This window comes from Nocardia sp. 852002-20019_SCH5090214 (assembly GCF_001665865.1).
Lineage (GTDB): Bacteria > Actinomycetota > Actinomycetes > Mycobacteriales > Mycobacteriaceae > Nocardia > Nocardia nova.
Window position 1 is genome coordinate 57,080 of sequence record NZ_LZMK01000220.1, and the last position, 55,636, is coordinate 112,715.

Here is a 55,636-nt window from a genome sequence, read left to right on the forward strand (position 1 = left end):
ACCGCCGGAGAAAGGCCCGCGCGTCCGAGAACCAGCGGTTCCAGCACCTCCGCCGCCTGCTGCGGGGAATGCTGTTCGAGTGCGACGATGCCGACCGTGTGATCGCCGCGATCGTGGCGGACCGAGCGAATCCCCATGGCCGCCAACGCGCTTTCGGTCCCCGGCCGCAGCGGCTGCGGTTCACCGCGAGCCACGAGCACCAGGTAGTCGCCGCCGGCGGGGATGTCGAGTTCGCGTGCCGCGTGCGCGGCGAAGACGGCATCGCGGCCGCGCCCGGAGAGGACGTCTTCGATCAGAGCGTGGCGGCGGCGTTCGTCGCGTCGAACGCGATCGAGTTCGGCACCGCGATAGGAGGTCACCAGCGCCGAGGACATCCCGTCGACCACCGCCCACATGGCAGTCCCGATTTCGCGGAAATCGGCAGGTGACATCGCTCCGCCGCGATCCATCAGGGCTTCCCACACGATGCGCCCGCCCAGGCGGAAGGTGCGCTGCATGGCCTCGAGCGGAACGCCCTGCGCGGCGCGCTGCCGGCCGATCGCGGCGGCCACATCGTCTCGTTCGGCGCCGGCCCCTTTCGCCGCGAGCAGTTCCAGCACCCGTGTCAGGAACCGCCGGCATCCGTCCCGCAGATCCGCTCGGCTCACCGCCGAATAGTCCGTCCACTCCGGATCGTCGGTGAACACGGCCGCCATGAGCCGGGCGGTGAGCTGGTCGATGTCGCTCCCGCACGCCCTCGCCAACTCCGCGGAGTCGGGCAGGGGTTCCGGGGTTGCTACGGGCGCCACGTCGGTCACAGTACGTCCAGCGTGGGCGCGCAGACGCAACCGGCCGGTCGCCCGATGGCCTCGACCTGCGCACTGTTACCGGGCGGCTGTCGGACGACCTACGCGACGCGGTGCTGTGACCGGGCCGGAACGCCTATCGGTTCGGCTTCTCGGATTCGGACGTGATCGCCGCGCTGTGGTCGCGGAGGGCGCCGACTATGGCGGTCAGGACGCGATGGGTGGCTTGCAGGTCGGCGTCCGGCAGGCCGGCGAGTGCGGTCCGGGTGCGCATGCCGATCGGGGTGAAGAATCCCGCGGCCACGCTCATGCCGTGATCGCTGTAGTGCAGCAGCACCCGGCGTTTGTCGGTGTCGTCGGGTTCGCGTTCGATATGGCCCGACTCGATCATGCGCTCGATCAGGTAGGTGATCGCGCCGGGAGAGACGCCCAGCAGCGTTCCGAGCCTTCCGGCGGTGAGCGGCGTTCCTTCCGCGTCGGCGGTGGCGATATGCATGAGCGCGCGGAAGTCGTTGGGGCGCAATTCGTTCGAATGTGCGAAGAGATGCGAGATCCGATCCGAGACGGCGGTGAGCGCGCGGATGTCGCGGGCGATCGCCGTCTCGAGTTCGTCGCGATCGGTGGGTGACGCATCGATCGAACTCTCGGTCACCTCTGTCTCCCTTCTCGTTCCTGCGCGCAGTGCACACAGCGTATCGGCTCGGAGCCCGACCCTTTGCAAATTATTTCAGTTTCTGAAATAGTTTGCGCATGGGCGGATGGGATCGATATGCGCAGATCGTCTCCGGGCGTAAAGGGTGGCTCGTCCTGGTAGCCATGGTGGTCGCCGCCGTCGCGGTGCTCGGCTTGTCCGGTGGCGGCGAATCGGGTGGCTCGGCGCCGAATTCGCTGCCCGACGACGCCGAATCCGCGCAGGTACAGCGTTTGTTGCGGCAGTTCCCCGGTGGGGATTCGGCGGCAGCGGTCCTGATCGTCACGCGCGCCGACGGGGCAGTCCTCACCCCGGAAGATCGAGCGCAGGCCGATGCGGCCCTGACCCGGATACGTTCCGGTGCGAGCGGGCCGGGGATCGTGATGTCGCCGGACCAGCGCGCCGCACTCGGCCAGACGCCGATCCCGGCCGAGCTGAACGGCTTCGCCTTGACCGACCGGATCGACGAGTTGCGCACGGCCGCGCGTGCGGACGCACCCGCCGACCTGCAGGTGCGCATCACCGGCGGCCCGGCCTTCGGCGCGGATATCGCCGATTCCTTCTCCGGCGCCAACACTCTGCTGCTCGCGGTTACCGCCGCCGTGGTGATGGTGCTGCTGATAGCGACCTATCGCTCGCCGGTGCTGTGGCTGATTCCGCTGTCGGTGGTGGCGGTCGCCGACCGGGTCGCATCGGCGGCGGGTAATGCCCTCGCCCAGGTGAGCGGTCTGACGTTCGACGGTTCGACCGCGGGAATCACCAGCGTCCTGGTCTTCGGGGCCGGCACGAATTATGCGTTGCTGCTGGTGTCGCGCTACCGCGACGAGTTGTATCGGACCGAGGACCATCGGGCGGCGCTGCGGATCGCCGTTCGGCGAGCCGGGCCCGCGGTGCTCGCCAGCAATCTGACGGTTGTGCTGGCCCTGCTGATACTGCTGCTCGCGTTGCTGCCCAACACTCGCGGACTGGGCGCCTTCGGGGCGGTGGGGCTTCTGATCGCGGCGGTCTTCGTCCTCGTCGCGCTGCCTCCGGCGCTGGCGCTGTGCGGTCGAAAGGTGTTCTGGCCGTTCGTTCCTCGTGTCGACGGCCATGACACCGCGACCTCCGGCGCCTGGCACACCGTCGCGGAGAAGGTGGTACGGCGGCCCGGCGTGGTGGCCGGCGTCTTTCTGCTCGTCGCGGCCGCATGTGCTGCCGCGCTTCCGTTCGCCCATGTCGGGCTCGCACAGTCCGAGCAGTTCCGCGTGCAGGCGGAATCGGTCGACGGCCTGCGTGCGGTGAGCGAGCATTTCTCCTCCGGCGCAAGCGATCCCGCGGTCGTGCTGGCGCGCACCGACGCCGCGCCGGCCGTGCAGTCGGCCCTCGACAGCACTCCCGGCGTCGTGCGCGCGATACCGACCGGCGTCTCGGACAACGGGTTGACGCGCTGGTCGGTGACCCTGGACGCGCCACCCGCCTCCGAGGCGGCATTCGCCGATGTCAGTCGCCTTCGCACCGCACTGTCCTCGGTGCCCGGCGCCGAGGCGCTGGTCGGCGGCTCCGATGCCGTCGCCCTGGACACCCGGGACGCGGCCCGGCGCGATCAGCTCGTGATCATGCCGCTCGTTCTGGTGGTCGTCCTGCTGGTACTTCTGGTGCTGTTGCGGGCAGTGCCGGCCGCGTTCCTGCTGGTCGCGGTCACCGTGCTCAGCGCCCTGGCCGCACTGGGCATCGGAAGCCTGCTCAGCACCTACGTGTTCGGCTTTCCGGCACTGGACACCAACGTGCCGCTGTTCGCCTTCCTGTTCCTGGTGGCGCTGGGCGTCGACTACACGATCTTCCTGGTCACCCGTGCCCGCGAGGAGACACCGGGCCACGGCGTGACCGGCGGCATCGTCCGCGCGGTCGGCTCCACGGGCGGGGTGATCACCAGCGCCGGAATCGTGCTGGCCGCGGTGTTCGCTGTCCTCGGCGTCCTGCCCCTGATCACGCTGACCCAGCTGGGCATCGTGGTCGGCGTCGGAATCCTGCTCGACACCTTCGTCATTCGAACCCTGGTGATACCCGCGTTGTTCGCGCTGATCGGTCCGGGAATCTGGTGGCCGGGGCGCTGGATCCGAGAGGCGCCGGCCGATTCCGGACCGTCGGCGCCGTCGGTCGCCGCGAGCGCGTCGACGTCGGAACAGAGCCGCTGAACGGGGCTCTACGGCATGCCGCCGTCGGAGCGGAGGATCGATCCGGTGGTGTAACTGGAGGCGTCGGAGGCGAGAAACAGTGCGGCTCCGACGATTTCGCTGGGCCGGCCGATGCGTTGGAGGGCGTGGGCGGCGAACGGGTTGTCGTCCGGGGCGAGGTTGTCGAGATCCCATCCGGCCGTGGCATCGGTGCGGTAGGGCCCTGCCATCAGGGTGTTGACTCGGACGGCCGGGCCGAAGGCCAGGGCCAAACCCTCGGTCATGGCATTGAGTCCCGCCTTGGCGGCGGCATAGGGCACGATCGACGGGCGCGGCCGGATGGAACCGGTGGAGCTGACGTTGACGATGGATCCGCGGCCCGCCGCGACCATGCGCTCGCCGACGAGTGCCGACAATCGAAACGGCCCTTTGAGATTCAGGGCGATGATGGCGTCGAACAGTTTCTCGCTCACCGAGGGCAGATCGTCGTACACCGGTTGCATTCCGGCATTGTTGATGAGGACATCGACCCGGCCGAACCGGTCGTAGCAGGCGTCGACCAGCCCGTCGAGTTGATCCCAGCGACCGATGTGCACGCCGTAGGGCATGGCGGCGCGGCCGGTCTTCTCCGCGATCTCCCCGGCGGTCGCCACGCAATTGTCGTAGTTGCGACTGGCGATGATCACATCGGCACCGCAGTGCGCGGCGGCGAAGGCCATCTCTCGTCCCAGCCCGCGGCTGCCGCCGGTGACCAGCACCACCTTGCCGGTCAGATCGAACAGTTCGTCGGCATATCCCATGGCGTCACCGCGTCAGCCACAGATCGGCGGGCGCGCAGGGCAATCCCACCTCTTTCAGCGTCGAGATACCGGCGGGCGCTCGGGCGACGTCGAAGACGGAATTCACCGCGGGCATCGCGGTCATGGTGTCCCACTCGTGATTTCCCCAGCTGTCCGGCGGGACGAACCTGATCCGTGTCCGTACCTCGGGCTCTCCGTCGATGACGATGTGGTAGTGGTCGTCGTCGAATTCCCAGCTCTCATTGAGCTTGTCGGTGAGGTACCACGCGACGTTCGAGCGAACGACGGATTTCTCGCCGACCTTTCCGGCCCATCCGCCACGCACCGCGGCGATGGTGTCCTTCTCGATGCGGATCCATCCCAGATCGACCGTTTCGGCGGCAGTCGCGTACTCGATGGCGAAGTCCATATCGTCGAATTCGTAGCCGAGGGCTACGCCCATGCGCTGGACGGAATCGCGGAACGTACTCATCCACAGTTTCGCGACCTCGATCAGTTCCGGGGTGGCCTCGGGACGTGAAATACCCAGGGCCTGCCACGTTTCCGCGGATTCGTAGACGGAGACATCGGCCGATTCGGAGATCGAAATCGACCGGACGTCACGGCACACCGCGGTCAACGCGGTGGTCACGGCGTTGATCCAGCCCGGATTGATGCCGGTGATGTGCAGCGAGCTGTTCCCGCGTTCGCAGGCGGCGGCAAGCTTCTGCTCCGTCTCGCCCCGAATCCCGCCGACGTTGAGAAACAAGTTGGTGCTGATGACGTCGAGGCCGCTTTCGAGCAGCCGCGTCGCATGGTCGAGGTCGGCCATGAACGGCGTATAGAGGACGGTATCCGCGTCCAGCGCGAGCAGCGCATCGATATCGGCGGTGGCGAGCACCCCCGTATCCGGCCGGCCGCACAGCCTGCCCGCATCCACCCCGACCTTGTCGTCGGAATAGGCGTAGACACCGGCCAACTCGAGCCGCGGATCGTCGAGAATCCCGCGCAGACTGAGCTTTCCGACCTTCCCGGTGGTCCATTGAATGACGCGCACGTGATCGACCTTTCGAGCTGCCGGTGGTGTCGGCGAGAATGAGAATGTTATTCTCTTCTACGAAAATTAGCATTACGCGTGCGGTCGGACAAGGCCCCTCGGGCTCTTGCCGAGCTGTCCGGGCGCGGAGTTCTGCTGCCGCGCCGGCCGGCGGGTGACGCCGATCAGCCTCGTTGCGGCTACACCTCCGCCGGGTGGGCGCCGGTCAGCTCTTTCAGCGCGGACCGGAGGTCGTCGACGATATCGGCGGTGTCCGGGGCGGGTACGTGCTGCCAGCCGGGGCCCGCCAGCAGGACGCGCGTGCCGCGGTCGGCGCAGGTGCGCACGGCCGAGAGGAGCGCGGTCGATTCCTGCTGTGACCACAGCACCGCTACCGAGCTCGACGCGCTGCGATCGAGGGCATCGCCGAGGGCTGGAGTGGGGACGTTGGGGCCCAGCATATTGGCCGGGACGTCGAGTTCGGCGAGTGCGGCGCGCAGGACCTCGAGTGGCAGGCAGTGGGCTTCGCCGCTGGTGCAGGCGAGCAGTACGGGGGCCGCGGACGCGTCGGCCGGGGGCGGGACCGCGCGGTGCAGTGCGGCCGTAATGCACCAGGACAGAAGGTGTTCGACGTCGATGCATCCGATGCCCGCTCCTTGCCGCTGGACGATCTCGGCGAAGGCCGGGCGGCACAGCCGGTCCCAGGTGTCGGCCACGCCGAACGCGCGAATGTGGGCGAAGAGCAACGCCTGCAGTGTGGTCGGGTCGGAGGCGAAGGCGGCATCGAGAAGTGATGCGTGGTCTCCGGCGACCGGCAGTGGCGCGCGCACGGACTCGGCCGCTCGCGCCGGGCTCGATCCACCTCGGACGAGCACGACCATGCGCTCGAGCCGGGCGATATCGGCTTCGGAGTACAGGCGGTGGCGCCCGCGCCGATGCTGGGAGGGGCCGATGCCGTAGCGCTGATTCCAACTGCGCAGCGTCGCGGTGGGAATGCCGATGCGTTCCGCGACGGTACGTACCGAGAATCCGGCTGCGTCGTTGTCGGGGGGCAAGGCATCGGACATGACGATCATTCTGCCTTTCACGGGCATGGGCGCCGCAAGGTCGCAGTGCTCGAGGTCGCAGTGCTGCGGTGCCCGCGCGGTAGTGGGCGGCGGTAGGGGACGGCGGTAGGCGACGACGGAGCGGCGTGGGGACGACACTCCCATTATGCATCGATTCCGCATCGATTACTGTAGGATCGGCAGTGTTGTCGAACCCATGCTCATCGAACAGAGGAGTCGCAGGTGCTCGAACATCGCTCGCAGGTAGACCGCCCCGGAGGTATCGACGGGAAGGTGGTGAGAATGCTGGCCGGTGGTGCCCGTCGGCTGGTCCTCTTCGCTGCGACAGCGATGCGCCCGGCACGGCTGGCCGGTGTCGCCGTCCTGGCGGCGGTCGTGTTCGGTGGCGTCGCGGCACCGGCGGGGGCGAGCCCGACGCCCGCGGCGGGACCGGCTCCCGTTCCCTCGCTCGATCTGAACCGTTACCTGGGAACGTGGTATCAGCTCGCCGCGGTTCCGCAGTTTTTCAATCTCGTCTGTGCTCGCGATACGCGCGCCGAGTACGCCGCCCTTCCGAACGGTGATGTGTCCGTTCACAATTCGTGCACCACGTGGTCGGGTGCGCCCAACGACATTCAGGGCGCGGCGCGCGTGGTCGATCCGGTGACCGGGGCACAGTTGCGCGTCGCGTTCCCCGGGGTGCCGACACAGGAAAGCCTGGACGGCCCGCCCAACTACATCGTGACCGCTCTCGGGCCGGACTACTCCTGGGCTCTCGTCACCGACCCCTTCCGGATCTCCGGATTCGTGCTGTCTCGCACGCCTGCACTGGACGCGGACCAGTGGAATCAGATCGTCGCGGCGATCGTCGCCGCCGGTGAGCAGCCGTGCCTGTACCTGACCTCGCCGGTGACCGGTGGGCGAGACGACATCACCCCGCTGTGCCGGATCTGAGCTCGGCTCGATGCGACCTATCAGCCTGGCGAGTCCGGTGAGTGGAGGTGAGTGGCGATGGGTGTGGCGATAGCTTTGTTCACCCGTGACCTGCGGGTGCACGACAATCCGATGCTGACCGCGGCGCAGCGTGCAGGCGATGCGGTTGTCCCGCTGTTCGTCCTCGACGAATCGTTGGTCACCGGCTCGGAGGCCGCGCCCAACCGGGTGCGATTCCTCGCCGCCGCGCTGGACGAGCTCGACGGCGAATTGCGAGCGCGCGGCGGGCATCTCGTGCTGCGGCGCGGCAAGGTCGTCGACGAGGTGGAGCGGATCGTCGCCCAGTCACAGGCGGAGTCGGTGCATCTCGCCGCCGAGGTCAGCCACTACGGCAAGCGCCGCGAATCGGCTCTGCGCGACAGGCTCGAATCTCACGGTTGCCGCGTGCAGACGCACCCCGCGACGGTGACCAGCGTGGACATCGATGCGATCGAGCCGAGCACCGGACGCGATCATTTCGCGGTGTTCACGCCGTACTTCCGGCGCTGGGAAACCGCTCGCCACCGCAGTCCGCTGCCACCGCCGAAAGATCTCACCGTGCCGTCGTTGGACGGGAAACAACCCGGCCTCGACAAGCTCCGCGCCGCGCGGGCTTCGCCCAACCTGCGGGTCGGAGGCGAGACGACGGGGCGAAAGATGTTGCGCCGCTGGCTGTCCGATGCGGTCACCGCGTACGCGGATACCAACGACGATCTCGCGGCCGACGCCACCTCGCATCTCTCGCCGTATCTGCACTTCGGATGCCTGTCCGCCGCGGAGGTGGTGTCGCGCCTGGACCTGTCGGATCCGGGTGCGCACAGTTTCGCCCGGCAATTGGCCTGGCGCGATTTTCATCATCAGGTACTGGCGGCCCGGCCCGCGGCGGCGTGGTCCGACTACCGCCCGGGGCCGGTCGAGGTCCGTCAGGACCAGCAGGCGTTCGAGGCGTGGACGCACGGTCGTACCGGTTTCCCGATCGTCGACGCGCCGATGCGCCAGCTGCGTGACGAAGGATGGATGCCGGGCCGCGCGCGGCTGATCACCGCATCGTTCCTGGCCAAAACGCTACGGTTGGATTGGCGGATCGGCGCCGCCCATTTCCGGTACTGGCTGGTCGACGGTGATGTGGCGAACAACCAGATGAACTGGCAATGGGTCGCGGGCACCGGAACCGACACCCGCCCCAATCGCACACTCAATCCGCTGCGGCAAGCGAACCGTTTCGACCCCGAGGGTGCGTACGTACGGCGCTGGTTGCCCGAACTCGCCCACCTGTCCGGTGCGGCGGTGCACCGGCCGTGGCGCGAGGATGTCGATGACGCGACCTATCCGGCGCCGATTGTGGAAGTGCCCGGCATGTAGTCGATTCGGTGATCAGGAGACGGTATGCGATGTGTGGTGTTCGGTGCGACCGGCTACATCGGCGGCCGCCTGGTGCCCGAGCTACTGGCCGCGGGGCACGAGGTGCGGGTGCTGGCCCGCACACCCGCCAAACTCGACGACGCCGCGTGGCGCGACAGCGTGGAAGTCCTGCGCGGTGACGTGCTCAGCGCCGAGGACGTGGCCGCGGTGTGCGCCGACGCGGATGTGCTCTACTACCTGGTGCATTCGCTGACGCGAACGGATTTCGACGAGGTCGACCGCCGCGCGGCGACACTGGTGGCAGAGCAGGCCGCCCGAGCGGGGGTACGCCGGATCGTGTACCTGGGCGGCATCGTCCCGCCCGGCCAGCGACTGTCGCGGCATCTGTCCTCCCGCGCCGAGGTCGGTCGCATCCTGCTCGCGGGATCGGTTCCGGCGATTGCGATGCAGGCCGCCGTGATCATCGGATCCGGTTCGGCCAGTTTCGAAATGCTGCGCTATCTCACCGAACGGCTCCCGGTGATGGTCACGCCGCGATGGGTCCGCAACCGCATCCAGCCGATCGCGGTGCGCGATGTGCTGTACTACCTGACGCGGGCGGCCGAACTGCCGCCGGATGTGCGCGGTGCTTTCGACATCGGCGGTCCGGATGTGCTCACCTACGAACAGATGATGCGCGATTACGCGGAAGTGGCGCGGCTGCCGCGGCGCGTGATCGTCCCGGTCCCGGTTCTCACACCGTGGCTCTCGGCACAATGGGTCAATCTCGTGACCCCGGTGCCCAAGGCGATCGCGGTGCCGCTGATGGAATCGCTGGTCAACGACGTGGTCTGCGAAGATCACGCGATCGCCGAGCACATCCCCGATCCGGCGCGGGGATTGATCGACTACCGCACGGCGGTCGAATTGGCGTTGACGCGTATCCGCGACCTCGATGTCCCCACCCGCTGGTCGGATGCCGATCAGCTCGGTAGTGAACCGTCGTCCCCGCTGCCCACCGATCCCGCGTGGTCGGGCGGTTCCCTCTACGTCGATGTACGAGAACGCCACACCCGGGCCGATCCGGCGACGCTGTGGTCGGTGATCGAATCCATCGGTGGCGAATACGGCTGGTATTCGTTTCCGCTGGCGTGGTCGTTGCGCGGCTGGATCGATCGACTGGCCGGCGGCGTCGGTTTGCGGCGGGGCAGGCGGGATCCGCATCGGCTGCACGCCGGCGAGGCGCTGGACTGGTGGCGTGTGGAACGCATCGAGCGACCGCACACTCTGGTGTTGCGCGCGGAGATGCGGGTGCCCGGGCGGGCATGGCTGGAGCTGAGCGTGGACACGGACGCGCGCGGCACGGTCTACCGGCAGCGGGCCGTATTCGACCCGCACGGTCTGGCCGGTCATCTGTACTGGAAGGCCATCGTTCCCTTCCATGCGCTCATCTTCGGCGGGATGACCCGCAACATCACGGGCGCGGCCGAAGAGGCTGCGGCGCAGCCGGTTTCATAGCCCCGGCTGCGCCTGCCTGGACCGGAGCGCGCGGGCGAGACCGCGGCTGCCCACCGCGGCACGCCGTGGGATACCGACGCGGGCACGATGAACGAAGATGTCGAAATCCAAACTCTCGATGCGATCCAGAATTTCCGAATAGAGGGTGAGCGCGGTGGTGACGCACGGCCGCGACCGTGGCGCGAGCAAGGCGATACCGGCGCGGGCGTAGTCGTAGATGTCGCGAGTGTGCGCATGCTGGGCGACCAGAGCGCGCCGGACGCGCGGGTCGGTGCGGCGGTGCGCCTGACACCACAGCAGCAGGTCACGGTCGACGCCGTAGGCGGCCAGTTCGTCTGCCGGCAGATACACCCGGTCTCGGACCAGGTCCTCGTCCACGTCGCGCAGAAAGTTGGTCAGCTGGAAGGCTTTTCCGAGCGCGGCGGCGTAGGGAGCGGCCTCGTCCACCGGGCACACCGTGCCCAGCACCGGCAAGACCTGTAACCCGATGACTTCGGCGGAACCGTAGACGTAGCGGTCCAGCGCACGCCGATCCGGATAGTCGGTGACGGTGAGATCCATGCGCATCGACTCCAGGAACGAGTCGAACAGCGCCGGAGCGATGCGGTAGGAGTGCGCCGTGTGCAGTACGGCCGGGAGGACGGCGTCGGCGTCGGCGTCCTCGCTGGTGAACTGCGCGGCCAGCGCATCCAGTCGTGCCGCTCGCTCGGTGACCGGACGGCTCGGGTCGATGTCGTCGAGGATGTCGTCGGCGCGGCGGGCGAAGCCGTAGAGCGCGTGGATCGCCGGACGCTGGTCGGGGGCGAGTAACCGGGTGGCGAGGAAGAAGGTCTTGCCGTGGCGGGCGTTGAGCGTCCGGCAGGCGCGATAGGACTGCTGCAGTCGGGTATCGGCGCGGCCGTTGTCGAGAAAGGCGATGGGGGACATGAGTTTCCGATCAGCGGATGATGGCGGCGGTCGAAGTGGACAGGGCGGACGCGCGTCGGCGTGCGGGCAGTGCAGAAGGCATCGGTCCGGTGACGCGGTCCGCGGCGAGCCGGCCGGAAATCAGCACGGGCGGTATGCCGACACCGGGGACGGTGCTGCCGCCCGCCAGCACCACGTTCTCGAGTCCGCGGATCATGTTGGCCGGGCGGAAGGGTCCGGTTTGGGTGACGGTGTGGGCCAACGCGAAGGGGCTTCCGGCCAGCATGCCGCGCCGCGCCCAGTCGGCAGGAGTGGTGATGTGGAGCAACCGGGGATCGGTCAGTGGGATCGGCAAGCGATCCTGGACGGTGGTCAGAATCTCCTCGGCGTAGGCGGGGCCGAAGCGGTCCCAATTGATCGGTCCGCGAACGAGATTCGGTACGGGAGCGAGGATGTAGAGCAGGTCGCGTCCGGGTGGGGCCAGGCTCGGGTCACCCGCGGTGGGCCTGGTGACCAACAGTGACGGATCTGTCATGACGCTGCCGCGAGCGATGATGTCGTCGAAGGCTTCGTCCCAGGCGCGGCCGAAGAGCAGATGGTGGTGCGCCGCTCGGGGCATCGCCTCGCAGCCGACGTGCAGCACGACCGCGGACGGTGCCGCCGTGGGACGCAGCGGGCGGCGCGGGGAATGGCCCGTCAGCCGGTAGGTGTCGGACAACTCGGTGGTGAGCACGACCGCATCGCACGGGATGCGCTCGCCGGTATCGGTGACGACTGTGCGGATCCGGGATCCGGTGCGGTCCAGGCTCGCCACGGCGGTGTCGTAGCGGATCTCGACGCCGGCGTCCTGCGCCGCCGCGGCGAGCGCGTCGGGTAGCGCTCGCATCCCGCCGCGCGGGAACCAGACGCCGGCGATCGTGTCCATATAGGCGATCACCGCGTATGCCGCTATCGCCCTCCTGGGCGCGACGCCGGCATACAGGGATTGAAAGGTGAACAGCCGCCGCAGTGCGGGATCGTCGATGTGCTGTGCGACCGCACGGTCCCAGCGGCGGAATCCTCCCATCGCCGCCAGTCGGGCCAGCGAAGGACGCAGCGCCGAGAGCGGCGAGTCGAAATTCGCCCCGATGAACGAGTCGAACTCGGTCCGGTAGAGCTGGGTCAGCCACGCGCGCAGTCGCCGGTATCCGGCCGCCTGCCCGGCTCCGGCGAACTCGGTGATCGCCGCGGCCATGCGTTCGGCGTCGCTGTGAACCTCGAGCTGACGCCCGTCGGCGAAATGGGCCCGGTAGGCCGGATCCACCGGCACCAGCGACAGGCGGTCGTCCATCTGCTCGCCGACCGCGGCGAACGTCTCCTCGACCAGGTGTGGCATGGTCAGCACGGTAGGGCCGGTGTCGAGACGGTAGCCGTCCACATCGACGCGACCGGTGCGGCCGCCGGGAACCGAATCCCGTTCCAGCACGGTGACTTTGCGGCCGCGGCCGGCCAGGTGCAGCGCCGCCGACAGTCCGGCCAGCCCCGCTCCGACTACGACGATATGGTTGCTGAGACCGATGGTCGTGCGCATGGTCTTCCTCCTCAGGGGTGCCGGGTGACGCAGATGAGGCCCATACCGTCGAGTACGCGGCGCATCGGTTCGGGCAGGGTCGTGCTCTCGATGGTGCGCCGCGCCTCGCCGACGCGATCGCTGATCATCGCCTCGATCCGGGCGGGTGCTCCGGAGTCGGTGATCAGGGCGCGCAGTCTGTCGGTGGCGCCGGCGTCGACGACCGGTGCGGACAGCAGCGTGTCGAGTTCGCGGCGGGCGGCGGGGTCGGCGAGCTGGCGGGCGGCGATCACCACGGTGGTCGCCTTGTGCTGAGTCAGATCTCCGTCACCGGGTTTGCCTGTGGCATCGGGGGTTCCGAATACTCCCAGCAGGTCGTCGCGCATCTGGAATGCCTCGCCGACGGCGCGTCCGTACCGGCTCAGCGCCGACAGGGTCGACTCGTCGCATCCGGCCATCGCCGCGCCGAGTTCGAGCGGCCGGCGCACGGTGTAGTTGCCGGATTTCGCACGTGCCAGCGCCAATACCTGCCCGAAATCCGGTTCCGTGCGGACGTCGTTGAGCAGATCGCCGAACTGTCCCACCGCCAGCTCGATGCGCATCTCGTCGAAGCGCGGCCACACGCGGTACAGGCAATCGGGGCGAATCCCGCTCTCGCGCAGCATCTTGTCCGCCCAGACCAGGCAGATATCGCCGAGGAGCACGGCCGCCGACTCGCCGAAACGACCCGCGTCGCCGGGCATTCGCCGGTTCCGATGTGCGTCGGCGAAGGCGACATGCCCCGTGGGCGCGCCGCGGCGTAGCTCCGACTCGTCCATCACATCGTCCTGGATCATCGCGAAGGCATGGACAAGTTCCAGCGCGGCGGCGGCTCGCAGTGCGGCGGCGTCGGGGGCCTCGCCGCACAGCCAGCCGATGTACATGAACGTCGATCGCAGGCATTTGCCGCCTGCCACGTATCGGCGAGCGATGTCGTCGACGGCGATTTCCTGGACGGCGCCTATGCGGTTCTCGCGCAGGAACGCGTCCAGTTCGGTCAGGACTCGATCCCGTACCGCGGTACGCCACCGCACGACACCGTCCACGGTATTCACCGGGTGATCGGCCAGAATTGTTGCAGGGGAACACAATCGGTGCGAATTGTCGATAGTGACGCTCACGTCCACTCCTCGGTTCGGCGGTACAGCGATATGGGGTGCCGGCTGGCTCTCCGAGGTGGGGATCGAGACCGCGTATTCCGGCCCGTCCGGGGATCCTCCCTCGACGTCTGAACCCAAGGCTACAGCAAACGATGCATAAATGATGCACATGAGCGGAAGTTGTCCGTCTCGGCCGGGCATGCGCCGGGTGACCTCGATGAGCGGTTCGGAACGGCTTCGTGCGAGGTAGGGACGGACGGACGACGTCATGCTGCAATCGATGCAACAAAAAGACGAGACGCATCGTTTATGCATCGAATTCCGGGGTACCCTGGCCGAGAACCATCCAATCAGAGGAGGCCCTCATGTCTCGTTCTTCCGCGCGACGCGCGCTGTTCGCTCTCGTTTCCGGCGGAGGTATCGCCTTGACCTCGGCCGCCTTGCTGGCCGCGCCGGCCCAAGCCGACTCCACCAGCTGTCCGGCGCCGGGCGCCAGCTCGGTCGCCCAGACGGGTGCCGATGCCGCGTGTTCGGCCACCAGTGCCGGTGGGAGCGCGGCGGCCGCCTACGGCATCAACGGTACGGCCACGGCGAATGCCGGGCCGACGAGTTTGTCGCTGGCCATCGCGCAGGGCGGTGGTATCGCCCGCTCCACGTCGGGGCCGTGGTCGGGGCCCGCGGCGATCGCGGTCGGACCCGGCGCGACGGCCGACCTGAGCGGGGTCCGTCCCGGGCTGGCCATCGGCATCGCCGGGCCGGGCGCCACGGTCACGGTCTCCGGCGTCGGGACGCCGGTATGCAGCGGCGGCCCCGGTTTCGCGGGCGATTTCCAGACCTTCCAGGGCTGCCTGTCCATGCGGTGATCTCGGGCGTCGCGGATGGTCCTCGAGTAGGTTCCGGGTGAGTGGGTGCCGTCGAGTGATCCGGCGTGGTAGCGGCGGAAGTGCGGGCGATCGAGACATCGGCGCGTAGTCTCGAACGCGGCAACCCGCCGGCGATTGTGTCTGGTTGTGCCGGCTTCCATCGAACTCCCGGGAGTCGACGTGGAACCACTGACCGAGCAGTTGCGCCGCGACCGCGCGGATCGGGCGAGCGCCGTCGCCGCCACGCTGAGTGCCCGCGACATCGACGCCGTGGCGGTCACCTGGGTCGACACCAGCGGCATCGTCCGGATGAAAGCCGTTCCGGTGGAACGGTTCTCCCACGCGGCGGCCTGGGGGATCGGCGCCTCGCCGGTCTTCGACGCATTCCTGGTCGACGATTCCATCCTGACCGAGCATGTCGCCGGCGGCCCGACCGGTGACCTACGGCTGTACCCGGACCTCGATCGGGTCACCGCCGTCGCCGCGCTTCCGGGATGGGCATGGGCGCCCGCGGATCGCTATACGCAAAGCGGTACGCCGCACCCCCGCGATTCCCGGTTGCTGCTGCGCCGGCTCGTCGCCGAGCTGGCCGACGACGGCTACGAATTGCGCACCGCGATCGAATTGGAATGGACGTTGTCGCGCCCCGACCCGGCCGACCCGGATACGTTCTGCCCCGCCACCTCGGCGCCCGCTTACGGGATGGCCAGGCTGAGCGAGCTGGCCGCGTATCTGCGCGATGTGGTGTCGAAGGTGCGCGACAGCGGTATCGGCGTCGAGCAGATACATCCCGAATACGAGGTGGGACAGTTCGAACTCTCCATCGCCTCCGGTGATCCCGTCCGCACCGCCGACAACGCGGTGCTGGTGCGCGAGATCGTCCGGGCCGTCAGCGGTGCTCACGGCTTGCGGGCGACGTTCAGCCCGGTGGTCGTGCCCGGTGTCGTCGGGAACGGCGGCCACGTCCATCTGAGCCTGTGGCGGGAAGGGGTGAACCGGATGTACGGCGGTCCCGGTCCTTTCGGAATCGGTGCGGAGGGGGAGCACTTCGCCGCGGGAATCCTGGACCGCCTGCCCGCGCTACTGACCGTCGGCTGCCCGGCCGTGGCAAGCTACCTGCGCTTGCAGCCCAGTCACTGGGCGGGTGTCTTCCGATGCTGGGGATTGGAGAACCGGGAGGCCGCCCTGCGCTACATCACCGGAAGCGAAGGTGAGCGCGACCGCGCGGCCAATATCGAGATCAAGACGTTCGACGCCGCCGCCAACCCGTACCTGGCGTTGGCGGGCCTGCTGGCGGCGGGCCGAGCGGGCTTGCAGGCGGGCACGACCCTGCCCGAGCCGGTCGCCGGCGATCCGGCGCGACTCGACTCCGCCACCCGGTCCGCGCGCGGGATCACCCCGTTGCCCACCACACTCGCCGACGCGGTGGCGGCCTTCGAAGCCGACGAGGCGCTGTGCGCGGCATTCGGCGACGACCTCGCCGACACCATCGGCAGCGTGCGGCGCGGTGAGATCGCGCTGTTCGCCGATGCCACGCCCGAGCAGATCGCCGACGCCTGCAGGTGGAGGTACTGAGCCGCGTCGCGAGGTACCGACCGCTCGATCACCTCGCCGCCGGCTCCGCACTGCCGGCTCGTTCGAGAAGTGAGCGCACGAACGCCAGATGGCCGGGGACCACGGCGAACCACACATCCGGCGCGCGTGTCCCGCGCATGGCCGCGAAGGTGGCCAGCGCGACGACGCCGTCACGGATCTCGAGCGCCAGTTCGCCGTGGAATCCGAGACCCGAATCGGCCCGCAGCAGAAGGCATTCCGGTGCGGAGAAGGTGATGCGCCAACCGGCGACGGTGTCCGGCGCGCCGGGGGTGAGGCCGAGTTCGATACCGGCCCACGCCGCCCGCAATCGCCTACGAACGTCCTCGGGAACGTCCTCCATGATCGCGCGGGCCCACTGCTCGGCGGTCCGGGCGGTGGCGGCCGGGGTTTCCAGCACGTGGCTGTCGATGTAGACGACGTCGTCCAGGGTGGTGAGGGCGAGCAGGTCGGCGGTGATTCCGCATTGGCGGACGGTGGGGGAGGTGTGCACGGACATGACGAGAACCTTCTGGTTTCGGTACTGCACGATAGATACAGAACAGTACTGTATCTATTGAAGGGTGATCTAATCAAGGGCATATCGAGCCGGTCGAGAAGGAGGACGTGATGGCGCCACCGGTGCGAACTCCGCGGCAGGCGTGGATCGATGCCGGGCTCTCCGTGCTGGAGCACCACGGCCCCGATGCGGTCCGGGTGGAGGCGCTGGCGGCGCAACTCGGCGTGACCCGCGGCGGCTTCTACCGGCAGTTCCGCTCCCGCGACGAACTACTCGAGGCGATGCTCGACGACTGGGAACGGCGCGCCGTCGACGATGTGCGCGAACAGGTCGAGCGCGAGGGCGGCGATCCGAAGCGCAAGATCCGGCGGGCGGGCACGCTGACCTTCGCCGAGGATCTGACGCCGCTGGATCTGGCCATCCGGGCATGGGCTCGGCGCGACCCGGCGGTGGAGGCGCGGCTGCGGAAAGTGGACAACGCCAGAATGGACTATCTGCGCACGCTGCTGCGGAACTCCGGCGTCGCACCCGAGGATGTGGAAGCCGTTGCGCTGCTGTCTTTTTCGATGGTCATCGCCAATCGCCTGATCAAGGCCGAGCATCCCGGCGAGAGCAGATCGGATGTGCTCGCCCACGCCGCACGCCTGCTGTTCGACTGATCGCGCGGGCATACTGGCGGGGTGAGCGATCAACGAGGCGTTCCTTCCTTCCACATCGACCAGGTCGACCACCCGGAGCAGGAGCTGATCGTCCGGATACTCGACAATCAGGCCGCCTTACCCGGCGTGGTGCGGATGCGCGAGTGGGCGCGCGCCGCGCTGGCGCTGCGACCCGGCGAAACCGCCCTCGATGTGGGCTCCGGCACCGGCACCGAAGTGGTGGAGCTGGCCGCTCTGGTCGGTCCGGCCGGGCGGGCCATCGGTATCGATCCGAATCCGTCGATGCTCGCGGTGGCGCGCGAGCGCGCCGCGGACGTATCGGCCGAATTCATCGAGGGATCGGCCTACGATCTGCCGCTGCCGGACGCATCCGTCGACGCGGTGCGCTGTGAGCGGGTCTATCAGCACCTCGACGATCCGGCGAAGGCCACCGCGGAGATCGCGCGGGTGCTGCGACCGGGCGGACGGGTGGTGCTGATCGACAGCGACTGGTCGACGGCGATCTTCCATCCCGGTGATCCCGAGGTCGTCGCGGCGTTGCAGCAGCGGATGGAAACCAACAGTCCGAATCGCAACTCCGGCAGGCATTTACGGGGACGGCTGGTCGACGCCGGCCTGCTGATCGACGACATCGGTTCCGAGGCCGTGATCTGGGAACCCGAGTCGATCCTCCCGATGTTCACGGCGGTCACCGACCGGGGTGTGGGCGACGGGCTGATCACCGCTGCCCAGCGCGACTACGTTCTGACCGAAATCCGGCGCGGTGCCGAGACCGGCGACTATCACTTCTCGGTGACCATGTTCGCGGTGGTGGCGCACAAACCCTGACCCTCGTTCACGGCGCGACGGGATCCGCCACCGGCGGCCGTCGCGCCGCGAGTGCGGCAGCCACCGCCGCCGCGACGATCGTCACCAGCGCGCCCAGCATCATCGCCGCGGCCTCGGCCGGGTGCAGCACATGCAGCTGGGTGCCGACGGTGACGGCGGCCACCGGTACACCGATCTGAGCGGCGGCCAGCGCGCCGAATGTGACCGGCTGGCCCAGCAGACGCATGAGCAGATGCACCAGCAGTGCGCCGGCTCCGAGCGCGAGCCCCAGCAGGATCAACCGCGGGCGATCGGCGAATTCCCGCAGGTTCAACCGAGCGCCCAGCCAGACGAAGAACAGGGGAGCGAGGAATCCGTCGGTCGCGGCGAACAATTGCCGTGCCACCCGGCGCGGTTCGCCGACTGCCGCGACGGCCAGTCCGGCCGTGAAGCCGGCCAGCATGATCGACACGTGCGTGCGGGTGGCGATGGCGGCCATCCCGAATACGAGGGCCAAACTGACCCGCAGTTCGAGGGCGAATTTGCGGCGTTCGGAGACTCGGTGCGCACGCCGGCGCAGCCCGGAGCGTTCCAGCCACCGCAGCAGCAAGAACAGCAGCACCGCGGTGCCGATCACCGCCAGCGCACCCAGCGCGGCGCGTCCGGCGTTACCCGCGTCGATCACCAGCGGTAGCGCGACGATCGACGCGGTGTCGGCGATGGCGACCTGTGCCGTCAGTTCGAGCACCGATCTGCCCTGCAGCCCTTGGGAATCGATGATCGGCAGCACCAGCGCGGCCGAGGAGGAGGCGAGCAGCACCGCATAGATCGCGCCGTGCCCGGTATCGAAGAAGCCGGCGAGCAGATAGCCGATCACGGCCGCGGCCGACCCGACCAGCACGGCTCGGAGGGCACCGATCCCCAGTGCCGAGCGGATCCGCGGATCGCGAATCGGGACATGGGTGCCGGCGACGAACATCACCAGCGCGAAACCCATATCGGCCAGGAAGGCGAATACCGGATCCGAGGCATCGAGCACCCCGAATCCGGTGACGCCGCAGACGATTCCGGCCAGCAGCTCGCCGACGATCACCGGTATGTGCCAGGCTTCGCGCCACGCCAGCAGCGGTCCCGCCAGCCCGAGCGCCAGCACCAGGGCCAGGGTGGACAAACTCATCGGTGCTTACTTCTTCCGCTCGATCTGCTGCCGCTCGACGTCGTGCACACTGTCCGCCGCGCACCACTCCCGGTCACGCCGACACGCCGTCGCCTGCCGTCCGGCGCCGTGCCCGGCCGCCTGCGCGGAGGGCCGGGCACGGCGGTGGCTCAGTGCGCGTTCTGCGCGTGCTCGGCCTGCAGCTGGTTGTACTTCTGTGTGCCCGCGGCGATTCCGACCGGAAGGGCGACCGCGACGCCGCCGACGCTCGCGCCGAGGCCACCCACCGCGACCACGCCGACCAGGCAGGCCGCGGCCATCGCGGGCACGGTCATGGTGCCGGCGGTGGCGACGGAGATGAGGGTGCCGCCGGTGGCGATCCCCAGTGGGCAGCCGACGGCCGCGCCGATCACCGAACCGGCCATCCCGCCGACCGCCATCGCCAGACCCATGTGCGGTGCCGCCGCGGCGACGGCCTGGTTGAGATCCGACATTTGGGTATCGGCGACCGAGCCGGGCTGTGCCGCAGTCGATTCCACGGCGCCGGCGACGGGCTGGGACGGCGCCGTCGGGCGAGCCGGATCGGCGGCCGCGGGAACCTCGATCGGAGTTCCGAGCAGTGTCCTGCCCGCACCGTCGCGAATGTCGAACTGTCCGGGGCGCACCGCCACCGCGCCGAGCGGAGTCTGCAGGGCCGCGGTTCCGGTGGTCGTGTCGTCCTGATAGCGGATGCCGGGGCCCAGGTCGGTGCTGGTCCACTCCGATTGCGGGGCAACGGGTGCGGGGGTGGAGGGTGCCGGAGCGACGACATCGGCCTGGGCGGCCCCGGCCGCCGCGACGACGGCGGTGGCGAGCAAGGTGGACACGGCGATGGTCCGGGTGGTGGTCTTCATGAATTCTTCCGCTCTGATCGGTGGGAGTGTCGATTACCGCGCGTTGCTCTCGGCCGGCATCGACTGTGCGATCAGGCCTTTGGAATGGAGCGAGTTGTACTGGTCACCCACCGCGTTCGCCAAGCTCGGGCCGCCGGTGGCGATGCCGCCGGCCATGCCACCGAGGAATCCGAGCGTGCCCGCGCCGAGAATGCATCCGCCCACGATGCCGATCGGAGTCAGCACCGGCACCGGAATGGTCAGCGTGCCGCCGGTGATCGCGCCGAGCGGGCAGCCGACCGCCAGGCCCGCCGCCGTGCCCACGACCTGGCCGACCGTGGAGTCGTTGGCCCACGCACCGGCGATGGTGTCGAACGCGTTCAGATATTCCGTGGTCGGATCGACCGGTGTTCCGGCGGGGGCGGCGGGATCGGCCGGTGTGCCCTGGTCGCCCGCGACCGCCACGGTCGCGGGCGACCCAGACTCGGCGAAGGCCGGAGCGGCGACGCCGACCGTGGCGGATGTGGCGAGAACCGCGATCGCGGCTGCGCGAATGACGTGACGCATGATTCTTCTTTCTCGATGCCTGATATCGCCCGTGCCCTCTCGGTTGGTGAACCGGGGGTTCTCACGAGCTGTCCGTACATTAGCCACCCGCGCTTCGCGCCGGCGCGGGGGCAGCCGGAGATGATCAGGCGGACAGACCTACATCGGCACCACGGTTTTCAGCCAGCCGGTCCGCCGGAGATCGAAGGCCTCGTAGGCATCGATCATCGACTGCGGTTCGGCGTGCTGGGTGATGAACCGGGTGGGATCGAGATCGCCACGTCCCACCTTGTCGAGCAGACCGGGCACGTAACGGTGGTGGTTGCAATTTCCGCCCTGCACGGTCAGATTGCGGTTCACGACGACCCCGAGGGGGAACCGGTCGAAGGTGGGCGGATACACGCCGATCACACCGACCGACCCGGCCTTCGCGACCGCCTGCACCGCCCAGCGCCCCGCCAGGCTCGGTGCGTCGCCGACCAGCCACTGACCGGAATCGATATTGCCTTCGGGTGCGGCGAGGCGGCGTTCTTCCTCGAAGACGTCGGTCTCGACCGGCAGGTGGTCTGCCGCCGGTCCCTGCTCGGGCCGTTGGGCGTCTACTCCGACCGCGTCGATGACGCGATCGGCGCCGATCCCGCCGGTCAGCTCGCGCGTCACCTCGACCGGATCCTCCCGGTGGAAGTCGATCGGTTCGGCGTTCTGGGCGCGTGCGGTTTCGAGCCGGTCGGCGATCCCGTCGACGACGAGCACCCGGCCCGCGCCCTGGCGAAAGGCCGAGGCGATCGCGCACTGCCCGACGACACCCGCGCCGAGGACCAGCACGGTGTCGCCCTCGCTGACCTGAGCGAGCCGGGCGCCGAACCAGCCGGTCGGCAACACGTCGGAGACCATGATCGCCTGGTCGTCGGAGACGCCCTCGGGCACCTTGACCAGGGTGTTGTTCGCATACGGGATGCGTGCGTACTCGGCCTGCAGGCCGTCGACCGGTCCTGTGGTCTCCGGTCCGCCGAAGAAGCTGGTGCCGGCCAGGGGGCCGTTCGGATTGGCCGTATCGCATTGGGCGGTATAGCCGCTGCGGCAGTAGGCACAGTGCCCGCACGACACCGTGGAGCACACGACCACGCGATCGCCCGGCGCGAATCCGCGTACCGCCGCACCGGTGTCGACGACCGTGCCGACGGCCTCGTGGCCGAGGACGGTGCCGGGCACCATGCCGGGCATCGTGCCGCGCACCAGATGCAGATCGGTACCGCAGATCGCGGACGAGGTGATCTGCACGATGGCGTCGGTGGGCTCTTGGATCTTCGGATCGTCGACGACGTCGAGACGGATATCGCCGACACCGTGCCAGACAACTGCTTTCACGTTCACTCCTCGATAGCGGGGTCGGATGTGGTGTTCGTGGCGGGCGCTGGGCCGGTCACTGGACGCCCTACCCCGCGGGCGGCGAGGTATTCCGGCGCGGCCGGTGGGAAAAGGTTCGATTCGCACCCGCCGGGTATGCGGTGAACAGGCGTCGTCGAGGCCCTCACTCAGCTGCTCGGACGACCACCCGGGACCGGTTCTCTGTTGAAAAGGAAGGGCGGTCCCGCTTCAGGTGCAGGGATAGCGTGGCGAACGGGACGCATCGAATCCGCTTGCAGGAGAGACGTTTCCGAGCCAAGGGAGCCGCAACCGGGCTCGGGGCCGCGGTCAGCTGACCTGCCGGTTCCGCGCGGTCGCCAGCGTCGCCCACACCACCTTGCCGGTCGGCCACCGCGGCGCGCATCCCCAGGCCGAGGCCAGCTCCGCCACGATGTGCAGGCCGTGCAGTCGGCGCCCGACGGAACCTGGTCCCGGTTCGCGGAGCACCGCTTCGCGGGGGTCGGGGTCGGCGACCGCGATGGTGAACAGATCTTCGCGATATTCCAGCCGCACGTCGATATCGGGCACGCCGGTGAAGTGGCCGTGCAGATCGGCGTTGTCGATGAATTCGGTGGCGATGATCTGCGCGGCCTCGCTGATCTCGGCGATGTCCCATTCGGCGCAGATGTCGTCGATGAGCCGGCGCGCTCGATGCCCGGTGACCGGGGAGAGCGTCATGGTCATGGCGGCCCGGCGGCGGATCGGCGGTTCGCCCGAGGCGGCGACGGCGGCGGCGACGCTCGGCTGCACCGCGAGGAACCGGCGGATCGCGCTGCGTCCGAGCCGGCGGCGTAGTTCGGTGTCCTCGGCGACGAGGAGAATCGGCACGCCCGGCCAGTTCGCGGTGCGCAGCCGGGCGCTGGTGAACGCGGTGAGGGCGGTTTCGGTGGCGATGGTCATGCGGTCGACGCGGACGATGACCGCGCGGGGCTGTTCGACGACGAACTTCACGAGGTCGTCGGTGAATCGGCGGTACGTCACCGCGTCGAGCGTGATATCGGGGTCGAGCACCACACAGCGATCGATTTCCGTCGGCTCCCAGCAGATGGGCGGAACGGTACTCATGGCGAATCGCATTCGAGTGCCCTCACCCCGGCAGCCGGGCCCGCGCGGTGATCGGCAGCCGCGGACGAGTGCGTCCTGCGCATACTCGGACCTTACCCGTGGGGGCGCCTCCGAAACTCGTCATTTTCGGGCGGCGCATTCGCCTCGCGGAGGACCGCGTAGTCGGCGAGCGTGTCGCAATAGCCCAGTTCGAGAGTGAATTCCACCGCCGCCGAGATCCGGTAGGGCCGGCTTTCGATCACCGAACCGAGAATGCGGCGCAGCCGCGACAGTTCCGCGCGGATCGCCACCGCGTGGTCGGGGTCGCCGTGGACCGCCGTGCTGAGTTCGGTGACCGACATGCCGCGGCGGCCGTGCCGGTGCAGGAGCAGCAGGATCTCCGCGTGCCGCTGGGAAAGGGGGGTGTACCAATCGGATTCGCCGCCGGTGCTGCGGACCACCGGTGCGCCGGACAGGTCGAGGGTCATGCGGATGCGGATGTCGCCGGTCGTGGGACGCAGCAGCCAGCCCTCGGCCAGCGGTTCGGCGATGCACAGGCCCAGCCCCGGCGCCCCACCGCGTATTCTCCGCCGAACATCTGGTGGCCGCACTGCACGGCTGGGTCTGCTATTGCGCACCCGTGCACGGCGCCGACGGCCGCCGGCTCGGTTCCCTGGATCTGTCCTCGGCTTGGGATCGCACCCATCCGCTGGCGATGGCGACCGTGCAATCGCTGGTGACCGCGATCGAGAATCGTCTGCGCACCCTCGCCCCGCCCGCGACCGGCCTGCGGCTGAGCTGTCTCGGCGCCGCACGCGCCACCCGGGACGGCACTCCGATTCGCCTGCGCCCCAGGCAGATCGAAATCCTCACCTTGCTCGCCCTCGAACCCGGCGGCTTCACCCCGGAACGCCTGCACTACGCGATCTACGGCGACCGCCCAGTGGTGTGTCGAGCACCCTCGAGGCCGACGTCTCACATCTGCGCCGCGCCACCGACGCGGCCATCGCCAACCGCGTCTACCGGCTGACCGCGCCGATCCGCTGCGACGCGGCCGATCTGCTCACCGCGCTGGACGCCGGAGATACCGATGCGGCGCTGCGGCTGTATCGCGGTCCGCTGCTTCCGGATTCGGAGACGCCCGGCATCGTGGAATGGCGGGAACATCTCGATGTCGCTGTCCGCACGGCGGTCGTGGCCGGTGGCGATGCCGGCCATGCGCTGGCGTTGGGCGAACGCATGCCGGACGATATCGAAATCCACGAGCGCGCACTGGAATTGCTACCCACCGGCGACGGCCGCCGAGCCGTCGCCACGGCCCGGCTGCACACCGCGCTGCGCAGCTTAGGGGTCCGACTATCGGGTATCGGTGCTGAGCGCCAGCTCCGCGCCTGCTTCGATATCCGCGCGCAGCGCCTCCACCTTCGCCGTCGCGTAGGCGCGGGCATCGGAGCCGAGCAGTTGCCGCAGCGGTCCGTCGCCGCGGTCGACGAGCGCGAGGATCGCGGCTGCGCCGCGCACCGGATCACCGAGCTGGGTGCCCTGCATCGCGAGGTGCTCGCTGGTCATCCGCCGGATGGACTCGTAGCCGTCGGTGGTGGCAGCGGGCAGGGCCAGCGAATCGGTGGTGAGGAAATCGGTACGGAAGTAGCCCGGCTCCACCAGAGTGACCCGGATGCCGTGCTCGGCGACCTCGCCCGCCAGGGCTTCGGTCATTCCCTCCAGCGCGAACTTGCCGGCCGAATAGAGGCCCCAGCCCGGCACCGTGGTGATGCCCAGCACCGAGGAGATGTTCACGACGTGTCCCCGAGCGCGGGTGCGCAGGTGCGGCAGCAGTGCCCGCAGCACGTTCCAGACGCCGAAGACCTGGATGTCGAACATGCGCCGGGCGTCGGCGTCGGACACTTCCTCGACTGCGGAGAGGTAGCCGTAGCCGGCATTGTTCACCACGACATCGACACTGCCGAAGCGGTCCAGCGTGTGCCGCCCGGCGGCGCTCACCTGGCTCTCGTCGGCGAGGTCGACGGTGAGCGGGAGCAGTCGGGCGATGTCGATGCCGTCGAGTGCGGCGAGCAGCCGCTCGGCCGAGCGGGTGGTGGCGGCGACGTTCTCGCCGCGGGCGAGCAACTGCTTCACCAGTTCCAGGCCCAGGCCGCGGGAGGCGCCGGTCACGAACCAGGTTGCGGGTGCGGTCATCGTTGCGTTCCTTCGGGTTTCGCGGACCTCCCTCCGAGGTCCGGTGATCCCAGTCTGGCCGCCGTATCCGCTGGTCGAGGCGGTATAACCGGCCCGCTTCGGCCTGGGACGGCGGAACGTAGGACGCGGCGACCCAGGCAGCGCGGGCGGGTTCCGGCGACACTGGACGTATGAGCGAGCCCAATCGGGAGCTGGCCGACTTCCTGCGCCGCGCCCGCGCCCAGATCGATCCCGCCCGCGCCGGGCTCCCCGCCGACAACCGCGTGCGCCGGGTCCCCGGCTTGCGCCGCGAGGAGGTCGCGCGGCTCGCGGGCGTGTCCGCCGACTACTACACCCGGCTCGAACAGGGCCGGCGGATCACACCGTCGGTCGGCGTGGTGGACGCCATCGCCCGCGCGCTCGACCTCGACGCCGCGGGGCGCGAATACCTCGGGCAGCTGATCGGCCGTCCGAGCGGTATCGCCCGGCGCAGCGTGCCGGTGCAGCGCGTTCGCCCCGGCCTGTACCAGCTGCTCGACTCCCTCGACGCGGTGCCCGCTCTCGTCCTCGGCCGCCGGGCCGACGTGCTGGCGAGCAACTGGATGGCGCACGCCCTGTTCACCGACTTCGCCGCCCTGCCCGCCAGGGAGCGCAACTACGTGCGCTGGATGTTTCTGGGCAGCGAGCCGCGCGCGCTGTTCCTCGACTGGGAAACGCAGGCCCGTGCGGCGGTCGAGAGCCTGCGCCTCGATGTCGGCAACAACCCCGAGGATCGCGCCGGGCTCGCCCTGGTCGAGGAGCTGAGCGCCGCCGCCGGTGAATTTCGGCAATGGTGGGCCGAGCACCGGGTGCTGCAGCGGACGCACGGCTCCAAGCGGCTGCGTCACCCGGTGGCGGGCGAGCTCACGGTGGAGTACGAAACTCTCACGCTCCCTGGCGATTCCGACCAGACGCTGTACCTGTACACGACCGAGCCGGGCAGCCCGTCGCAGCAGGCGCTGCGCATGCTGGCCAGCTGGTCGGTGCCCGGTGGAACCGCGACTCTTCCCTGACGCGTGCCCGAGGCCGTTCGACAGAACGGGAGACGAGAACTAATTGCCCGAATACCGGCTTGCCAGCTGGTCGGCGGATCCGTGTTCGCTCGAATTGCCGTGCCCCAGTTCGACGTTCAGCTCCTCGGCGTCGGCGCCGACCACCACGGGAGTGTGCACGGGTGCGTAACCGCTCGCCACCACCGTGTAGGTGCCGTCGTGCAGGTCGGCGAAGGTGTAGGCGCCGTCGGGGCCGGTGACCATGGTGTCGACCACGGTGCCGTCCCAGTCGGTGAGGGTGACCAGGGCGTCGGGCAGGGGGCGGCCGTCGCGTCCGCGCACCACGCCGTGCAGGCGGGCGCAGGGGCGCAGCGACACGTCGAGGCGCGGCGTCTCGCTGCCACCGGCTCGCACCGGGAGGGCGGCCGGGTGAAAGCCGTTGGCGCTCACCGCGATCGTGAAATCGCCTTCGGGCAGTTCCGCGAGGCCGAACGCGCCGTCGTCGGCGGTGGCCGCGGAGGCGAGTACCTCACCGCGGGCGTCGAGGGCCGACACCCGGGCACCCGGAATGGCGGTGCCGTCGTCATCGCGCGAGACGGTGCCGGTCAGTCCGGCCATCGCGGTGAGCACCACATCGCACGGCACCGGATGGTGCGCGAGCTGCACGGTGGAGGCGTCCGGACGGCGGCCGTCGATCGAGGCGATCAATACAAAGGAGCCGGGTTCGGGGGCGGTGAGTTCGAAGTAGCCCGCGGCATCCGTCAGCGACCGGCCGATCTGGCGGCCGGACATCGAGATCAGGGTCAGGACCGCATTCGGCAGCGCCACACCGCGGGAGTCGTGGACGCGACCGTAGGCGACCGGTCCGGACACCGCCGGTTCGCGCAGGGTCTGCCCGATGTCGTTGCGCTGCACCGCGTTCGCGCCGATCGCGGACGCGGGCTCGTCGACGTGCGCGGCCGGGTGCGAGCTGTGCTCGGCATCCATATCCACGGCGGCGGTGGCGGCGATCGCGGCCGTCCGGTGCCCCGGAATGAACATCGCCACCAGTGCGCCGGCCACGGCCACACCGCATCCGATCAGCAGTGAGACCCGGAATCCGTTTTCGCTGGCCACGGCATGCCCGCCGAGCGAGATCGTCATCTGCGCCAGGACCGCGCCGACCACGGCCGCAGCGACCGAGGTGCCGATCGCGCGCACCAGCGTGTTGAAGCTGTTGGCGGCGGCCGTTTCCGACTGCGGCACCGCGGCCATCACCAGGGCCGGCATGGCGCCGTAGGCGAATCCCACGCCGGTGTTGATGATCAGCGTCACGATCAGCAGGCCCCAGGCGCTGCCCATCAACGCCATCGAGGACCCGTATCCGGCGGCGATGATGACGCAGCCGACGATCAGGGTGATCTTGGGCCCGCTGCGGGCGGAGAGTTTGGCGCCGATGGGGGAGACCAGCATCATCATGAGTCCGGCCGGTGCCATCCACAGGCCCATGGCCATCATCGATTGCCCGAGGCCGTATCCGGTGGCCTTGGGCAGCTGCAGCAGCTGCGGCACCACCAGCGACTGGGCGTACATCGCCATGCCGACGACCATCGAGGACGCATTGGTCAGCAGCACCTGCGGTCGCGCGGTGACCCGGAGGTCGACGAGGGGGTTGCGCGCGGCCAGCTCCCACCAGCCCCACAGCAGCAGGACGACGACGGCGGCGACGAACAAGCCGATGGTCAGGCCGCTGCCCCAGCCCCAGCTCGACCCCTTGGACACCGCGAGCAGCAAACACACCAGGCCCACGCCGAGGCCGAGGGCGCCGAGCACGTCGAACCGTCCGGTCGTGGCGGAACTCGGTGGGGCGGCGGGGATCAGGGTGAAGATCAGGACGCCGATCACCGCCGCGAGCGCGGCCATCGTCCAGAACAGCACTCGCCAGTCGGAGTACTGGATGACCGCGGCCGCCATCGGCAGACCCAGCGCGCCGCCGATACCGAGTGAGGAGCTGATGAGCGCGATACCCGATCCGAGGCGCTCGCGCGGCAGCAGATCGCGCAGCGCGGCGATGCCGACGGGCACGATGCCGGCGCTCATACCCTGCAGGCCGCGCCCGACGATCATCGGCCACAGCGAGGAGGACACCGCGCAGATCACCGACCCGATCAGCAGCGGCACGGTCGAGCCGAGCAGCACCAGGCGTTTGCCGTAGAGGTCGCCCAGCCGTCCCGACACCGGTGTGGTGACCGCGGAGGCCAGCAGGCTCACGGTGACCACCCAGGTCGCATTGGCCGGGCTGGTGTGCAGGATCTGCGGCAGCTGGCCGAGTAACGGCACGACCACCGTCTGCGTCAGCGAGACGACGATGCCGGCGAATGCCAGCACCGCCAGTATCGCGCCGGAACGCCCGGCGGTTTGTGCTTTCTCCACGCCCTACTCCTCGAATGTCACGAGCCGACGTTTGCATAATACATATGGGGTGCATCATGCACATTTGATGAAACGCGACCTTTTCGCTTCTCGAATCGTTGTGCCGGGCACCGGTATCGACGGCCCGGTTTCGTGAGTTCTCCACGACCGCGTCCGGAGGCGCGCTGCGCCGTCGCGGCCGACCGTATGGTGTGCGTGCGTCGGGGCGGTCGTTCATAAAGGGGCACAGTGATTTTCGGCGTGAGACGGAGACCTTTCCGGCGGATTGTCCAGGCGGTCGTACTCGCCGCCGGCATCGTCGTGGCCGACGCTGTCGGCGGCACGTCGGTGAGTTGCGCGCAGGTGCCGTCAGCCGGGGATATCGTGGTGCCCAGCGGGTATCTCGAACCCGATCTCGGCTCCAGTCACTACCGCCCCGGAACGGGGCTGGTCGATCTGTTGTGGAGGTTGCTGTGAAACGAGCCCGGACGCTGCTGCTCGTCGTGCTCGCGGCATGTGCCCTGCTGGTGTCGATGACGGTTCGCCTGCCGGCGAGTCGCGCGGACGACGGCCCGGCGCCCACGGACTCGACCGAATGGCAGCAGTGGATCGATCGTTCGATTCCGGCGCCGAACCTGCCACCCGCGCCGTCGCCGCCCAATGCCCAGCTGCGGCCCGAACTCGCCGCGCTGTGGCGGGCGGTGTTGTCGCCGCCGGCCGGCGATCCGCTGTTCGATCAGTGGCCGGCCGGACTCGACGCCATGCGTCCCGGCGATCCGATCGAGGTGCGCGATGTGACGGCCACGGCCGCACCGCTGGCCGCGGTGCCGATCGCCCGCGCACTGCAGCTGAAATTCCGCTCCACCGGCGCGACCGGTGCGCCCTCGTTCGGCACGGCGACCCTGCTGATTCCCGCCGCGAACTGGACCGGTCCCGGACAGCGACCGCTGCTGGTGAACGCCATCCCGATCAATTCGCTCGGGCTGCGCTGCACCCCCGGGTATGCCCTGGCGCACGGATTGCATCCCAAATTCAGTGCGGGTGATCTCTTCCCGCCGACCACGTGGTGGGCCCTCTCGCACGGCTACGGAGTGCTCGTTCCCGACCACGAGGGTCCGTGGATGGCCTATGCCGAACCGCATGTCGCGGGTCACGTGATCCTCGACGCGATGCGCGCGGTGCGGACGGTCGAACCGAAGACGCTGGGGGACAGCAAGTTCGCGATCGGCGGTTACTCCGGCGGCGCGATCGCGGCCTATGCGGCGGATATGCTGCTCGGCGAGTACGCGCCCGAGTTGGCGGGGTCGATCGTCGGGGTGTCGGTCGGCGGCCTGGCGACCGACTACAGCGAGGTGGCCCGTCACTTCAACGGCAATATCGCGTCGGGCATTCTGATGGTCGTCGCGCTGGCCTTCGCTCGTGAGCATCCGGAACTGCTGGATCAGCTGAACCATCTGGGGGAGTGGCTGGCCACCTCCCCGGTGAAGGACACCTGCGGCGACAGCAACGGACCGCTCGGCGTGACCGGTGTGCCGATCGAGCTGGCGACCGACACCGCCCATCCGCTCGACACCGACGCGGCCCGCGCCCTGTTCGCCGCCACCGACCTGCGCGACCGGAAATCCGCTGCGCCGCTGTACATCTACCACGGCATACTCGACATCTGGATTCCCGAGGTCGAGTCGACCGATCTGTTCCGCGCGCAGTGCGCTCGTGGCGTGCCCGCCGTATTCCGCAACGTGCTGGGCGAGCATTCCATCACCCTGATGGCCGGATTCCCGGGCGCGATCGACTGGCTCGACCAGCGACTGCGCGGCCTGCCCGCGCCGAACGAATGCCCGACACGCTGAAAACGAAGCAGTGCAACGGTTTCGGCGTCAGTTCGCCGCGGGCGATCCGGGGCGCGGCAGCCCGAAGTGGTCGCGCAGCGTAGTGCCGGTGTATTCGGTGCGAAACAGCCCGCGGCTGCGCAGAATCGGCACCACCGTGCCGGTGAACACCTCGAGTCCGCCCGGATAGTAGGGCGGCATGACGTTGAATCCGTCGGCGGCGCCGTGGCGGAACCAGTCCTCGATGGTGTCGGCGACCTGTTCGGGCGTGCCCGCGAAGACGCGGTGCCCGCGTGCGCCCGCGAGCCGGTGCAACAGTCCGCGCAGTGTGGGCCGATCGCGGGTGACGATGCCCGCGATCACCTGCCGGCGGCTGGCCGCGTTGTCGGTGACATCGCCCGCGCCGGCGAACAATTCGACGGGCACCGGTTCGTCGAGAGCCAGATTCCGCAGCGATTGCCCGGCCAGGCTTTCCAACTGCCCGAGGCCGTATTCGGGCACGGTCAGCTCGTTGAATTCGCGTTGCAGCTGTTTCGCCTGCGCTTCGGTATCGGCGATGAACGGGCTGATACCCGGCAGGATCTTCACATGCTCGGGGTCGCGGCCGAACTCGCGCGCCCGGCGTTTGATGTCGGCGTAGAACGTCTGGGCGTCCTCGAGCCGCTGGTGGGCGGTGAAAATGGCCTCGGCGTAGCGGGCCGCGAAGGCTCGTCCGTCGTTGGAGGCGCCGGCCTGCACCAGCACCGGATGGCCCTGCGGAGTGCGCGCGGCGTTGAAGGGTCCGCGCACGCGCAGATAGTCGCCGCGGAAATCGATGCGATGGATCTTGCCGGGATCGGCGTAGATGCCGGCGGCCCGGTCGAGCAGCACCGCGTCGTCGTCCCAGCTGTTCCACAATCCGACGACCGCGTCGACGAATTCGCGTGCCCGCGCGTAACGTTCGGTGTGATCGGGGTGGCGGTCCAGACCGAAATTGGCGGCGGCGAGATCGGTTCCGGTGGTGACGATATTCCATCCGGCGCGCCCGCCCGAGATGTGATCCAGCGAGGAGAACAGCCGCGCCAGATTGTAGGGCTCGTAATACGTCGTCGACGCGGTCGCGATCAGGCCCAGGTGGGTGGTGGCCGAGGCGATCGCGGTGAGCAGCGTGATCGGTTCCAGGCCGGGCGCGGCGTTGTAGCGCACGTCGGTACGCAGCGCGGGGCCGTCGGCGAAGAACACCGCATCGAGCGTGGCGGCCTCGGCGGTGCGGCCGATCTCCTGGTAGTAGGTCACGTCGTAGATGCGATCGGGGCGGCTGTCGGGATGCCGCCACGCGGCCTCGTGATGGCCCGCGGGATAGATGAAGGCGTTCAGATGCAGTTGCCGTTCACTCATACGAGCACACCCGTCCGATAGTCGCGATGATCCCGGTCTCCGGACCGGGCGACGGCAGTCAACCAAACGCCTGCGGTCGCGTAAACGGTTTGTGCGACGCGTGATTCGAACTCGGCCGACGTCCGCGGCCGCTCCACAGAATCCTGCTGATCGTAAGGATTCTCCGTGGCCGGGGCACCGGCGAGGATTTCTGTCGGGCATGTGTCGGCAACGGTTTCGGCCCCGTTTTCGAAGGAGTACGACGATGAGCGAGGCATGGCAGATCGATGCCGATGTGCTGGTGATCGGCGGCGGACCGGCCGCCTGCTGGGCCGCGATCCACGCCCGTGAGGCGGGAGCCGAGGTGGTGCTGGTCGACAAGGGGTACTGCGGCACCAGCGGCGCGACCGCACCCGCGGGGACCGGTGTCTGGTACGTGGCGCCGGATCCGGCGGCCCGGGCGGCGGCCAAGGCCAGTCGCGAGGAATTGGGCGGCTTCCTCGCCGACCACCACTGGATGGACCGCGTGCTCGATCATACCTACGCGAATATGCATCGGTTGGGCGAGGAAGGCCGGTACCCGTTCCCGGTCGACCCGCACACCGGCAACCCGATTCGCACCGGCGTGCAGGGCCCGGAATACATGCGCCGCATGCGGGCCTGGGTGCGGCGGCTGGGCGTGCGGATCGTCGACCACGCCCCGGCCCTGGAACTACTGGTCGACCGGGAAGGCACGGTCCGCGGCGCGGCGGGTTACCTGCTGCGCGAGCATCGGGACTACCGCGTGCACGCCGGCGCGGTGGTCCTGGCCACCGGCGGCTGCGCCTTCCTCTCGCGCGCGCTGGGCACCAACGTCGACACCGGTGACGGCGCGCTGATGGCCGCGGAGGTGGGCGCACGATTCTCCGGGATGGAGTTCTCCAACGCCTACGGCATCGCCGCGAAGGGCGCGACCGTCACCAAGACCGCCTATTACCGATACGCCACCTTCTTCCACGAGGACGGCAGCATTCTGGAGGGCGCCGGATCGGTGCAGGGACGGTCGGTCATCGCGCGAACTCTGTTGCAGGAGAGGGTATTCGCGCAACTGGATCGAGCGGACCGAACCACGCGGGAGCAGATGCGGCACGGACAGCCGAACTTTTTCCTCCAATTCGACCGCCGCGGGATCGACCCGTTCACCCAGCGTTTCGAGGTGGATCTGCTGGCCGAGGGAACGGTACGGGGGACCGGCGGGATCGAGGTGGTCGGCGACGAGTGCGCGACCTCGGTGAGAGGGCTGTATGCCGCGGGCGACGCGGCCACCCGCGAACGCATCTGTGGCGGATTCACCGGGGGCGGCAGTCACAATGCGGCATGGGCGATGTCGTCGGGCAGCTGGGCCGGGCGGGGTGCGGCGCGTTTCGCACAGCGAGGTGGCCGTCCGGACGGTCTGACCCGCGCAGGGCGAACCGGGTTGCGGCCCACGGGTTCCGGACGCATCGGTGCGGACGAGGTGCTCGCCGCGGCACGCGCCGAACTGCTGCCGGTCGAGAAGAACTATCTGCGCCACGGCGATCGGGTCCGTCCGGCACTGGTCGCCCTGGACGCCGTGTGGGCGGAGGCCGCCGCGGGGCTGCGGGCCACCGGCGCCGAGCGGGTGCGGGCGCGCCAGGCCGCCGCGATCACCGCGGTCGGGCGGCTCATGTACCGATCGGCGTTGGCACGCACGGAATCTCGCGGCATGAGCAAGTGGGCCGACCATCCGGCGCTGGATCCCGCGCAGCACCACCACATCCTCAGCGGCGGCCTCGACGAGGTGTGGACGGTGGCGGCGGCGTTGCGGTCGGCCGACGTCTCCGCGGTCGCGGCGGTGGCCTGATGATCGAACTGGTTCACGCCCCGGCCTGCATCGCCTGCGACAAATGCGTCGACGTCTGCCCGACGAACGTCTTCGATCGTGGCAGCGACGGAATCCCCGTCATCGCACGGCAATCGGACTGCCAGACGTGCTTCATGTGTGAGGCGTACTGCCCGACCGACGCACTGTACGTGGACCCGCAGTCCACGCCGCTGCCGTCGCAACACGAGCTGCCGCGGGAGCACATCGGCGCGTACCGGCGCGAGATCGGCTGGGGGAAGGGGCGCCGGCCGGGCAGTCTCACGGCGGTGGGCCCGGAACTTCCGCCCGGCCCGGCGCCGCGACCCTCGGCACCGTGACCCGGTCTGCGACGGCCGACATCGCTCGCCGGGTGTGAACGGCTCTTGCGCGACGCCATGAAACAACTTGGCTCGCAACGTAATTCCCGATTGGTCCGAAATGATCCGGCCGATCCCGGACTCGCTGCTGCCCGATGCGCACGCGGTGAACCGGCGTCGCGGCCGCGTAGAGATCTTCACCGCCCTGGCTCGATCCGGAAAAATGCTGCGCGAGTTGATCATCGCCGCCAAGGACACCGGCCACTGGGCAGCGGCCGGCACACCCGGTCAACTCGCCGACGCGATCCAGGAACGCTACGACGCCGGCGTTCTTGGACGTGATCGGCCTCGGCGGGCTCGACGACCCGCGCAACCGCGACTTCCTGCTCGCGGGCCTGCTCCCCGAACTTCGCCGCCGCGGCATCGTCGGCTCGGACCACGTGGGCGAGACCTTCCGCGACAACCTCGAGCTGCCGCCCCTGCCGCCGCGGAAGGAATAACGCGCCCTTCAGAATTCGAGGACGATGCGACCCCGGACGCCGCCCGCTTCGAGGAGTTCGTGAGCGTGCTCGGCTTGTTCGGCGGGGAAGGTTCGGGCCACCCGCAGGGTCAGCGCGCCCTCGGAGGCGAGGCGGCTCAATTCGCTGAGCGCATGGGGTTCGTCCAGGTGATCGCCGACCATCACGAGGTGGACCGAGATACCGCGCTCCGGTGTGGCCCCGCCGCCCAGGGCCGCGGGCCGCAGGATGACGAACGCGCCGCCGTCGCGCACCGCCGGGAGTACCGCATCGCCTTGCAGCGCGGTGTCGATCAGCGCGTCGACCCCGTTGGGAGCGTGCGCCCGGATGCGCGAGGCGAGGTCGTCGCCGCGCGGCAGGACGACGTCGGCGCCGAAGTCGCGGACCAGCTGCTCATCGGCCGGTTTCGCGTCGGCGATCACGGTGTAGCCGCGCGTTTTCGCCAGCTGGATCACGTACCCGCCGACCGCGCCCGCTGCCCCGGTCACCGCGATCGTGCGACCCGCTCGCGGGTCGAGCGCGTCCAAGGCGAACCAGGCGGTGAGACCGTTCATCGGAAGCGTTGCGGCGGAGACGAAGTCGCTTCCCTCGGGCAGGCGCGCCACCTGCGTCGCGGGTACCACGATCTTTTCGGCATAGGCGCCGCCACCGGCGAGCACCGGCAATGTGATCGCGACGACCCGGTCGCCACTGTGCCAGCCGGTCTCGGGGTCGGCCTCGTCGACGATTCCCGCGGCGTCCCATCCCGGAACGTACGGCGGCGTCACCTCGCGGTAGCGATCGTGGGCCATGCCGGACCGGGTCACGGTGTCGGAGGGGTTCACGGCCGCCGCGGCCACCCGGATCCGCACCTCACCCGCGCCGGCGTGCGGTTCGGGCACCTCGACCGGTCGCAGTACCTCCGGACCACCCGGCTTCTCGAATCCGATCGCCAGCATCGCACCTCCCGAGTTCGCAGTCGTGTTTCTCTCGGGGCAACCGTCGTCTGCCGGTGATTGTTCCGGGGACGGCGGTGCGTGAGCTCGGATCAGGTCCGCGCGCGAATGAGATGCGGGCCCGGCAGTGCCGGTCCGGTGCCGGGGAGGTCGGCGTAGGACCGAACCAATGCGATCCCCGGGTGATCCTCGATGTCGGTGAATCCGGCCGACTCCAGTTCGCTCCGCATCTGCTCCTCGGTGAAGAAGCTGATCCACGGTTCGCCTACGGCCGCAACGCGTTTCCCGCGTGCCTGCTGCCCCTCGTCGGGCGGGTAGGAGTAGTCGAACACCACGACCGCACCGCCGCCCTGGCCGGCGATATAGCGCAACGTCTCGGCGATGGCCGCGTGTTCGAGGTAGACCACCACGCCGAGCCAGACGTACACCGCGCTGCGGGCGCGATCCAGTCCGGCCTGTGCCAGCGCGTCGGCGAGGTTGTCGCGGTGGAAGTCCACCGGGGCGAACGTCATCGAGTCCGGCACCTCGATTCCCGCTTCCGCCAGGCGATTTCGCTTCCACGCCTGGGTGTCGGGATGGTCGACTTCGAAGAAGCGCACATCCGGATGGGGATTGCGGTAGGCGGCGGTGTCCATGCCCGCACCGAGCACGACCACCTGGCGGGTCCCGTCGGCGACGGCCTCCGCGACGCTGTCGTCGGCGAAGCGACTGCGCGTGGCCAGGAACAGCCGGCGCCGCCGGGCCAGTTCGGGATCCACGCCCTTGTCGAACGGATTGTTGCGGGCCGCGTCCTCGCCCACGAGCCGCACCGCCAGTGGATCGGTGAAGATCCGTGGTTCGTCGGCGAGTTGGTGATAGGCCCGTGCCTGCGCGGTGGCCATCGCGGTTGTGCTGGGTTGCCCGACCTGCATACCGGTCACCGTACGCCCGGGCCGGGACGTGATCATCGCGAGATCCGTCACGCGCACTTGCCGGTGGTTCGCTGGTTAGTCCGTGCAAAACTGGAACAGGTTATAGATTGGAGGGAGTCGAGAGTCTGGAGGAACGATGTCCGCGAATGCGTCGGCGGCGGAGCTGCTCGCCACGGTGGAACGATCCCCGCAGGCGGTCGCGGTGCACGATCGCGCGGCCTGGGTGGATCTGTTCGCACCCGACGGCCGGGTCGAGGATCCGGTCGGCTCGCGCCCGCACACCGGCCGCGCGGCGATCGAACGGTTCTACGACACCTTCATCGGTCCCAACGACATCGTCTTCCACGTCGACCACGACGTCGTGCGCGGTACCACGGTCTTTCGCGACCTCGCCCTCGCGACCACCATGTCCACCGGTGTGACGCTGCACGTGCCGATGCACCTGCGCTACGACCTGACCGAGGTCGGCGGCGAATGGAAGATCGGCCGCCTCTACGCCCACTGGGAGCTACCGGTCATGGTCGGCCAACTCCTGGCCGCCGGCGGTCGCGGGCTCGGCGCGGCCGCGAAACTCGCCCCGCAGCTGCTCGGAAACCAAGGCGTCGGCGGTGCATTGGGCTTCACCCGCGGTTTCGTCCGCGTCGGCGCGGCGGGAAAGCGGGCCGCCACCGGGTTGCTGGAAGCGGCCGGTCGCGGCGATGTCGCCGGTGTGCGCGCGGTACTCAGCCCGCGCGCGGTGGTGGAATGGCCGACCGGTTCCGATGTGGGGCACGCCGAATTCGTGAAGCGGGTACGCGGGCTCGAGGTCGGCAAAACGATCGCGGCGGGCCGGTTCGTGACCGTCAGCGTGCGCACCCCGGCCGAACGGGGTATCGCGGAGCTGGAGGTCGACGGCCGGCAGGTGGTCGCGTTGCGCGGCTTCGTCGCCGAGGACTGAACCGGTTCGCGTCAATTCATCGAGAAGCCTTCGGTGGAGAAGGTGAAGCCCTTTCGGGAGGCATCGTCTGCGCACGACACACCGGAATCTCGGGCCGTACAGGTGAAGCCGTCGGCCGACAGGGATGTGTTGTAGGGCAGGACCTTTGCCTGCTCGGATGCCAGCCGGAACACCGCTTGCCTCAGCACGGCGAAACGTGGTTCGCCGCCCCGCTCGATCAGAATCGTGTCGGGCGGAACCTGCTTGTGGGAGTAGTTGCTCTCGACCGTCGGAGCACCTTTCACCCCGATCCCCGCTCCGGTGTTCGTCGAGGGCTGACATCCGGCCATGTGCGGTTCACCGCCGACGATGATCGCGCAATGCCACCGGCCGGTCGGAGTGGTGAAGTAATAGCCGTCGATCCCGCCGGAGTTGGCGAAGTACGTGCGGGCATCGGCCACCGCTGTGCCGGGCACGGCCATATTGGACAACGCAACCGAAGTGCTTGCGGGCGAAACCGTCCCGACGCTCCGACCATCGGATACTGGCTGGCCGTCGCCGACCGTCTCGCCGGCCGAACCACCGCACCCGACAACGCCCATCGTCAGCAAGCAGATCGACATCGTGACGAACGGTGAAAGAAGTGCACGCCTGTTCATCGCACGCTTTCCGAAACCCTCACGGTCTCATCAGGTTCGAGTGGTCGGCCGACTTGCCGCAGATTGGCTACCGATTATCGCCGGGCTGGGCGGCGTCCACAATAAGCCGTTCGACCTACAGCCATGCAGGTCTTTGTGCAGTTCGGTTCGCCGCGCGGTGTGTCGTACGGCGCGTCGGCAATCCGATGGTGAACAGCGTCTTCCTGGGGCGCGCCCCCTCACCGGAAGCGATTCGCGATGGCCGTCGCGATCGCATCCGGCGCCTGTTCCTGGATGAAGTGCCGAGCATCCGGCAATTCGACGATTTCCAGATCGCCGAAAGCGGCTCGGAGGCGAGGCAGACATGCTTTCGGCCGGAACACCATGTCGCGCATCCCCCACACCGCCAGCGCCGGCTTGTTTCCGAGGAGCGCGGGAACATCTCGGGAAAGCTGCGCCAGCAGCGGGGCCGCAGCACGAATTTCGCCGGGCATCACCGCGAGCCCACACCGCGCCTCGGCGGAGGGCTGCACCGCGCGATAGTGCTCGGCTTCGGCCGCGCTGAGCGTGCGGCCCAATTCCGAGAGCAGCACGCGCTCGATGAGAAAATTCTGCTCGAGTATCCGGCGCTGCATCGGACGGCTGCTCATAATCGCGCTGAACGCCTTGTTTGCCATTGCTTCGATCGGCCAGAATACCGTGTTACCCAACACGATTCCCCGTACCCGATCGGCACGCACCACCGCCGCGCCCAACCCGATGGGCCCGCCCCAATCCTGTCCCATAACGATGAAATCGTCGAGCCGCAGATGATCGATCAACTCGCCGAGCACGGCGGTGTGCTCCGCGACCGTATAACCGAAACCGGTGGGCCGCTCGGACAATCCGAACCCCGGATAGTCCACCGCGACACATCGATACCGATCCCGCAGCCCCGTCACGATGTGGCGGTAGAGAAAACTCCACGTCGGAGACCCGTGGCAGAACAGGACCGCCGGCCCGGAACCTTCGTCGATGTAGTGCACGCGTCCGGCCGACGAGTCGAACCAGTGCGATTCGAACGGGTACAGACTCATGTCCGGAACGAATTCGATCATCATGCTGCCCTCCCTTCGGGCCAGGCTATCCCGGCCGCCCGGCGCGCGCTGCGACCCGAATCACCCTGATCGCGAGACCTGGAAACTCGGGGCTGTTTCGGTGTTCGAGGGCTTCCTACGCTTCGAGGTGTTACCAGGGCCGGAGTCGGCCCTAACACCTATTGAATTGGAGAAGTCCCATGAGCAAGCGATTCGCGGTCACCGTCCTGACTGCTGCCGCGCTGGCACTGCCGCTCGCAGCCACCGCACCGTCCGCATCCGCGGCGACGACCGGCACGGGTTCGTCCTCGGGTTCGGCCGATGCGCTGAGCAATCTGATCTGCCAGTTCCGTGACTATCTCGGCATGGGCGGATGCGTCTACCACATCCCCTGAACGGAAAAGTTCCGTCTTCGGCTTGACCTTGACCCTGGGGCAGGGTTCGACGATGGTTCGCATGAACAACAACGCACTGCACACCGTCGCCGACCAGATCCGTCCGCAGGTGGCCGCCTTCTGTGAGTCGGACCAGGTTCCCGGCTACGTCGCCGGGGTCTATCACGCGGGCGAGCAGGTCGTCGTCTCGCACGGGACCGCGAACCTCGCGACCGGCGCTCCGATGCGTGACGACACCGGCTTTCTCTTCGGTTCCGTCACCAAGGTGCTCACCACCACGCTCGTGCTGCAGCAGGTCGAACGCGGGCTGCTGACACTCGATGCGCCGGTGGTGGACTACCTGCCCGAATTCGCGCTCGGTGATCCTTGCGCCGCTGGCAAAATCCTTGTCCGGCATTTGATCTCACATACCAACGGCATCGATGCGGACTTGTTCTTCCCCGATGCGGAGGGCCGCGATGCCCTGAAACACTACGTCGAGGGCCTCGCGAGGTGCGCCACCCTGTTCGAACCCGGCGAGCAGCTCAGCTACTCCAACGGCGGCATGATCGTCGCCGGGCGACTGCTCGAAGTGGTGACCGGCACGTCCTATCCGGATCTGCTCCAGCGGGAGCTGTTCGGACCGGTCGGCATGACGAACTCGAGTACCTCTGCGCGACAAGCGATTCTGCGCAGCACGGCGGTCGGGCATTTCATCGATCCGGAAACCGGGGGCGTCGAGCCGACCGGCATGTTCATGCTTCCCGACACCTGGGGGCCGGCCGGCGGCACCCCGATCGGCACGGTCGCCGACCTGCTGGCGTTCGGACGCACGCACCTCGCCGGTGGCGTCGCGCCGACCGGCGCCCGGATCCTGTCCGCGGAGTCGACCGCGACGATGCAACGAGTGACCCACGATATGAACACCCCGAACGTCCCGCCGATGGGACTGGGGTGGGTGCGATACCCGTTCGGCGCCACCACGGTGCTGGCGATGTCGGGCGCGTCGCCGGGCGGGGTGTCCATCCTGTGCGTCGTCCCCGAACACGACCTGGTCTTCACCGCCTTCGGCAACACCTCGGGAGCGATCCTGCTGCACGATCGGCTGCTGCGGTGGCTGCTGACCGAGCATCTCGGCATCGAAATCCCCACGCTCGTCGATGCATTCGACACAAACGTCGACCTCACCCCCTATGCGGGCACCTACCGGTCCGGTCAGCTCCGCGTCGAGGTCGACATCGTCGACGGGCAGCTCGAGGAGCGCGTGACCTACGAACCCCACGACGCGATGCAGGAACGTATCTTCACCGCGTTCGCCGGTGGCGCGACCTCGGCGCCGCCGCAACGCTACGTCCCGGTCCGGCCCGGTCTGTTCGCCCCCGCGGGCTATCCGCCGGAGATCTTCGACGGCTACCTGCGGTTGCTGCTCGTCTCCTACCACGACATTCGCGACGGTCGCGCCCGCTTCCGCAATGCCGGCGGCCGCCTGACCCGGCGTTCCTGATCGTCCCGGCGCGCGGAAGGATGTCTCCTATGCTCACGATCGGACAGCTCGCGGACTATGCGGGGGTGACCGTCAAGGCCGTGCGCCACTATCACCAGCGCGGCCTGCTCGCCGAACCCGACCGCGACGCCTCCGGCTACCGCCGCTACACCGCGCAGCACGCCATCGACCTGGTCAAGATCAGAACACTGGCCCACGCCGGGGTGCCGCTGGCCCGCGTCAAGGATCTGCTCGACGCCGACCCCGGCGCCCTCGCGGCGGCCCTCACCGAGATCGACCACGACCTCGAACAACGCATCGAGCAGCTGCGGCGAACCCGGGAGCAACTCACCCAGCTGCGCGGCGGGGACCGCCTCTATGTGTCCGCGGACGTCGCCGACCACCTCGATGAATTGCGCGAACTCGGCGTCAGCGAACGCCAGATCCAACTCGAACGCGATGGTTGGATCCTCATGCAGACCGCCTCACCCACGGCGGCCGCCGCATGGATCGCCGAAAAGCGCACACTGCTCGACGATGCCGAATTCCGCGCCATCTATCTCGACTACGACGCGGTCTACGATTGTTCCCCGGCGGACCCGCGCCTGCCCGAGCTGGCGGCGCGGACGCGAGAGTGGTTCGCGCGCAGGGACAATGCGACGACCGTCGTCCCGGACCACGATGCGACCATTGCCCAGCTGGCGGTCCGGTCGCAGCCGGGCGCGACTTCCCCGGCGTGGGATCGGCTCGCCGAGCTGATGCGGGAGCCGGACGAGGGGAAGTGACGGGAGCTCGCCGCAGCAACCTGCACGCAACAAACTACCGTGCTGTCTGTTTTGTCAAAAACATTGAATTACAACGGTTTCCGCTAGGGTGTCGGCCGTGCCCATACAACGAATGGCAGGCAATCTCGCAGGACATCGGACAGGACACGCAACATCTCGCGCGGGGGACGCATGCTGAACGACGCAGACGCGGTACGTAGCAGCGCCCGGCCGGCCGATCACGGTTCTCCGGCGCATTCCGCCGAACCACAGATCCGGTTGGACACCACCGAATTCGCGGCCGACCCGCACCGCGCCTACGAATCCATGCGCAGCCGTGGGCCGCTGGTGCCGATCGAGTTGGCGCCCGGTGTGCCGGCCACACTGGTGATCGAATATCAAGCAGCGCTGCAAATTTTGAACGACGAGGCTCGCTTTCCCGCCGATCCGCGCCGGTGGGAGAAGAACGCTCCGCCGGACTGCCCGGTGACCCCGATGCTCGGCTATCGCCAGAACGCCCTGCGCACCGCGGGCGCGGAACATGCCCGCTACCGGCGCACGATCACCGACGCGCTGGACACCGTCAACCTGCACAAGGTGCACGGCGCGGTCGCACGCGCGGCCGACGCTCTCGTCAACTCCTTCTGCGAGCGCGGCACCGCCGATCTGCGGATGGATTACGCCTTCCCGCTGACCTTCCGGGTTCTCAGTGAGCTGATGGGCTTCCCCGAAGACGCCGCATCGGCGGCCTACCAGGGGATGGCCGCGATGCTGGACGGGGTCGGCGCCGAAGAAGGTCAGCAGCGGTTCATCGAGGCGCTGCTCGCGGTGGTCGAGCAGAAGCGCGAGCGCCCCGGCGACGACCTGACCTCGCGACTGCTGACCCACCCCGAGGGCCTCGACCCCATGGAGATGGTGAACCAGGCCGCGTTGTTGTTCTCGGCGGGCACGGAACCGACCTGCAATCTGATCCTGAACACCCTGCTGCTGTTGATGGCCGACGAAGAGTACGGCGGCAACGTGCTCAGCGGCGCCATGGACACCCGCGATGCCATCGACGAGGTGCTGTTCGCGGACCCGCCGCTGGCCAATTTCTGCATGACGTATCCCAGACAGCCGCAACTCATCGGCGACGTGTGGTTGCCCGCCGATCAGCCGGTGGTCGTCAGCTTGGCGGCATGCAACACCGATCCGCGTATCGTCGGCGGTGACCGGCGCGGAAACCGGTCTCACCTGGCGTGGGGAGTCGGCCCGCACTCGTGCCCGGCGCAGCAGCTCGCGCAGACGATCGCGCGGCATGCCGTCGACCTGCTACTCGATGCGCTTCCGGATATTCGCCCGGAAGTTCCTGCGCAGCAACTAAGTTGGAGGACCGGGCAGTTTCACCGCGCCTTGGCAGCCCTGCCGGTGGTGTTTCCCGCATGCCCGCCGATGCGTCTCACCTGATGGAGGGTCCGATGACAGATACGCAGCCGCTGGTGCTGGATCCCAGCGCCGCCGACATCCAGGGCGAGCTGGCCCGTATTCGCGCTCGCGGCCCGGTCGCCCAGGTGGTGCTGCCCGGCGGCGTGCCGGCCTGGTCGGTCACCGACGCCACCGTGCTCAGGCAGCTGCTCACCGATTCGCGTGTCTCCAAGGACGCACATCAGCACTGGCCGCGGTTCATCGACGGTGAGATCGGCCCGGACTGGGTGATGTTTCCGTGGGTGGCGGCGAGAAATATGCTCACCACCTACGGCGAGCAGCATCAGCGGCTGCGCAAACTCGTGGCACCGGCGTTCACGAACAAACGCACCCAGGCACTCCGGCCGCGGATCGAAGCGTTCGTCACCGAACTGCTCGACGAATTGTCCGCTGTCACCGACGGCGAAATCGTCGATCTGCGTGCGGGTTTCGCCACCGCGCTGCCGATTCGCGTCATAGGCGAACTGATGGGCGTTCCGGACGGGATGGATAATCAACTACGCATCCACGCGGACGGAATTCTCGATACCAGCCTCGACCCCGCCGAGGTCGGTGCGCATTTCGGGGCACTGTTCGTCCTCATGGAGGAACTGTTGCGGCACAAGCGCGAGAACCCGGGCGACGACCTCACGACGGTTCTGATGAACGCCCACGACGACGCGGACGGATCACGGCTCGACGAACAGGAGTTGCGTGACACGCTGCTGCTGATCATCACCGCCGGCCACGAAACCACCGCGAATCTACTGGACCACAGCATTATCGGCCTGCTCACCCATCCGGAACAGCGGAAGGCAGCCCTCGCAGAACAGATTCCGTGGGCGGAGGTGGTCGAAGAAGGGCTTCGATGGAATGCGCCGCTGGCGCATATGCCGATGCGATTCGCGGTGGAAGACATCGACATCGCCGGTGATCCCGGCGGTGTGCGGATCAACCGGGGAGATGTGATCATCGCGTCCCTGGCCGGTGCGGGGCGTGATCGGAAACTGCACGGCGACAACGCCGATGCGTTCGATGCCGGGCGGCCGTCGAAAGAACACCTCGCATTCGGGTACGGGGTGCATCGTTGCCTGGGGGCGCCGCTGGCGCGGCTCGAGGCGACGATAGCGCTCCCTGCTCTGTTCACGCGGTTCCCCGATATGGAACTCGCGATGGATCCTGCTGAGCTGCGGCCGATTCCGAGCATCGTCACCAATGGGCATCGCGAGGTTCCGGTTCACCGGACGGCGCACAGGTCCTGATCAGCCGATCGGAAGATGGCCGTGGGCAAACGAAACCGGCCAGCCGGAGTCCTGCTGAACGCTGTGCGAGCTGTTGTAAGCCTGCCGGGCGCTGACGTACCGCCGGAGACTGCCTGTGTGGGAGGCGATGTCTACGCGGTGCCGGCGGTCGGTGTGCGGAACGCGCGTCGATACGCGCCCGGCGTGGTGCCGACCTGGTCGCGGAAGCGGCGGCGCAGATTGACCGCCGAGCCCAGCCCTACCCGGACGGCGATGGCATCGACCGGCAAGTCCGTGTCCTCCAACAGAACTCGCGCCCGCGCCACCCGGCGTTCCAGCAACCACCCACCCGGACTGGCGCCGAGCTGATCGGCGAACCGGCGCGCCAGCGTCCGCGGGGACACGTTGATATGCGCGGCCATATCGGCCACCGACAGCGAAGTCTCGAGCCGCGCCTCCGCCCATTGCAGCAAGCCGTCGAATCCGTCCTCGACCGGCGACGGCGGCGCGTACTGAACCTGACCGCCATCGCGATGTGGCGGCATGACCATGTGCCGCGCGATCAGTGCGGCATGCGCGGCGCCATGATCCGTGCGAACCAGGTGCAGGCACAGGTCGATTCCCGCACCCGCCCCCGCACTCGTGGCCACATCGCCGAGGTCGACATACAGCCGATCCGGCTCCACCCGAACCCGCGGAAACTCCCGCGTCAATTGCCCGGCCCGCGCCCAATGCGTCGTCGCCGAACGCCCGTCCAACAGTCCGGTCCGCGCCAACGCGAACACCCCGGAACAGATCGTCACCAGCCGCGCCCCACGGCCATGCGCGCGAACCAGCGCCCGCCGCACCGCACCCGACAGGGGCGTCTCCACCGGCAACCATCCCGGAATGATCACGGTATCCGCCGAGTCCAGCGCCGCCAGCCCCCGAGTCACCGATATCGCATAGCCCGCAGTCGTAGGCACCGCACCCGGCGCCTCCGTGCACACCTCGAACCCGTAGTGCTGCGGCACCCCTTCTCTGGGGGTACCGAAAACCTCCACGGCACAACCGAGTTCGAACGTCGACTGCATCGGCCGCACCAACGCCACCACACGATGCATGGCAAGAATGTACCCCTCAACGTCATCTCAGACACTGTCGAGGACCCATCGGCATCCGGCACCGTGGCAGCTATGAACCCCGAGATCCTCGCCCAACCCGGCTACACCTGGACAAACCTCGCCGAAGCCCCCAGCCGCGAACTCTTCCCGGGCATCCGGCAACGCCAACTGTGGAAAGGCGACAACGGCGCCCACGCCCACGTCCTGGAAATGGACCCCGGCACCTCCTGGCCCCGCCGCGACGTGCACGAACCCGGACCCGAGGAGGTCTACGTCCTGACCGGCACCTTCAACGACGGCGCGCGCGACTATCCGGCAGGCACCTTCATCCACGCCCCGGCGGGAAGCTGGCATGTTCCGGCGAGCGAGACGGGGTGCACCCTGTTCCTCTTCTATCCCGAGGGGTAGTCAGGTCCTCGACGGCCGCAATCGGCTCAGAACTCCAGGTCGGACCACGGGATACTGATCGGGAACGGGTGATTGATGGTCACCGCACCGGCGTCGGTGGGGGACCAGGCGCCGGCCAGGACGTAGTTGGCGCGGTGCAGCACGGTGATGCCGGGGTCCGGAGGCTTCACTTCGGGGATGAGCGTGTAAGCGAGTTGGAACCCGGGCGTAGAGAGCATTTCGCGAGGGCTGTTCCGGCTACAGCTTCACGAAGAAGCCGCCTGAGAACGCTCGGTGTCCCGGTGTCGTTTTGCGCGCAGCGCGGATTCGGGAGCGTTTCGCATCTCCGGTGTCGATCGGCACGCGTCTCATGGGGTCGTGACCTACGAGACGCGTGACAATCGGTGGCCGGTGACGGGATTGCGAATATGCGCGGCGGGGCCGCTAGGCAGCCGGATCGGTGAGCCTGCCGTGTTCTACGGCGGCGGTGAAGGCATCCCAGTCCGCTGGCGCGAAGGCGAGTGCGGGTCCTGTCGGATTCTTGGAGTCGCGCACACCGATCATGCCGTCGGCGAGGAAGGCGACCTCGACACACTCTTGGCTGCCGCCGCTGTGACTGCTCTTGAACCAGCGGGCCCTGGATAGATCAGCGTTCACCCTGCGAACTCCCTTGCCTTCTCCCGCAGCAGTTTTCTGCTGTCCTGCTCATCCAACGCTACCTTCCTGAGGCGGGCATGTGCCTGGCGATACCGTTCGACGACCTCGGCATCGTCGAAATACATTGCTCCGGTGTATCCCTCGGCGTACACGACGGACGGCTCGACCGGCCTTTCACTGGTGTGTTGGTCGAAGTCCAGGATGATGAAGGGGCCGGTCAAGTCGCCCAGCGGGACGCCGGCGCTGAATGACAGAACTCGAACCGAGATGTTCGATCGGGTGCCCATATCGGCGAGATGACGGAGCTGCACGCCCATCACGCGACGTGTTCCGACGACACGATGCAAAGCGGATTCCTCGAGGATCACTTCTATCGTTAGTGGCGCCGCCTTCTTTGTGATCAGAACCTGACGTCGCGTCCGCATCTCGACCCGCCTGCCTATCTCGCTGTCCGGTTCGGCCGGATGCGCCAGTCGGCTCAGGGTATGCGCGTATTCGGCCGTCTGTAGCAGCCCCGGCACCAACTCGGCGAATGACGTCAGTTTTGCCGCGCTGGACTCCAAGCCCATGTAGACATCGAAGTTCACCGGTATCAGATCCCCGTACTGATGCCACCAGCTCTTGCTGTTCCCCTGCTGGGCAAGCCCTTTGAGCGCCTCGGTTGTCGTCTCGTCGGCGCCGCAGACTTGGCAGATCGCGTCGACGTCCCACAACCGGATCCGGTCGGCGGTGCCGGCCTCGAGCCGCTGGACCGTCGTGGCGCCGCGTTCGATGCGGCGCGCGAGTTCCGCGATCGTCAGTCCGGATCCCTGACGTAGCTCCCGCAGATACCGTCCGAGCTGACGGCGGGGGAGCGTCGAACTGATATCCACCATGACGAGCTGCCTCCTTTGGATGCGGCGATCCGGGGTTGTGGATGGGCGCCGCGGGGTTCTGGGACGACGAGCTTGGACTTCTGATGAATCGGAGCGGAATATCCATCGTTGCTTGTGGGCTCGCCGTCAATTCACTGTGCTGGGAACGCATTTGGGGCCGAGCCTGCTGCACAGCCGTCGGCCCCTCCCATCGAACCGAGGCATCGCAGTGATGACAGCAGATCGAGTGGAACGGCCCGAGTTGGAGGATTCGTTGGCACGCACACACGGACGAGATCACGCGGCAGTTGGCGAGCGTATCACCGAGGCCGACGGATTGCGTGCGGTATGGCGATCGACGCGAAATCCTCTCGGCCGCATCGAGATAACGGCCGTGATCGATGCGGACGCGCGACCGCGGCAGGTTGCGACGTTCGCGCCCGGTACGGACCTCGCTCAGGCGCGTGAACTGTATCCGAAGTGGAATCAATTGTGGGACAACGTCAAGCGTGATTACTGGGCAGACATAGCCGCCTCGGCCGGCTGCGCACCGGTGACAGGAGGGGAGAACCTTCGGTGAAAGATGCGAACCCGATGCGAGGCGCTGCATCCGAAGTCGCCGCATGCTCGCCTGATCACGGCGCGAGATCCGCACCGGACGAGGGTCCTCGCCATCGCCTTCCCGGCCGTGTCGGACGGGCTGCTGTTCGAACGTCGATCGTGAAGGACCGGGACATGACGGGCTGGAGCGCAACCGGTGAAGAGGCGGAATCGCTGGCGGCGCTGCGGAAGGTCGCCGGTGCGCTGGCAGTGATGTCCGTCGCGCGCAGCAAAGCTGTCGGGCTGGTACGTACAGAGATCTCGGGTCCCGACGCAGCGGCGCATGACCTCGAAATCCAATGTTTCGCTCATCGACTCGGATTTCGCTGGCTGTGCACATTGCGCCCACCCGAGGGGATGCGCGACCCGATCGGCGACATCCTCGCGATCGCGGCGGGGATGGGCGCGGCGGCCATCCTCGTGTTCGACCTGGCCCACATCGACGATCTGCCCGAACGCGCGACCGCCGACTTCGATTTGGCCACCGTCGCACCACCTCGGTTGTGGCTGCGTGGAATGACGCAACCGTATGTCGTAGAGCCGCCACCGGTGAACGACTGCACCTGGGAGCCCACCCATCTCGAACGAGACTGTGCGCGCCGATTGTGGGAGATCCACCGGGATTGCTTCCCCGGCTGCCTGGCCGGACTCGCCGCGACCGCAGCACTGTCGGCGCTGGACGAGGTGGACTGATGTGGCCGAACTATTCGTGCAAACCTCCGCCGCTTATGCGGAAAACTCGCACATCGGGCCGAGTTTGCACGAAAAATTCGGACCACGGCGTTCGCTTGTAGGTGCACCCGTCGCTGCGGCGGGATGCCGCACGGCGGGGCCGACCCGCTGGGTGTAGCCAGGTGGCTGCCGCCACGCGCGAAGTGGTCAATAGACCAATGGAATAGCGCTGCCGCAGGGTGCGGGCCTTCTGCTCACAAGACGCCTGTCCCTTTTGCGAAAACGCTAGCTGGAGGGCTGCCACAGCCCCTATTCTCACCAAGCACGAGGTGACGCTGTCGGCTGACGGCGAATCCCCTGCCGCGCTTGTTGGTTCATTCTCTGGAGTCACCCCCTTTGTCAACCCCACCTTCCGACCTGCCTGCGGCCCCGGGCTGCCCTGTTCATCAGGCCGGCACCCCGTTCGACACCGACGGCCCCCGAATCGTGCTGGACACACCGGAATTCGTCGCCGACCCCCATCGCGCCTATGAAGCGATGCGCCGTCGCTATGGCTCCATGGTGCCGATCGAGCTGGCGCCCGGCGTGCCGGCGACGCTGGTCATCGGCTATCACACCGCGTTGCAGATCCTCAACGATCCCGACCATTTCCCGGCGGACCCGCGGGCGTGGGAGAGAACCATTCCCGAGGATTGCCCGGTGCTGCCGATCATGCGCTGGTATCCGAACGTGATTCGCAGCGCGGGCAGTGCTCATGCGCGGTATCGGCAGGCGTTCACGGCCGCGTTCGACAGGGTCGACCTGCACGAGTTGCACACCACCGTCGAGAAGATCGCCATCCCGCTGATCAACGAATTCTGCGAAGCCGGTTCGGCGGATCTGGTCTCGCAATACGCCTTCCCGCTGGCTTTCGAGGTGCTGAACCGCATGGTGGGCTGTTCGGCTGATTTGGGCCGGCGCGTGGCCACCGGGATGGCGGCGATATTCGACACGATCAACGCGGCGTGGGGGATGGACCATATGGCTCAGGCGCTGATGGAACAGGTCCAGCTGCGCCGCAACGCACCCGGCGACGATGTCACCTCGCATCTGGCCCATCATCCGGCCAAGCTCACCGACGAGGAGATGCTCCGCAACCTGATCGTCTTCTACGGCGGGGGTATCGAGCCGCAGCAGAATCTGATCTCCAACACGCTGTTGCTGATGATCACCGACGAGCGTTTCGGCGGCGACATCCTCGGCGGCAGCCTGTCGACTCGCGATGCGCTGGACGAAGTGCTGTTCACCGATCCGCCGCTGGCCAACTTCTGCATGAGTTATCCGCGCCAGCCGATTCTGATCGACAACACCTGGCTGCCGGCTCATCAGCCGGTGGTGATCAGTCTGGCCGCCTGCAACAACGATCCGGATATCGCTGGCGGGGACCGCACCGGGAACCGATCGCATCTGTCCTGGGGTGCGGGCCCGCACGCGTGTCCGGCGCGGTCGGTGGCGTATCTGGTGGTGCAGGACGCGATCGACCAGCTGCTCGATGCGCTGCCGGAGATCCGGCTCGCCGTCGATCCGAGCGAGATCCGTTGGCGCCCGGGACCTTTCCATCGTGCGATGGCGGCGCTGCCGGTCGTCTTTCCTCCGGCGCCGCGGCTGAATCTGGTTTCCTGATCAGGTGAGGCGGTAGGCGGTGTAGCGGACCTTGTTCGCTTCCCGGATCGCCGACGCCACGAAGATGGACTGCTCGAGCTCGGTGAGCAGAGGATCGGATGTCTCCACGCGTACGACGAGGCGGAAGTAGTACTCGGACGGATCGACCGGATCTCCCCGCAACAAGGCCTCCAGGACCTGCGGTGCTCCGCTGCGAATGCCGGAGGTCCGGAGGTAGATGTGCGTGCCGTGCGCGGTGCGCGCCGAGTAGCGGGTGTCGATCTCGATGGCGCCGTCGGGGCGGATCAGCTGCCAGTCCGCGCCGCCGGGCAGGATGTCGGCGTCGAACAGGCCGCTGACCCGGCCGCCGATGATCGGCACGACGCGGCGGTGTCCGGCGCGGGTCGTGCCGTGGTCTTCCGGCGGGCCGAGGCGTGCCTCCACCTGGAACGCCGCCTCCAGTCCGGGAACCGCCGGGGCGCTCACGACGACCACACCGGCAGTTCGATCCGCGACGCAGACGCCGGGGCGTGCGAAATCTCCTGCTTCGCAACGTGAATGGTCGCCGCGGTGGCGGCCGGCTCGCCGGATCCGGGATTGCGGGCGTACCGCGGGTGGGCGCCGGAGCTGATCTGCACGCTGATGCGGTGGCCGGCCGCGAACCGATGGAAGGTAGGCCACAGCCGCACCTCGATATCCCGGAAACCGTCGGCGTCCGGGGCCGGGTCCGTGTCGGTCGTGGCGATACTGCCGATGCGGCGAACGCCGTCACAGACCGTCATCGACCGTCCGTCGGGGTGGAGATCGCAGATCCGGACGAAGATGTCGGCGCTGGGCTGTGACGAGCGAAAGCTGATGTGCGCCACCGGCTCTCCGGCGACCGTGACCGGGGTGGTGAGTGGCTCGCCACGGAATACGGTGACGTCGGGGCGGCGCTCGTGTGCGGCGTTGTCGACCGGGGCCGAAGTCGGGCCCAGGCTGGGGCCGCCGACAGCGGGCGTGGGATCGGCGGGGTCGTAGACGTAGCTGGTGATACCGCCCTCCGGGGGAGCCGGGCCGAGTTTGCGCGGCGCGTGCAGATACAGCGTCTCGCTCGTCGTGCCGGGCGGTGGCCAGCTGTGCAGGTCGTGCCATTGTTCGGCGCCGGTGAGGTACGCGCGCACGGGTGCGACCCGCTTGCTCGGAGCATCGGCGAAATGCTCCTTCAGGAATTCGACGGTCTCGCGAATCGTCGGCGCGCCCATATCTCGGGTGAGATGTCCCCAGCGGCCGACGGTGAGGCGCGGGGGCCGTCCGGCTTCGGCGAGCTGCGCGTAGTTGCGCAGCTGCCAGGGCAGGAAGATGTCGTACCAGCCGGTGATCATGTACACCGGCGCGGTGACATCGGGAACCGAGGCGGTATGTGACTGCTGGGTCCAATAGTCGTCGGTGAGCCGTTCGTGAGCGACCCAGTCCTGGTACCAGTGCACCCGGCGACCGTTCGCGGCCACATCGCCGCCCGACAGGGGGAGTACGTCGAATGCCTTGCGCAGCTTGCGATCCGGACGCAGCTGGCCCAGCAGCAGGGCGAGCAGCTGCCGGTGGATCATCCGGTCCATCATCTGCGTCCAGCCGAGTGCGTTGCGCAGCGCGAACGCCGCGTTGTCCCAGGTGATGGCGCCGAAATCGGGCATCGTCACGATCAGGCACAACGCATCGGGCGCGATGCCCGGGTCTTCCTTCTGCAGCTTGCCGGCCACCGCCCACTGTGTGAAGCCCATATAGCTGGGGCCGAAAGTGACCACTTGCCCTGTGCACCAGTCTTGTTCGCGAACCCAGCGGTGGGTCGCGATACCGTCGCGCTGCTCATCGATCTGCGGGGTGAACACACCGCGGGATCCCCAGGTTCCGCGGCAGCTCTGGAACAGCACCGGAAACCCCTCGCGGGCCAGGGCGCGAGCATGGCCGGCGACCGGGCCGCTGCGTCCGTACGGGCCGCGGATCACGATCGTGGGCAGCCGCGGATCCGTGTCGCCGATCGGTGTGATCAGGTCGGCGAGCAACTCGACACCGTCGTCCATCGGGACGCGCAGGTTCCTTCGGATGGTGATGTCGTACGGGCCGGGGACGAGTCCCTTGATGATTCGCGCTTGTATCCACCGCGAAAGGCGCTGGCGGGGGGTGCTCATTCGGTTTCCTCCGCGGTCTGGAGTCGGTGGAGGGCCTCGCGCAGGCGTTCGAGCGCGGGAAGCGCAGTGGCCAGCGCGGCCCGGTCCTCGGGAGCGAGAGTCGCCGCCGCGGCGGTGATGAGGGCGCCGCTGGCCTGGTCGAAGCGGGCGAACAGATCGTGAGCCCGGGCGGTGGTCGCGATCTCGACGTGGCGGCGGTCGCCGGGCCGGGGGCGTCGTTCGATCAAGCCGTTCGCCTCCATCGTGGTGAGCAGGTTGCTGACCGTTGGGCGGCTCAGCCCGAGTCGTTCGGCCACTTCGCTCGAGGTGCTGACGGTGCCCGGCGGCAGGGCGCGGACGATTTCGATCTGCGCGTCCGGGATCTCCGGAAGACGTTCGGCGGCACGGGCTGCGGAGAGCAGGCTTCGGCGCAGCGGTGAGATGACCGATGCCAGGCGTGCGGGATCGAGATCGGTCACGAGATATTCCCCTCGCTGGACGGTGGGGTCAGTGACGGCCGGGTGTTGAGGGTGTCGGGATGGAATCCGGCGGCCTTCTTGTACCCGGTCGCGATGGCGGCGAGCTCCTCGGACGAGATCACGTCGTGGATGTGCGTGAATCCGTTCGGCGCCCGTTCGTGGGCCAGAACCATGACCTGCTCGGGGCCCTGCTTGCGGTTGCTGTGCACCAGGGCTGTCGTGGCGGGGCGTCGATCCTGCTCGTAGGCCGCGAGAGCCTCGTCCGGAGTGCGGGCGGTGGCGAGGTGGAACGCGAGGGTGCGAGCATCGAGGATGGCTTGCGATGCCCCGTTCGAGCCGTTCGGATACATCGGATGCGCCGCATCGCCGAGCAGGGTGGTTCGTCCGTAGGTCCACCGCTCTAGCGGATCACGGTCGACCATCGGATATTCGAGAATTTCTTCTGCGGCACCGAGCAATTCGGGAATATCGAGCCAGGGGAACCGCCACTCGCGGAACAGCTCCACGATCTGCGCCGGTGCGACCGCGCGGTTCCAGTCGGCGTTTTGCCCACCGAATCCGACGGTCCGGCGCTCGGCGATGAAATTGATCGCATCATGGATCGGATATGCGACGAACTTCTGCTCGGCGTCACCGGCCATGATCATCGTGCGGCCGTCGAGGAAGCCGGGCAGCTTGGCTGTTCCGCGCCACAGCGTCAGCCCGTTCCACACCGGCGGGCCCTCGTCCGGCCGATGCTCGTGGCGCAGGGCCGAATGGATACCGTCGGCACCGATGATCAGATCGGCGTCTACGGTCAATTCTCCTGTCGCCGTGGCGAAGTGGGCTTGGCCGTCGGCGTCCGCGGCAAGGAGGCGATGTCCGGTGCGAACGGTGTGCGCGCCCAGCCTTTCACGCACGGCGTCGAGCAACTCCATCTGCAAACTGCCGCGGTGCACCGACAGTTGCGGCCAGTGGTATCCGGCATCGAGGCCGCGAGGCTCGGACCAGATCTCCTGGCCGAACCGGTTGTAGTAGGCCAGATTTCGCGGCGCCACGCCCAATGCGGCGACCCGATCGCCGAGCCCGAGTTCGGTCAGCTCACGCACGGCATGCGGAAGCAGATTGATCCCGACACCGAGCGGCCGCAACGCGTCGGCGCGCTCGTACACGGCGATATCCCGGAACCCGGCCGCATGCAGGCTCAGGGCCGCGGCGAGGCCGCCGATACCGGCGCCGACGATCACGATCCTCATGAGTGAGCAGTTTTGCAACAAAACTAATCGGGGTCAATGGGGGCGGTCTTCTGCCGTCCGGCTGGGCGTGCACCGGACTTCCCCGACTCTTGTGATGATCAATAAGGGGAACCGAGTGGCCGTCGCGCGCGTCCTAGACTGCAGGAGGATGTGTGCGCGGGGACCAACGGGAGGCATCGGTGATACGTAAGGCGGCTACGGCTGTGCTGGCGGCTGCGGTGGTGTTGGTGGTGGGGACCGGGTGTTCCTCGTCGACTTCGGGGACGGCGTCGCCGGAGACGAGTGATCCGAAGGGGGCGACTGCGGCGCTGTGGGACCCGTGCACGCAGGTCACGGATGACGTGTTGCGGCAGGCTGGGATGGACCCGGCGACCAAGACCACCAACATCGGTGGTGTTGCGGTGGACGGTTGGAAGCTCTGCTCTTGGCATGACAACCCTGACTACTACTACACGCTCGGGGTTTGGTCGTCGCTGTTCACGATCGAGGATTTGAAGAAGAAGCCGGACAACGTCGATTTCCAGGCAGTGACCGCCGGCGGAAGAAACGGCTTCCAATATCGAACTGCTTCGGACAAGAACGGCACGAACTGCTATGTGGCCTTTCCGGCAAGCCAAGGGACCTTCGAGGTCTCCATCTACAACATGAGCTCTCGCGCCGCAGAAGCGCCGTGCAGCCACGCGGTGAGCGCCGCTGCGGCGATCGTGCCGTTGTTTCCGTCCTGAGAGGGGACCATGGGACACACCGATGAAGTGACGATGTGGAAGTACCTTGCCGGCGAGTCCCAAGCTGGTCGGCTGGACCTGGACCCGTCGGTCTCGCGTGACTGCCTGAAAGCCTGTGAGGATCAGCTGCAGGTCTATAAAGAGTGCAAGGCGATGCTGCTGCAGATGTCCAATGTGACCGGACTGGGCGACTTCCCAGCTGCCGATCAACTTGCGAAGATGTTGGGCGCCAAAGCAGTCGGTGGCGAAGGGGACTTCGACTCAGCCTTCGACGAGCACATTCAGGTGCTCGAGCTGATCCGCGACACCATCAAGCACTCCGTCGACCGCCTCGTCGACCACGACCAGCAGAACGCCGGCACCATCGCCGGCTCCGAGAACCACTGACCCGGGGGAGCACATGGTACTTCCACTCGTCCCGCTGGTTGCTGCCCTCTGGGAGCAGCACAAGGGCGGTCCGCCCGACTCTTTCTCGAATGCGCAGGGCGATCAGAGTCCCGACGCGACCGCCGCGCG

General features: G+C 68.2%; 58 protein-coding genes and 2 pseudogenes (2 of these 60 cut by a window edge). 28 read left to right on the forward strand and 32 right to left on the reverse strand.

The genetic code is table 11. The annotated features are described in order from the left end of the window. On the reverse strand, window positions 1–788 hold the 5' portion of the coding sequence (locus A5780_RS17460; protein WP_064908987.1) for a CdaR family transcriptional regulator. It extends 412 nt beyond the left edge of the window; only the first 788 of its 1,200 coding nucleotides appear in the window; it begins with the start codon at window positions 786–788; its stop codon lies beyond the left edge, outside the window. Window positions 789–921: 133 nt separating this feature from the next. Continuing rightward, a complete protein-coding gene (locus A5780_RS17465) occupies window positions 922–1,437 on the reverse strand; it encodes a MarR family winged helix-turn-helix transcriptional regulator (RefSeq protein WP_063011292.1) in 516 nt (171 codons plus the stop codon). 98 nt (window positions 1,438–1,535) lie between these two features. Here A5780_RS17465 and A5780_RS17470 point away from each other — a divergent pair, with 98 nt between their 5' ends. Next, window positions 1,536–3,650, forward strand: a complete 2,115-nt coding sequence (locus A5780_RS17470) for an MMPL family transporter (RefSeq protein WP_063011290.1) — start codon at window positions 1,536–1,538, stop codon at window positions 3,648–3,650. 8 nt (window positions 3,651–3,658) lie between these two features. On the opposite strand, the gene A5780_RS17475 is transcribed toward A5780_RS17470, so the two are convergent. From A5780_RS17475 to A5780_RS17485, 3 genes are all read right to left on the reverse strand, one after another. Continuing rightward, window positions 3,659–4,429 (reverse strand): SDR family NAD(P)-dependent oxidoreductase, encoded by a 771-nt coding sequence (locus tag A5780_RS17475; RefSeq protein WP_064902395.1) that lies wholly within the window; start codon window positions 4,427–4,429, stop codon window positions 3,659–3,661. A gap of 4 nt (window positions 4,430–4,433) precedes the next feature. Continuing rightward, window positions 4,434–5,465: a hypothetical protein gene (locus tag A5780_RS17480; protein ID WP_064908957.1), complete on the reverse strand. Its 1,032-nt coding sequence runs from the start codon at window positions 5,463–5,465 to the stop codon at window positions 4,434–4,436. Window positions 5,466–5,644: 179 nt separating this feature from the next. After that, window positions 5,645–6,511 carry a MerR family transcriptional regulator gene (locus A5780_RS17485; RefSeq protein ID WP_064902397.1) on the reverse strand — a complete coding sequence of 289 codons (867 nt, stop codon included), beginning with the start codon at window positions 6,509–6,511 and terminating at the stop codon, window positions 5,645–5,647. Window positions 6,512–6,733: 222 nt separating this feature from the next. Between A5780_RS17485 and A5780_RS17490 the strand changes: the two genes are divergently transcribed. Genes A5780_RS17490 through A5780_RS17500 form a run of 3 tightly spaced genes read left to right on the forward strand, consistent with a single transcriptional unit; the run spans window position 6,734 to window position 10,321 of the window. Further along, window positions 6,734–7,444, forward strand: a complete 711-nt coding sequence (locus A5780_RS17490; protein ID WP_369817495.1) for a lipocalin family protein — start codon at window positions 6,734–6,736, stop codon at window positions 7,442–7,444. A gap of 57 nt (window positions 7,445–7,501) precedes the next feature. Then, on the forward strand, window positions 7,502–8,824 hold the full coding sequence (locus tag A5780_RS17495) for a deoxyribodipyrimidine photo-lyase (protein ID WP_063011284.1): 1,323 nt from the start codon (window positions 7,502–7,504) through the stop codon (window positions 8,822–8,824). Between the two features lie 24 nt (window positions 8,825–8,848). After that, complete coding sequence (locus tag A5780_RS17500; RefSeq protein ID WP_064902399.1) at window positions 8,849–10,321, forward strand: SDR family oxidoreductase; 1,473 nt, start codon at window positions 8,849–8,851, stop codon at window positions 10,319–10,321. Here the strand turns inward: A5780_RS17500 and A5780_RS17505 are convergent. The 3 genes from A5780_RS17505 to A5780_RS17515 are packed head-to-tail and all read right to left on the reverse strand — an operon-like array spanning window position 10,316 to window position 13,936. Next, window positions 10,316–11,248, reverse strand: a complete 933-nt coding sequence (locus A5780_RS17505) for a phytoene/squalene synthase family protein (RefSeq protein ID WP_064908958.1) — start codon at window positions 11,246–11,248, stop codon at window positions 10,316–10,318. The genes A5780_RS17500 and A5780_RS17505 overlap by 6 nt on opposite strands. Window positions 11,249–11,258: 10 nt before the next feature. Next, entirely contained in the window at window positions 11,259–12,797 is a 1,539-nt protein-coding gene (crtI, locus tag A5780_RS17510) for a phytoene desaturase family protein (protein WP_064908959.1), read from the reverse strand. A gap of 11 nt (window positions 12,798–12,808) precedes the next feature. Further along, complete coding sequence (locus tag A5780_RS17515; protein ID WP_342751595.1) at window positions 12,809–13,936, reverse strand: polyprenyl synthetase family protein; 1,128 nt, start codon at window positions 13,934–13,936, stop codon at window positions 12,809–12,811. A 344-nt stretch (window positions 13,937–14,280) separates the two neighbouring features. On the opposite strand from A5780_RS17515, the gene A5780_RS17520 reads away from it, so the two are divergent. Both A5780_RS17520 and A5780_RS17525 read left to right on the forward strand, forming a co-directional pair. Beyond that, window positions 14,281–14,778 (forward strand): DUF6764 family protein, encoded by a 498-nt coding sequence (locus A5780_RS17520; protein ID WP_063022904.1) that lies wholly within the window; start codon window positions 14,281–14,283, stop codon window positions 14,776–14,778. Between the two features lie 180 nt (window positions 14,779–14,958). Continuing rightward, window positions 14,959–16,353, forward strand: a complete 1,395-nt coding sequence (locus tag A5780_RS17525; RefSeq protein WP_231982990.1) for a glutamine synthetase family protein — start codon at window positions 14,959–14,961, stop codon at window positions 16,351–16,353. Window positions 16,354–16,381: 28 nt separating this feature from the next. Here the strand turns inward: A5780_RS17525 and A5780_RS17530 are convergent, their stop codons facing one another. After that, window positions 16,382–16,870, reverse strand: a complete 489-nt coding sequence (locus A5780_RS17530) for a hypothetical protein (protein ID WP_082976529.1) — start codon at window positions 16,868–16,870, stop codon at window positions 16,382–16,384. A gap of 110 nt (window positions 16,871–16,980) precedes the next feature. On the opposite strand from A5780_RS17530, the gene A5780_RS17535 reads away from it, so the two are divergent. Next, entirely contained in the window at window positions 16,981–17,529 is a 549-nt protein-coding gene (locus A5780_RS17535) for a TetR/AcrR family transcriptional regulator (protein WP_063011269.1), read from the forward strand. Window positions 17,530–17,550: 21 nt separating this feature from the next. After that, complete coding sequence (locus A5780_RS17540; RefSeq protein ID WP_064908960.1) at window positions 17,551–18,357, forward strand: methyltransferase domain-containing protein; 807 nt, start codon at window positions 17,551–17,553, stop codon at window positions 18,355–18,357. A 7-nt stretch (window positions 18,358–18,364) separates the two neighbouring features. Here the strand turns inward: A5780_RS17540 and A5780_RS17545 are convergent, their stop codons facing one another. The 6 genes from A5780_RS17545 to A5780_RS17570 all read right to left on the reverse strand — a co-directional run bounded on the left by A5780_RS17545 (window position 18,365) and on the right by A5780_RS17570 (window position 23,972). Then, window positions 18,365–19,513, reverse strand: a complete 1,149-nt coding sequence (locus A5780_RS17545) for a cation:proton antiporter (RefSeq protein ID WP_063011265.1) — start codon at window positions 19,511–19,513, stop codon at window positions 18,365–18,367. Between the two features lie 149 nt (window positions 19,514–19,662). After that, a complete protein-coding gene (locus A5780_RS17550) occupies window positions 19,663–20,385 on the reverse strand; it encodes a hypothetical protein (RefSeq protein ID WP_064908961.1) in 723 nt (240 codons plus the stop codon). A 33-nt stretch (window positions 20,386–20,418) separates the two neighbouring features. Continuing rightward, a complete protein-coding gene (locus A5780_RS17555) occupies window positions 20,419–20,931 on the reverse strand; it encodes a hypothetical protein (protein ID WP_064908962.1) in 513 nt (170 codons plus the stop codon). Window positions 20,932–21,069: 138 nt separating this feature from the next. Next, entirely contained in the window at window positions 21,070–22,278 is a 1,209-nt protein-coding gene (locus A5780_RS17560; protein ID WP_063011342.1) for an alcohol dehydrogenase catalytic domain-containing protein, read from the reverse strand. A 327-nt stretch (window positions 22,279–22,605) separates the two neighbouring features. Then, window positions 22,606–23,382, reverse strand: coding sequence for an ATP-binding protein (locus A5780_RS17565; RefSeq protein ID WP_063011259.1), 777 nt, complete (start codon window positions 23,380–23,382; stop codon window positions 22,606–22,608). Window positions 23,383–23,474: 92 nt separating this feature from the next. Continuing rightward, window positions 23,475–23,972: a hypothetical protein gene (locus A5780_RS17570; RefSeq protein WP_156769538.1), complete on the reverse strand. Its 498-nt coding sequence runs from the start codon at window positions 23,970–23,972 to the stop codon at window positions 23,475–23,477. On the opposite strand from A5780_RS17570, the gene A5780_RS41050 reads away from it, so the two are divergent. Beyond that, window positions 23,963–24,391, forward strand: coding sequence for a helix-turn-helix domain-containing protein (locus A5780_RS41050; RefSeq protein ID WP_064902407.1), 429 nt, complete (start codon window positions 23,963–23,965; stop codon window positions 24,389–24,391). The two genes, A5780_RS17570 and A5780_RS41050, sit on opposite strands and share 10 nt — an antisense overlap. Here the strand turns inward: A5780_RS41050 and A5780_RS41055 are convergent. Both A5780_RS41055 and A5780_RS17585 read right to left on the reverse strand, forming a co-directional pair. Continuing rightward, entirely contained in the window at window positions 24,337–24,624 is a 288-nt protein-coding gene (locus A5780_RS41055; protein ID WP_064902408.1) for a hypothetical protein, read from the reverse strand. The two genes, A5780_RS41050 and A5780_RS41055, sit on opposite strands and share 55 nt — an antisense overlap. A gap of 93 nt (window positions 24,625–24,717) precedes the next feature. Beyond that, entirely contained in the window at window positions 24,718–25,557 is an 840-nt protein-coding gene (locus A5780_RS17585) for an SDR family NAD(P)-dependent oxidoreductase (protein ID WP_064908964.1), read from the reverse strand. A gap of 170 nt (window positions 25,558–25,727) precedes the next feature. Between A5780_RS17585 and A5780_RS17590 the strand changes: the two genes are divergently transcribed. Beyond that, entirely contained in the window at window positions 25,728–26,588 is an 861-nt protein-coding gene (locus tag A5780_RS17590) for a helix-turn-helix transcriptional regulator (RefSeq protein WP_063011254.1), read from the forward strand. 39 nt (window positions 26,589–26,627) lie between these two features. On the opposite strand, the gene A5780_RS41945 is transcribed toward A5780_RS17590, so the two are convergent. Both A5780_RS41945 and A5780_RS41950 read right to left on the reverse strand, forming a co-directional pair. Further along, window positions 26,628–27,554: a collagen binding domain-containing protein gene (locus A5780_RS41945; protein ID WP_255407253.1), complete on the reverse strand. Its 927-nt coding sequence runs from the start codon at window positions 27,552–27,554 to the stop codon at window positions 26,628–26,630. Between the two features lie 18 nt (window positions 27,555–27,572). Then, window positions 27,573–28,979: pseudogene (locus tag A5780_RS41950) on the reverse strand (MFS transporter); the annotation flags it as partial. A gap of 240 nt (window positions 28,980–29,219) precedes the next feature. Between A5780_RS41950 and A5780_RS17600 the strand changes: the two are divergent. Both A5780_RS17600 and A5780_RS17605 read left to right on the forward strand, forming a co-directional pair. After that, window positions 29,220–29,435 carry a hypothetical protein gene (locus tag A5780_RS17600; RefSeq protein WP_064902411.1) on the forward strand — a complete coding sequence of 72 codons (216 nt, stop codon included), beginning with the start codon at window positions 29,220–29,222 and terminating at the stop codon, window positions 29,433–29,435. Further along, a complete protein-coding gene (locus A5780_RS17605) occupies window positions 29,432–30,808 on the forward strand; it encodes a lipase family protein (RefSeq protein ID WP_231982991.1) in 1,377 nt (458 codons plus the stop codon). The genes A5780_RS17600 and A5780_RS17605 overlap by 4 nt, the downstream gene beginning before the upstream one ends. 27 nt (window positions 30,809–30,835) lie before the next feature. On the opposite strand, the gene A5780_RS17610 is transcribed toward A5780_RS17605, so the two are convergent. Next, window positions 30,836–32,164 (reverse strand): LLM class flavin-dependent oxidoreductase, encoded by a 1,329-nt coding sequence (locus A5780_RS17610; protein WP_063011248.1) that lies wholly within the window; start codon window positions 32,162–32,164, stop codon window positions 30,836–30,838. 244 nt (window positions 32,165–32,408) lie between these two features. Between A5780_RS17610 and A5780_RS17615 the strand changes: the two genes are divergently transcribed. From A5780_RS17615 to A5780_RS39185, 3 genes and pseudogenes are all read left to right on the forward strand, one after another. Next, window positions 32,409–34,004: an FAD-dependent oxidoreductase gene (locus A5780_RS17615; RefSeq protein WP_064908967.1), complete on the forward strand. Its 1,596-nt coding sequence runs from the start codon at window positions 32,409–32,411 to the stop codon at window positions 34,002–34,004. Continuing rightward, complete coding sequence (locus A5780_RS17620; protein WP_063011340.1) at window positions 34,004–34,342, forward strand: ferredoxin family protein; 339 nt, start codon at window positions 34,004–34,006, stop codon at window positions 34,340–34,342. The genes A5780_RS17615 and A5780_RS17620 overlap by 1 nt, the downstream gene beginning before the upstream one ends. A 106-nt stretch (window positions 34,343–34,448) precedes the next feature. Further along, window positions 34,449–34,821, forward strand: a pseudogene (locus A5780_RS39185) (LLM class flavin-dependent oxidoreductase); the annotation flags it as partial. 8 nt (window positions 34,822–34,829) lie between these two features. Here the strand turns inward: A5780_RS39185 and A5780_RS17625 are convergent. Together A5780_RS17625 and A5780_RS17630 are read right to left on the reverse strand one after the other, a co-directional pair. Next, a complete protein-coding gene (locus A5780_RS17625) occupies window positions 34,830–35,777 on the reverse strand; it encodes an NADP-dependent oxidoreductase (RefSeq protein ID WP_064908968.1) in 948 nt (315 codons plus the stop codon). 89 nt (window positions 35,778–35,866) lie between these two features. After that, window positions 35,867–36,721 (reverse strand): class I SAM-dependent methyltransferase, encoded by an 855-nt coding sequence (locus A5780_RS17630; protein ID WP_156769539.1) that lies wholly within the window; start codon window positions 36,719–36,721, stop codon window positions 35,867–35,869. A gap of 100 nt (window positions 36,722–36,821) precedes the next feature. On the opposite strand from A5780_RS17630, the gene A5780_RS17635 reads away from it, so the two are divergent. Further along, window positions 36,822–37,622: a nuclear transport factor 2 family protein gene (locus tag A5780_RS17635; RefSeq protein ID WP_064908969.1), complete on the forward strand. Its 801-nt coding sequence runs from the start codon at window positions 36,822–36,824 to the stop codon at window positions 37,620–37,622. 11 nt (window positions 37,623–37,633) lie between these two features. On the opposite strand, the gene A5780_RS17640 is transcribed toward A5780_RS17635, so the two are convergent. Next, a complete protein-coding gene (locus A5780_RS17640; protein ID WP_146098658.1) occupies window positions 37,634–38,077 on the reverse strand; it encodes a hypothetical protein in 444 nt (147 codons plus the stop codon). 401 nt (window positions 38,078–38,478) lie between these two features. Then, window positions 38,479–39,339 carry a haloalkane dehalogenase gene (locus A5780_RS17645; RefSeq protein ID WP_064908971.1) on the reverse strand — a complete coding sequence of 287 codons (861 nt, stop codon included), beginning with the start codon at window positions 39,337–39,339 and terminating at the stop codon, window positions 38,479–38,481. Window positions 39,340–39,515: 176 nt separating this feature from the next. On the opposite strand from A5780_RS17645, the gene A5780_RS17650 reads away from it, so the two are divergent. The 5 genes from A5780_RS17650 to A5780_RS17670 all read left to right on the forward strand — a co-directional run bounded on the left by A5780_RS17650 (window position 39,516) and on the right by A5780_RS17670 (window position 44,641). Continuing rightward, on the forward strand, window positions 39,516–39,710 hold the full coding sequence (locus A5780_RS17650; protein ID WP_064902419.1) for a hypothetical protein: 195 nt from the start codon (window positions 39,516–39,518) through the stop codon (window positions 39,708–39,710). A gap of 61 nt (window positions 39,711–39,771) precedes the next feature. Next, the gene (locus A5780_RS17655) at window positions 39,772–41,193 is read left to right on the forward strand and encodes a serine hydrolase (RefSeq protein ID WP_197521779.1); all 1,422 of its coding nucleotides are present in this window, start codon (window positions 39,772–39,774) and stop codon (window positions 41,191–41,193) included. A gap of 29 nt (window positions 41,194–41,222) precedes the next feature. After that, entirely contained in the window at window positions 41,223–41,957 is a 735-nt protein-coding gene (locus A5780_RS17660; RefSeq protein WP_064902421.1) for a MerR family transcriptional regulator, read from the forward strand. A gap of 171 nt (window positions 41,958–42,128) precedes the next feature. Next, window positions 42,129–43,382: a cytochrome P450 gene (locus tag A5780_RS17665; RefSeq protein WP_063011230.1), complete on the forward strand. Its 1,254-nt coding sequence runs from the start codon at window positions 42,129–42,131 to the stop codon at window positions 43,380–43,382. Between the two features lie 11 nt (window positions 43,383–43,393). Next, window positions 43,394–44,641, forward strand: a complete 1,248-nt coding sequence (locus A5780_RS17670; protein WP_064908993.1) for a cytochrome P450 — start codon at window positions 43,394–43,396, stop codon at window positions 44,639–44,641. A 131-nt stretch (window positions 44,642–44,772) separates the two neighbouring features. Here A5780_RS17670 and A5780_RS17675 read toward each other — a convergent pair whose 3' ends face one another. Then, window positions 44,773–45,723, reverse strand: coding sequence for a GlxA family transcriptional regulator (locus tag A5780_RS17675; protein WP_064908973.1), 951 nt, complete (start codon window positions 45,721–45,723; stop codon window positions 44,773–44,775). Window positions 45,724–45,795: 72 nt separating this feature from the next. Between A5780_RS17675 and A5780_RS17680 the strand changes: the two genes are divergently transcribed. After that, entirely contained in the window at window positions 45,796–46,131 is a 336-nt protein-coding gene (locus A5780_RS17680; RefSeq protein ID WP_064908974.1) for a cupin domain-containing protein, read from the forward strand. A gap of 26 nt (window positions 46,132–46,157) precedes the next feature. On the opposite strand, the gene A5780_RS40075 is transcribed toward A5780_RS17680, so the two are convergent. The 3 genes from A5780_RS40075 to A5780_RS17690 all read right to left on the reverse strand — a co-directional run bounded on the left by A5780_RS40075 (window position 46,158) and on the right by A5780_RS17690 (window position 47,642). Continuing rightward, window positions 46,158–46,349, reverse strand: a complete 192-nt coding sequence (locus tag A5780_RS40075; protein WP_156769540.1) for a hypothetical protein — start codon at window positions 46,347–46,349, stop codon at window positions 46,158–46,160. Between the two features lie 205 nt (window positions 46,350–46,554). Continuing rightward, entirely contained in the window at window positions 46,555–46,767 is a 213-nt protein-coding gene (locus A5780_RS17685) for a DUF397 domain-containing protein (protein ID WP_064908975.1), read from the reverse strand. Next, window positions 46,764–47,642: a helix-turn-helix transcriptional regulator gene (locus A5780_RS17690; protein ID WP_064908976.1), complete on the reverse strand. Its 879-nt coding sequence runs from the start codon at window positions 47,640–47,642 to the stop codon at window positions 46,764–46,766. Before A5780_RS17690 ends, A5780_RS17685 begins: the two co-directional genes overlap by 4 nt. A gap of 226 nt (window positions 47,643–47,868) precedes the next feature. Between A5780_RS17690 and A5780_RS17695 the strand changes: the two genes are divergently transcribed. The 3 genes from A5780_RS17695 to A5780_RS17705 all read left to right on the forward strand — a co-directional run bounded on the left by A5780_RS17695 (window position 47,869) and on the right by A5780_RS17705 (window position 50,555). Then, the gene (locus A5780_RS17695; protein ID WP_064908977.1) at window positions 47,869–48,201 is read left to right on the forward strand and encodes a hypothetical protein; all 333 of its coding nucleotides are present in this window, start codon (window positions 47,869–47,871) and stop codon (window positions 48,199–48,201) included. Window positions 48,202–48,356: 155 nt separating this feature from the next. Continuing rightward, the gene (locus A5780_RS17700) at window positions 48,357–48,914 is read left to right on the forward strand and encodes a hypothetical protein (RefSeq protein WP_146100938.1); all 558 of its coding nucleotides are present in this window, start codon (window positions 48,357–48,359) and stop codon (window positions 48,912–48,914) included. Window positions 48,915–49,379: 465 nt separating this feature from the next. Next, the gene (locus A5780_RS17705; RefSeq protein WP_231982992.1) at window positions 49,380–50,555 is read left to right on the forward strand and encodes a cytochrome P450; all 1,176 of its coding nucleotides are present in this window, start codon (window positions 49,380–49,382) and stop codon (window positions 50,553–50,555) included. On the opposite strand, the gene A5780_RS17710 is transcribed toward A5780_RS17705, so the two are convergent. From A5780_RS17710 to A5780_RS17725, 4 genes are read right to left on the reverse strand one after another with little or no spacing between them, the layout of a single operon-like run. After that, on the reverse strand, window positions 50,556–51,020 hold the full coding sequence (locus A5780_RS17710; protein WP_064908994.1) for a DUF3237 domain-containing protein: 465 nt from the start codon (window positions 51,018–51,020) through the stop codon (window positions 50,556–50,558). It abuts the gene before it with no gap. After that, window positions 51,017–52,702 carry a CocE/NonD family hydrolase gene (locus A5780_RS17715; RefSeq protein ID WP_064908980.1) on the reverse strand — a complete coding sequence of 562 codons (1,686 nt, stop codon included), beginning with the start codon at window positions 52,700–52,702 and terminating at the stop codon, window positions 51,017–51,019. Before A5780_RS17715 ends, A5780_RS17710 begins: the two co-directional genes overlap by 4 nt. Then, window positions 52,699–53,160 carry a MarR family winged helix-turn-helix transcriptional regulator gene (locus A5780_RS41060; RefSeq protein WP_197521780.1) on the reverse strand — a complete coding sequence of 154 codons (462 nt, stop codon included), beginning with the start codon at window positions 53,158–53,160 and terminating at the stop codon, window positions 52,699–52,701. The genes A5780_RS17715 and A5780_RS41060 overlap by 4 nt, the downstream gene beginning before the upstream one ends. Then, a complete protein-coding gene (locus A5780_RS17725; protein ID WP_064908981.1) occupies window positions 53,157–54,395 on the reverse strand; it encodes a flavin-dependent oxidoreductase in 1,239 nt (412 codons plus the stop codon). The genes A5780_RS41060 and A5780_RS17725 overlap by 4 nt, the downstream gene beginning before the upstream one ends. Window positions 54,396–54,598: 203 nt before the next feature. Here A5780_RS17725 and A5780_RS17730 point away from each other — a divergent pair, with 203 nt between their 5' ends. The 3 genes in view from A5780_RS17730 to A5780_RS17740 are tightly spaced (at most 13 nt apart) and all read left to right on the forward strand, a layout consistent with a single transcriptional unit that may run on beyond the window. Further along, window positions 54,599–55,120, forward strand: coding sequence for a DUF3558 domain-containing protein (locus tag A5780_RS17730; RefSeq protein ID WP_064908982.1), 522 nt, complete (start codon window positions 54,599–54,601; stop codon window positions 55,118–55,120). Between the two features lie 9 nt (window positions 55,121–55,129). Next, window positions 55,130–55,507, forward strand: coding sequence for a hypothetical protein (locus A5780_RS17735; protein WP_064906486.1), 378 nt, complete (start codon window positions 55,130–55,132; stop codon window positions 55,505–55,507). A 13-nt stretch (window positions 55,508–55,520) separates the two neighbouring features. Then, on the forward strand, window positions 55,521–55,636 hold the 5' end (the start) of the coding sequence (locus tag A5780_RS17740) for a hypothetical protein (RefSeq protein WP_064908984.1). 1,207 nt of this gene lie beyond the right edge of the window; only the first 116 of its 1,323 coding nucleotides appear in the window; it begins with the start codon at window positions 55,521–55,523; the stop codon falls past the right edge of the window.

What these genes read in the sequence shown, in the direction of transcription:
- A5780_RS17470 (WP_063011290.1), top strand. Translation starts at nt 1,536, where the DNA reads ATGGGCGGATGGGATCGATATGCGCAGATCGTCTCCGGGCGTAAAGGG.
- A5780_RS17475 (WP_064902395.1), bottom strand. Translation starts at nt 4,429, where the DNA reads ATGGGATATGCCGACGAACTGTTCGATCTGACCGGCAAGGTGGTGCTG.
- A5780_RS17485 (WP_064902397.1), bottom strand. Translation starts at nt 6,511, where the DNA reads ATGTCCGATGCCTTGCCCCCCGACAACGACGCAGCCGGATTCTCGGTA.
- A5780_RS17495 (WP_063011284.1), top strand. Translation starts at nt 7,502, where the DNA reads ATGGGTGTGGCGATAGCTTTGTTCACCCGTGACCTGCGGGTGCACGAC.
- A5780_RS17500 (WP_064902399.1), top strand. Translation starts at nt 8,849, where the DNA reads ATGCGATGTGTGGTGTTCGGTGCGACCGGCTACATCGGCGGCCGCCTG.
- A5780_RS17505 (WP_064908958.1), bottom strand. Translation starts at nt 11,248, where the DNA reads ATGTCCCCCATCGCCTTTCTCGACAACGGCCGCGCCGATACCCGACTG.
- crtI (WP_064908959.1), bottom strand. Translation starts at nt 12,797, where the DNA reads ATGCGCACGACCATCGGTCTCAGCAACCATATCGTCGTAGTCGGAGCG.
- A5780_RS17520 (WP_063022904.1), top strand. Translation starts at nt 14,281, where the DNA reads ATGTCTCGTTCTTCCGCGCGACGCGCGCTGTTCGCTCTCGTTTCCGGC.
- A5780_RS17530 (WP_082976529.1), bottom strand. Translation starts at nt 16,870, where the DNA reads ATGTCCGTGCACACCTCCCCCACCGTCCGCCAATGCGGAATCACCGCC.
- A5780_RS17535 (WP_063011269.1), top strand. Translation starts at nt 16,981, where the DNA reads ATGGCGCCACCGGTGCGAACTCCGCGGCAGGCGTGGATCGATGCCGGG.
- A5780_RS17545 (WP_063011265.1), bottom strand. Translation starts at nt 19,513, where the DNA reads ATGAGTTTGTCCACCCTGGCCCTGGTGCTGGCGCTCGGGCTGGCGGGA.
- A5780_RS17550 (WP_064908961.1), bottom strand. Translation starts at nt 20,385, where the DNA reads ATGAAGACCACCACCCGGACCATCGCCGTGTCCACCTTGCTCGCCACC.
- A5780_RS17555 (WP_064908962.1), bottom strand. Translation starts at nt 20,931, where the DNA reads ATGCGTCACGTCATTCGCGCAGCCGCGATCGCGGTTCTCGCCACATCC.
- A5780_RS17565 (WP_063011259.1), bottom strand. Translation starts at nt 23,382, where the DNA reads ATGAGTACCGTTCCGCCCATCTGCTGGGAGCCGACGGAAATCGATCGC.
- A5780_RS17585 (WP_064908964.1), bottom strand. Translation starts at nt 25,557, where the DNA reads ATGACCGCACCCGCAACCTGGTTCGTGACCGGCGCCTCCCGCGGCCTG.
- A5780_RS17590 (WP_063011254.1), top strand. Translation starts at nt 25,728, where the DNA reads ATGAGCGAGCCCAATCGGGAGCTGGCCGACTTCCTGCGCCGCGCCCGC.
- A5780_RS41945 (WP_255407253.1), bottom strand. Translation starts at nt 27,554, where the DNA reads ATGGATGCCGAGCACAGCTCGCACCCGGCCGCGCACGTCGACGAGCCC.
- A5780_RS17610 (WP_063011248.1), bottom strand. Translation starts at nt 32,164, where the DNA reads ATGAGTGAACGGCAACTGCATCTGAACGCCTTCATCTATCCCGCGGGC.
- A5780_RS17615 (WP_064908967.1), top strand. Translation starts at nt 32,409, where the DNA reads ATGAGCGAGGCATGGCAGATCGATGCCGATGTGCTGGTGATCGGCGGC.
- A5780_RS17620 (WP_063011340.1), top strand. Translation starts at nt 34,004, where the DNA reads ATGATCGAACTGGTTCACGCCCCGGCCTGCATCGCCTGCGACAAATGC.
- A5780_RS17625 (WP_064908968.1), bottom strand. Translation starts at nt 35,777, where the DNA reads ATGCTGGCGATCGGATTCGAGAAGCCGGGTGGTCCGGAGGTACTGCGA.
- A5780_RS17630 (WP_156769539.1), bottom strand. Translation starts at nt 36,721, where the DNA reads ATGATCACGTCCCGGCCCGGGCGTACGGTGACCGGTATGCAGGTCGGG.
- A5780_RS17635 (WP_064908969.1), top strand. Translation starts at nt 36,822, where the DNA reads ATGTCCGCGAATGCGTCGGCGGCGGAGCTGCTCGCCACGGTGGAACGA.
- A5780_RS17645 (WP_064908971.1), bottom strand. Translation starts at nt 39,339, where the DNA reads ATGATGATCGAATTCGTTCCGGACATGAGTCTGTACCCGTTCGAATCG.
- A5780_RS17650 (WP_064902419.1), top strand. Translation starts at nt 39,516, where the DNA reads ATGAGCAAGCGATTCGCGGTCACCGTCCTGACTGCTGCCGCGCTGGCA.
- A5780_RS17655 (WP_197521779.1), top strand. Translation starts at nt 39,772, where the DNA reads ATGAACAACAACGCACTGCACACCGTCGCCGACCAGATCCGTCCGCAG.
- A5780_RS17660 (WP_064902421.1), top strand. Translation starts at nt 41,223, where the DNA reads ATGCTCACGATCGGACAGCTCGCGGACTATGCGGGGGTGACCGTCAAG.
- A5780_RS17665 (WP_063011230.1), top strand. Translation starts at nt 42,129, where the DNA reads ATGCTGAACGACGCAGACGCGGTACGTAGCAGCGCCCGGCCGGCCGAT.
- A5780_RS17670 (WP_064908993.1), top strand. Translation starts at nt 43,394, where the DNA reads ATGACAGATACGCAGCCGCTGGTGCTGGATCCCAGCGCCGCCGACATC.
- A5780_RS17675 (WP_064908973.1), bottom strand. Translation starts at nt 45,723, where the DNA reads ATGCATCGTGTGGTGGCGTTGGTGCGGCCGATGCAGTCGACGTTCGAA.
- A5780_RS17680 (WP_064908974.1), top strand. Translation starts at nt 45,796, where the DNA reads ATGAACCCCGAGATCCTCGCCCAACCCGGCTACACCTGGACAAACCTC.
- A5780_RS40075 (WP_156769540.1), bottom strand. Translation starts at nt 46,349, where the DNA reads ATGCTCTCTACGCCCGGGTTCCAACTCGCTTACACGCTCATCCCCGAA.
- A5780_RS17690 (WP_064908976.1), bottom strand. Translation starts at nt 47,642, where the DNA reads ATGGTGGATATCAGTTCGACGCTCCCCCGCCGTCAGCTCGGACGGTAT.
- A5780_RS17700 (WP_146100938.1), top strand. Translation starts at nt 48,357, where the DNA reads ATGACGGGCTGGAGCGCAACCGGTGAAGAGGCGGAATCGCTGGCGGCG.
- A5780_RS17715 (WP_064908980.1), bottom strand. Translation starts at nt 52,702, where the DNA reads ATGAGCACCCCCCGCCAGCGCCTTTCGCGGTGGATACAAGCGCGAATC.
- A5780_RS17725 (WP_064908981.1), bottom strand. Translation starts at nt 54,395, where the DNA reads ATGAGGATCGTGATCGTCGGCGCCGGTATCGGCGGCCTCGCCGCGGCC.
- A5780_RS17735 (WP_064906486.1), top strand. Translation starts at nt 55,130, where the DNA reads ATGGGACACACCGATGAAGTGACGATGTGGAAGTACCTTGCCGGCGAG.